Source organism: Rhodothermales bacterium, assembly GCA_041391505.1.
Taxonomy (GTDB): Bacteria; Bacteroidota; Rhodothermia; order Rhodothermales; family JAHQVL01; genus JAWKNW01.
On record JAWKNW010000028.1, the window covers coordinates 1 to 57,671 of the forward strand.

A 57,671-nucleotide genomic window follows, 5' to 3' on the forward strand; every position below is an offset into this window, starting at 1 on the left:
CATCGTCGTGCGCAACAACCGGAGCTACGACAACATCAACCTGGTTTTTGCCAGCTTCAAGCCCGGAGTAACGACGGATGGGAACGGCATCATCGCCGATAATTTTTATAACGAGGGCTCCACGAACGTGAAGTACCCGCACCGCACGCTGATAGAAAACAACCTGATTTACAACAACGGCGGTAAAGGCCTCCACGTGTTCAAGAGCGACCATGTAGATGTGTTCAACAACACGGTGTATCACAACAACAAAGACACCCAGAGTACCGCTACGTGGCGAGGGGAGTTGAGCCTGGTCTACTCGAAAGACACCGTCTGGCGAAACAACATCGGCGTCGCCAATCCCGGGTCGGGGGTGTTGTCCTGGAACCGCGCGCTCCTGATCGCGGGATCCGAAGACATGGTCTGGGATAAGAACCTTTCTTTTGACGGAACACCCGGGAACGCATCGATCAATATCAGCGGCACGTCGGTCGGTCTGTCGGACCTGAAAGGCAATCTGCTGGGTGTCAGTCCCGGGCTGAGCGATCCTCAGAAGGGCAAATTTGATCTTCGAGCAGACAGCCCCGCCCTCGACGCCGGCAGCGATCGGATCGTCTCTTTTTGGGATATCGATTACAAAACGAGAAACGCCGGCTCGGTGGATATCGGCGCCTTCGAGCGTGGCGGGACGGTGGCTACCGGGAGCGATCCCGAACCGCCTCAGGTCACGGATTCGCCGCAGGCGACGAGTTATCCCAACCCGTTTTCAGGCGAGGTCACCATCACCTACCACCTCCCTCGTCCGGCTCCGGTGCGTATCGAGGTCTTTAATGCGCTGGGCCAGCATGTGGCGACCGTCGTCGATGCTGAAAAACCCGCCGGCGAGCATACGGCGCAGTTCAGCGGCAGTCAGCTACCCAACGGCGTGTATTATTACCGGATTGTTGCCGGCAACGCCACGTGGACGAAGGCGATGATTCTGGCGAGATAGGTATGCGTTAGATTCTGCATTCGGGAAGTGGGTAGGCGATGTTTCTCATCCTCCCCCCTGCTCCCACTTCCGATCCAGCGCCCGGTACTGAATCGCCTCCGAGACGTGCTCCGGGCGAATCGCCTCGGCGCCGGACAGGTCGGCGATCGTCCGTGACACCTTGAGGATCCGGTCGTACGCGCGGGCGCTGAGACCCAGGCGGTGGATGGCCATCTTCATCAGTTGCTTGCTTTCGGGATCGAGCGCCGCGTGCTGTCGGACGAGCCGCGAGCCCATCTGGGCGTTGCAGTACACGCCGGCGTGGCCCGCGAACCGCGCCTGCTGCCGCTCCCGCGCGCCCATCACCCGGGCCCGTATGTCGGTGGACGCCTCCCCCTCACTCCGGCTGCTCATCTCGTCGAAGGAGACGGGCATGACGTCGATGTGGACGTCGATCCGGTCCAGCAGCGGCCCGCTGATCCGGGAGAGGTACCGCTGCACCTGCACCGGCGCGCATACGCAGGGACGATTCGGGTCGGTGAGATGGCCGCAGGGGCAGGGATTCATGGAGGCGACGAGCATGAAGCGCGCGGGGAACTCGACCGACACGCGTGCCCGGCTGATCGTGATGCGCCCTTCCTCCAGCGGTTGCCGCATCACCTCCAGGACCTGCCGTTTGAACTCGGGCAGCTCGTCCAGAAACAGGATGCCGTTGTGCGCGCACGAGATTTCGCCGGGACGCGGATGCACGCCGCCGCCGCAGAGGCCGGCGTCCGAGATCGTGTGGTGCGGCGCGCGGAACGGCCGCGTCGCCACGAGGCCGGCGCGGGTCGACAGCGTCCCGCTGACCGAGTGGATCTTGGTCGTCTCCAGCGCCTCCTCGACGGTGAGCGGCGGTAGGATGGTCGGCATCCGGCGCGCCAGCATCGTTTTGCCCGATCCCGGGGCGCCGACCATCAGTACGTTGTGCCCGCCGGCCGCCGCCACCTCCAGCGCCCGCTTCACGCCCTCCTGGCCCCGCACGTCCGCGAAGTCGATGTCATAGCGCCGCGCCTCCTCGAAGAGCAGCGACACGTCGCGCCGGTACGGCTCGGGCGCCGGCGCGTTGCCGGACAACAGCGCATAGGCGTCGCGCAGCTTCCGGATCGGATACACATCCAGCCCTTCGACGATGGCGGCCTCCGGCGCATTCTCCGCCGGCACGAGCACGGCGCGTTTCCCCTCGGCCCGCGCCCGCAGCGCGATCGGCAGGGCGCCGCGGATGGGGCGCACCTCGCCGTTGAGCGCCAGTTCGCCGGCGATGCACAGGTCGTCGAGCGAGCGCTGGCTGATCGCCTCGTCGGCCGTCGCGATCACGCCGATGGCGATGGGCAGATCGAAGGCCGTGCCTTCCTTGCGCACGTCCGCCGGCGCGAGGTTGACGGTGATCCGCCCCGTCGGGCGCGGCAGACCGTTCGCCCGGAGCGCCGTCAGGATGCGCTCCTGGCTCTCGCGCACCGCCCCGTCAGGCAGGCCGACCATGATGTACTTCGGCAACCCGCCCCGGGTGTGCACCTCGATTTCGATGGGCAAGGCGTCGACGCCAATAACGGTACTGCTCCAGACTCGGGATAACATGGGATCGTCCTTTTTCTAGATAGACAATCCCAGAGGCCGCGGCATACCGTTGGTATTCACCATTTCATGTGACGCAGCGTCCCCCTGTGCCCCGTGGCCCCGTATGTCAGGTAGGTCGGGTTAGGCTGCCGACAGCAGCCGTAACCCGGCAGTCGGGTAGGTCGGGTTAGGCTGCCGACAGCAGCCGTAACCCGACAGTCCCGCAACATCCCCGTAGGGCGAGCAGCCGTAACCCGACAGTCCCGCAGCATCCCCGTAGGGCGAGCAGCCGTAACCCGGCACATATCCATCATCCCGCTTGCCTGCCTGGGTTCATGGTGCAGGAGTGAGGCGCCCATCTATAAAAAACCAACGTCGGGTTACAGTCGCTGGGGCGACTTAACCCGACCTACGATGGGCACTATCGGACTGCACCGCTAAAAACAAACAATGTCGGGGTACGGTCGCTGGGGCGACTTAATCCGACCTACGATGGCCACTATCGGACTGCACCGCTAAAACAAACAACGTCGGGTTACGGTCGCTGGGGCGACTTAACCCGACCTACGATGGGCCATCGGACTGCACCGCTAAAAACAAACAACGTCGGGTTACGGTCGCTGGGGCGACTTAACCCGACCTACGATGGGCTCGTCGGCGAGGATGGATACGCTGTCCCGGTCGATGAGCACCGGCCCATTGTACCGCCCTTCGCGGGGACCGTTTTCGAGCTTCAGCACGCCCCTCGGGCACACCGCCGAGCAGATCCCGCAGCCCACGCACGACGACCGGATGATGTTCTGCCCGCGCTGCGCGTACCACCGCACGTCGATCCCCATCTCGCAGTAGGTGGAGCAGTTGCCGCACGAGATGCACTGGCCGCCGTTCGTGGTGATCCGGAAGCGCGAGAACCACTTCTGAAACATCCCCAGGACAGCCGCCATCGGGCAGCCGAAGCGGCACCAGACGCGGTTGCCGAGGATCGGGTAGAAGCCCGTGCCCACCACGCCGGCGAAGATCAACCCGATAAAAAAGCCGTACCAGGATGAAAACGTGCCGGACAAGCCCCCCAGCAACGCGCCCTCGGTGGCGGAATTGATCCAGAGCGCCGCCGTCGTCAGCACCACAAAGACGAGCACGCCGTGGATCGTCCACCGCTCGATCTGCCAGGCTTTCAGCGACTTGTCCGACAGCTGCCGGAACGGATCCCCCATCGTCTCGGCCAGGCCGCCGCACCCGCAGATCCACGAGCAGTACCAGCGCTTCCCGAAGAAATACGTCAGAATCGGCGTCGCGACAAAAAACATGACGGCGCCCCATAAGATCATAAAGAGGCCGACCTGCCCCGAGCCGGAGAGCCAGTCGATCGTTCCCGGCCACAGGTAATCGTACTTCAGCGGCCAGAAATAGGAAAAATAGAACTCCGGCTGGTTGAACATCACCAGCAGCCCGGGCAGGATAAACGCGAACCCGAGCTGGAAAAACATCACCGACAGGGTGCGCAGGATCTGGTACCGGTTGTAGCGATACTTGATGAGCATCCGGACGCCCATGACGAGCACGGCGAGGGTGTAGAGCGTCCCATACATAAACCACTTGTCCGCCGGCTGATGCTTCAGCACCATGCTCAGCGGGTCGAACACCGGGATCAGGTTCGCGAGCCAGCCCTCTTTCCAGTAGAGGATGCAATAAAACCCGGTGAGCACGATCCCGAGCGTCCATCCCCCGATCCCCTTCATCCCGGTCGTGACGGCATTCTGCCAGAGCCCGTCGTTGTCGATGCCGGCGGGCCGCTTCAGGTAGCGCCGGAAGTAGATCATCGCCCCCACGCCGATCCCCAGCGCCCCTGCCAGGAAGACCGCGAGGGGCTGCCCGAGGTCGCCGGCGAACAGCGCCACGATCCACGCCAGGGCCCCGAACCCGACGAGCGCCATGCCGGCTTTTTCCACCCCATCGAAACGCGAGGCAGGACTGGTGAGCTGGAAGCTGACGTCGTAGGACATGGGATGGAAATGCAAATTTATAAATACAAAAGGGAATTCGAGCAGATCGCCGTCAACCTGCTTTCGCCAGTTTTTTGGCATACTGCGGATAGAACTCCGGGTCGAAGCCGGCTTCGTCGAGGCGGGGCATTACAAAGTCGTACGTCCGCCCCTCCAGCAGCCAGCGCTCGCAGACCGCGTGCCGGAAGCGGACGCCCAGCAGGTTAAAGCCGAGGACCACGCCGTCGCTCGTGCGGTAGTTGATGCGGATCGATTTTTTGCCGGAGGGATGTTTCCAGAACGCCGACCGCACGCCGGCCGGGGGATGCGCATCGACCTGACCGTAGGTCTGGTATTCGATCGTAAAGAACTTCGCCGAATTGAAGTACGGCGGTTTTTCGTACGGCACGCGCTCGCCGCACACGATCCGGGCGACGGCCTTGCCGTGCTGCCGGCCGGTATACCAGAGCGGGTCGATCCGCCGGTAGCCGATCCCGTCTTCCCGAAACTCGGCGCAGTCGCCGATCGCGTAGACGTCCGGCGCGCTCGTCTCGAAAAACGCATTGACCAGGACGCCGCGATTCGTCTCCACTTCCGAGCGGGCGACCACGCTCACGTTCGGCGTCACCCCCGTCGCGATCCCCACAAACTGGCAGGGCACTTCCTCCCCCTTGCTCGTCACCACGGCGCGTACGCGTCCGTCCGCGTCCCCCAGCACCTCGTTCATCTCCGTGCCGAGCCGCAGATCGACATGGTGCGCGCGGATCTCGTCGTTGATCATCGACGATTCTTCCGCCGGCAGCACGAAATCGAAATAACTCTTCTCTCGCACGAGGAAGGTCACCGGAATCCGCCGCGTGTGGAGCATCTCCGCCATCTCGATGCCGATGAGCCCCCCGCCGAGCACCACGGCGCGCTCGATGCCCTTCGTGTCGCGCTCCATGGATTCGAGATCCGGGATGCCGTAGAGCCCCTGGACGCCCTTCAGGTCTTCCCCCGGCCAGTTGAAGTACCGCGTCTGCGATCCCGTCGCGAGGATGAGGATGTCGTACGACAGCGAAGCGCGCTTGCGGCAGCGGAGAATTTTGTTGGCCGTGTCGATCTCCTCCACAAAATCCCGCACCAGCTCGATGTTATTGTCCGCCCAGAAGGAATCCGCGTACGGCTTGGTGTCCTCGTAGCGCATGTGGCCCATGTAGATGTACATGAGGGCCGTCCGCGAGAAGAAGTGATCCGTTTCCGCGGAGATCACCGTAATCTTGTAGTCGCTCCATTTTCGGATATACCGCGCCGCGGTGATGCCGGCGATGCCGTTTCCGATGAGGACGATGTGCTTCATAAAGTCATCCCGAGGGGCTCGAGGAGGATCGTTGGGGCGCCAGCGTGTCGTGCGCCACCCTTCCGTGGGCAATCTTTACGTGCGAGGCCCCGATGGAACGTTACCCCTATGGCGAGGTTGAGTGCCGGCAAGGCTCCAAGGTACGACGAAATGATCTACGGGATCACCGGAAACATAAAGAAAACCGAGTTGTGGCCGGCGCTGGTCGAACTCATCGCGGGGTTCAGGACCGAGTCCATCCGTTTTGTGCTCGACGCCCCCGTGGCCCAGGGCCTTCGCGAGCGCGGCCTGTATCCGGAAACCGAGCAGCTCGCCGAAAGCGCCAACCTGCCGAATGCTTCCGACGTCATCCTCTCGTTCGGGGGCGACGGGACGCTGCTGAACACGGCGTTCCAGATCGGCGCGCGGCAGACCCCGATCCTGGGGGTGAACATGGGCCGGCTCGGGTTTCTGGCCGATACCGAGGTGGCGCAGCTGCAGGAGACGATCCGCCGGCTGGAGCGCGGCGAGTACCGGATCGAGTCGCGCATGGTCCTGGAGGCCCGGCTGGACGGCGTCGCCGGCAAGGACACACACTGGGCGCTGAACGACATCGTCATCGAGCACAGCCAGACGACCCAGCTGATCTCCGTCGAAGTCAAGGTCGACAGCGCACCCCTCACCACCTACTGGGCCGACGGCCTCATCATCAGCACTCCGACGGGGTCGACGGCCTACTCCCTGTCGGTCGGCGGCCCGATCCTCTCCCCCGGCAGCGGCGTCGTGGTGCTCACCCCACTGGCGCCCCATACGTTGACGGTGCGGCCGATCGTGCTGCCGGCGAGTGCCACGATCGACATCCGCGTGCCGAGCCAGCCCTACGTCTTCGCCGCTGACGGCCGCAGCAAGATCATCGAGGACGACAGCGTGCACATCACCATCCGCCAGGCCCAGCACTCCGTCAAGCTGATCAAGATGCCCGAGCAGGACTATTTCCAGACGCTGCGGTCGAAGCTGCGGTGGAGCGGGAAGTAGCGGAAGTCAGCGTTATGAGTGAGGAGGAAAAAGGGTAAAGAGATGTTGTATCTGTGTCGCAACTGTCGGGCATTCAGCCAGGCCACTCCTCCGAGGAGGGGCTGATCCGATGACGCTGCGCGTCATTGGATCAGGGAGGTTGCAGCCGGCATATGAAAAAAGCGCGTACAGGTTGAACCCCGCACAGGGACGCGCGTATATTCGGTCCGCTTCAAAGGTCAGGTAGCTCAGTTGGTAGAGCAATGGACTGAAAATCCATGTGTCGGGGGTTCAATTCCCTCCCTGACCACCTTTAAAAGCCGCAGGTTGTTGTCCACCAACGACGTGCGGCTTTTTTGTTTTTGGGGTATGTGGGTGGAGCTCAAATTTTCTGATTGTGTCTGAACGGTCAAAAAACTGCCTGTGAGCTTATACAGCCCCTTTAAAGCATAATGCCGGCCAGGTCCACGCATCGCTCAAAGTGGGCGACCACGACTACCATTTGCACGTCGTTGAAGCACACAACACCGGTCCGTCGTCCCTGCTCACGATGAGCGCCTTCGTTGCGTTGTGTTCGGCACTGGTCGGCAAGCCGCTCGAGCGGCAACTGGTGGTGCTCGGGGTCGATGAATCTGGGCGGGAACATCATCCCGGTGAAGAACCAGGCGGAGTCGCTGCAGGTGGCGGCGGATGCCGGCGCGAAGCGGCTGCTGCTCCCGATGTCCAGCGTGACCGACATCCCGACGATCCCCGGGGAGCTGTTCGCGATGTTTCAGACGAGCTTTTACGCGAGTGCGAGTGACGCGGTGTTTAAGGCGTTGGGGGTGCAGTGAGACTGGAAGAGACGTCTTCAGAACCGATACGTGAGTAAAACCCCCTGCATATTGGGCGCGGGCACAACGGCCAGCCGCCGGTTATAGGTGTCTTCTTTGACCCAGGATGATACGAAATAGGTCAAGAAACTAGCCTGCAGGATACCGGAGGTGATAAGAAGTGGTTTGCCTCCGGGCAGGAAGCCTCCGAATGGGGTGTTTTCGATACGCACCATTGTTACCCACGGCCCAACAATGGGTCGCACTGTCGTGGCAAAATACTCATCGCCCATTGCCAGAGACCCGACTAGCGTTGCGCTCAACACCGAAGCCAAACCGAGCGCTCCAATGCGCTTGTGGATCGTGTAGGGATTATGCCTGTACGTATTGCCGGCGGCGTAGGAAGTGCCTGGAGAAACGGAGAGTTTCTCTATCTTCGTAACGTCACGCATCTCATAGACGAACTCACTACCATCGCTCGTGCGGATCCTCAGCGACTTGTTTGGGATCAATTCGACGATCGTACCGCGAATGATGCTCCCGTTGACAAGGTAAACAACATCAATCGTCGCGCTCTGAGCTCTGGCGGGTACAACGCAAGCCACTAGTAGGAGGAGACAAAAGCTCCATATTCGATCCTTCATAGCATAAACCTCGATTGACCCAGAATTAGCTAACACACCACTAAAAGATTCTCGTACCACTATGGTCACTTCCGGAATGCTTGCTTGCCTCCCGCGCTGGGACTCCCCGACATGCTCTGCAAAAAGTCCTGCAATCACCTACACCCCACATATCTGTCGCGGTTAATTCAGTAGCCCGATGTGCCATGGGACGAACATCATAATGAGCAACACATCCCTGCTTGACGGGCGGATGCAATCCTTTTGGCACCATATGGTCATTCCGAATCCACTCTCTGCCATCGCCAATCTCATCGAGAGCGTTGTCCAAAGGGAAGATGAAGCCCTTGAAGCACTTGTCGACAAAGGCATCTTCTTCATGCCCGAATCAGCCTTTGCCTTCGAAGTGGGCAACGAAATACTACGGCAAAGACACACACCCTTTTCGGCGACAACGCAATAACCTGGCATCGCGAAGAAGATGCCGGAAGTGGTGGCCCGACCGACCTGATAATTGAGGTAGAAACGCAAAATCGATCGCAATCGAGTTCAAAATTGGCTGATCGGCGAGACATGTATCTCAAAGATGTCAAAAAGCTTCTGCTCTTAGATCCCGCTAAGTACGAACGACTGTTTTGCGCTGTGATCGACACCTATAGCTCAGTCGGCATTCGGGACGAACGCATAATCTGGCTTGAAGAAGCTGCGGGGACAGGGATGCGTCGTTTGAACACGTTTGTTGCAACGCCTACGCACTATAGCCGATACACCACCCCTATCAGTTATGTAGTATGTATTTGGCAAGTCGGCTTGAACTTAGATTGCGGCATTTCCCAGATACCGGCCACAGCGCCTATTGAAGACATATGCAAGGTGAACTGTTCGAAGAGCCCGAACCTTCATCAAGATTCGACAGCATCGGCAAAAGCACCGTAGCCTACCGGGACGTCAAATCCATCCTCACGCCGGCCTCCGGGTTCGTAGGCGCCTACGACTACACCCTGAACCCCTACTCCGGCTGCACATTCGGCTGCGTACTGCTATGCAGCGTTCTTCGTCCGAAACAAGGAGAAACAGGATGGCTGGGGCAACTGGGTTACGGTAAGGAAAACGCCCTGCGTCTCCTGTCGAAAGAGCCACACGGCTCGCTCGATGGTAAGACCATCTACATGAGCAGCGTAACAGATCCCTATCAGCCCGTAGAGAAGAAGCTGGGACTGACCCGTTCGCTCCTCGAGTGGCTGGTGGCGCATCATGCCCCTCGACTCGTCATCCAGACCCGCAGCCCGCTCGTGACGCGGGACATCGACCTCATCGCCCGGCTGCCGGCTTCGCAGATTAACATGACTGTGACGACAGACAGCGAAGAGGTTCGACAAATCTTCGAACCTCATTGTCCCTCTAATACAGTTCGGTTAAAGGCCATTCAAACCATTCAGCGTGCAGGATTGAATGGCTGCATCACGCTCACCCCGCTATTGCCGATTTCAGATCCGCATGCGTTCGCGCAGAACTTGTTAGAGACAGGCATCCAGAAATTCGTCGTGCAGCCCTTCCACGCCACGCGCGGCCGCTTTGTAGCCGGCACGCGAAATCAGGCGATTGATATTACGCGACGGATGAACTGGAATCACGAGCGTTATCTCGAAGTGCTCAGCATCCTGAAACAGTACATACCGGATCTCGGCGAGGGCAAAGAAGGATTTAAGCCCGTATGAACGCTTCGCTATGGGATTGGATTAGTGACCAACAGCACATCCTAGAACAGATCATCGTAGATACCGCCCAGCAATTTCACCAGGAACATCAAGGCGCTCCCAATTACGCCTTCCATCTACAACGGTCGCGCATCGAGTCCTACAATCTGGCACACGGCAAAGACCTCTGTTACGACACGCCGGCTGTGGGGTTTGTCTATAGCCTCTGGTATCAGCCGCGCCGGATTAATACATAGTCTCTGCCTGATCGCCGAGGCATTATCTGCGTCAGGTGGCCGAAGCGTAGACCTGTATGACCTCGGCTCAGGCCTGGGCGCCATGCAATGGGCATGCGGTCTGGTATATGCTGCAATGGCCGTGCATAAACAACCGTTACCCGATCTGAGGATCGTGAGTATCGACACAAGCCCTTTCATGGTGGAATACCAGCGCCGCTTGTGGAGCCACTTCACCGATCGATATCCCGTCTGCAAGAACATTCTGAATGAGTATGAGCTCAATTCGTGGGTAAACCGGCGCAAGGAATACAATCCCGTCTGGATATCAGCCAGCTACCTGTTCGATCACTCCGACAAACAGGACCAGCTCGTGAAAGACTTTGTCGGACTGATCGACGCGTATCACCCCGAGCAGGTCTTCCTCGCAAGTTCAAACCAGCTGAACAAACAGCGGGCGGTCCTTCATGTAACCCAGCAGTTTACCCGATCAGGCTACGAACCCATCGACATTCTCGATGAGCAACTCTTTCATGGCGAAGCAGAACTATTGACGGCCGTAAGGGCCAAACTAGACGAAAAGCTACGCGTCAATAAGCCAGTGCAGTGGTCGGAAATGGGCTTTTTTGGTACGGCGCTTATGCGGCAACAGTCCGGTCTTTCATTCGACCGGGCCGCAAATCCCGACAAGCGCGTCGCCGGCATCGATCTGTTTAATCCCCCGATGATTGTGCGACGCGACATCGCGCTTGCCACGGATCAGATCGAGGCAGCCGTTCACAAAGAGCGTCCGGCCTTTATATTCGGCCCAGCCGGCTGCGGTAAAAGTGTCGTCATTACCGAGCGGATCAAAAATCTGGTTGAGTCGGCAAACTACGCCCCGTCATTTCGCATCCTTGTCACCACGTTCAACAAAGAGCTGATCAAGGCACTCCATGCCTGGCTAAAAAGCATCCTCGATCCGGAATTTTGCTCTACCCCAGGTAAAAATGGCTTTGACTACACCGAATACGAATTCTACTTTCGCGACAGCACCCAGGCGAACATCGTCCTGATGCACTTCGATATTCTCCCTACGCGTATTGGGAGGCTAAATGGGTCGGTAATGAATGAATCGGTGCGTACGCACATTATCGAGGGAATCATCGAAGAGATATGGACTGAAATCGAACACGAAGGGCTCCGCATAGAAAACCCGGAACGGATCCTGAACGTCGACTTTGTCCGAGACGAGTACGACCGTGTGTTCTACGGTCAGTGGCTGCGCGACGAGGCGGCGTACCTCGATGGAGCCCGTCCCGGCCGGCCGACACTGGTCCGCAATCAGGGTCCGAGACGGCTGGCCTGGCGATGCATCAGTCGGTTGCATCAGTGTGTGACTACGGCAGGGCGGACGCCCTTTATCAACAAGCGGATGTTATTCCGTGAGCAGCTCGAGAATGGGGATCACAACGATCTCTTCACCCACATCTTTGTGGACGAATTCCAGGATTGTACGGCTTCCGATTTCCAGATCTTCTACCGACTCCTCACCGACCCGAACCACCTGGTTGTAGCCGGCGATCTGGCGCAGGCCTTACATCTCGGACGCTCAGCCAGTTTTCCGCGCCTGCCAGACTCCCACCAGCGCAACATCGAACGCAAAGAGCTCAAGGGTTCGTACCGGCTACCTTTTCGAATTAGCGAGGCCTTGCTGGAGCTATCTGGCCGAATATACGACAAACGCAAACTCTGCGGCGACTCCCATGATGTCCGCATGCTGAACCCCTACAAAGGATCGCCACCAGGTGCCCGGCCGATCATCATCTGGGCTCCCACGGTAGATGAACTGGCGAATAAAACCTGCGCGGCGATCGAGCGGTACCGTGTGTATGGTATCGATCGGGTCAAGGTGATGGAAACAGACAATTATTTCAGCACGGCGTTAAATCGCATGCTGGATATTAACGTTGGCGCTGATTCTGTGCTACGTTTTAAAGGCCTGGAATGCACCTGCGTGGTCTGGTCGACACGCGTTCAAGTCCTCAACGATGAAGAGGCCGAAGAATTCGTCTATACGATTCTGACACGTACTTCAGGCATCCTGATTGTCGCACTGTGTCCGGAAACGCGGGATATATATAAACCGATTCTGAACACATTCGACCGCAACCGGCTCATCTTCTGGGATGGGGTCTCCTGGAATCGGTTTAAGGATTTCTGTGTCGATCGAGAATTACACGATGACTATGAACCACAGACCGAGTTTGACGAGGAGTCTATACTGGCATGATAATCCCAAATCCGTTTCGATTTCGGATATTGATGCCCGAATCGGAGATCGAATAATTCGCACCCGGCCTGTTCCGAAACGATATCAAGATAACACCTCATCCCCCCCGCCCCTCTTCAATTACGTTTTCGCCGGACCATTCTGGTCAACCACTAAACATGCCCTGACGCGCAGCGTGCAAGCCGCCAGAGCAGTAGACGATTAGTGTCTATGGATACCTCCGCACTCGAAGGTTTGCGCACGCAGCTCATCGCTTTACACGACCGTTTTTCACAGGCCGCCCATGTCTATCAACAGGCAGCGGACGTCTTTCGACAAGGGTTACTTCCCTCCATTCCTCCAGAATTGGAGATCAGGGAGTTGGGCTCGGTCCGGGAAAAGACCCTCGCTGTTCTATCCGAAGCGGGGTACCGAGTAGGACTGGAGCCCCTGCCGTACGACGGCTCGCTAACCCTAGCCGACGCCTATCTCGATCGCATCATACAGGCGATTCAGGCCCAGGAGAAGAAGCACCGACTGATCGCCGACGTGCGACGCGTTATCCAGGAAGTCCAGCCACTCAGGCATCGTAGAGAACAAGCCAAACTGTCATCCGTCGTTCAGGCAATCGCCCAACTCGAAGGCAAACTGACCGAGGAAGTCGACTTCGCCGAAGCTGAGGTCATGAAAGCGGCTGGCCCAATAGAGATGCTGGGGAAATACGCGCGACATCGGCCCGGCCTTTCAGACGACGACTATGACGCGTGCCGGCGGCAAATCGAGGAGCATTTCGGGAGATGGCTACTGCGGGATATCGATCGCGGCTGGATCGACACCGGGTCGCAAAACGGACAGGATACACATGAAACATCAGATGAAACCACGGCACATGACGACAGGCCAGAAGCACCTGACATTGGAATGCCGCCAACCGGAGAGACAAATGAAGAGAGCGACCACGGGACGCTAGACGAGACTGACGCCACGGCATCCAGGATCGGAACGTCAGATCCACCCGCCTCAGCGGTGAAGGATTCTCTTCATGATAATGAGACCACGATTGAGGATGAATCGCAGTCGATAGCCGACGAGAAAACGGAACGCATCGAAGAAGAAACGAACGATCTGGTTGACGAACATCAGCAAGAAACTGCCACAAATGCGGCCGAAAACTCCTCGCACCCCAGCGAGAGCATAATCTCGCAAGTCCCCACCGAATCCCTTAAAGAGCACAGCGACTTGCCGCCAGAGGGCGGCACTCCGCAAACTACGTACAACAACGAAGCAGCCCCATCACACCCTGATTCTCCCCATTCGTTTGGACGCAATCTGGGCACACTTCCCTGGCGCCTACTCGCAAGCGACTTCCCCGGTCTTGCTTATTATGCCAGCATGGCTTTCGAAACGGAGGGTGTCGATGCTGAATATCCGCCGGCGTGGCTCATTCGTGCAGCAACCTTTGGGCCTTTCGTCGATCTGAGCGATGATTTCAAAAACATGGTACAGGAGGATCTGTCTCACTTCGATGCCGGAGATGAAAGACACCGGGCCACCGAATTCAATCTTCTCCTGGCTACGGCGACCATCGCACCGGCCTTGTTCGCTCCAAATCTGACAAATGCCCCTTCTTATCTCTCGCATGTCGAAGCGCCTGGTGGTATGGAGGCGCTAAACAATTGCCTGCATGAACTCAAGAAATACAGTTCATTCAGGCTGCCGCTCGACCCTTCCCGCCTTGCGACAGATATCTATCGTATTCGCGATTGCGATCCACTCGTCGTAAGAGCCAGTGAGTGGAAACGACACGCTTTGGAGCTGACCATCAAATATCAGGGAGCAACCAGAATCTGGAAGTCCTGGCTGCGGAGCGACGGTCCTATCACGCGACTGATCGATGCGATTATCCAGAACAGACAGACGGAAGCGGAGGACATTAGTGCACTGGTCTACACGTTTGGCGCACCAAAGGAAGTAGCTCGCGAGATCGACGCACTCGTCAAGCCGACTCAGGAAATCATAGGTCAGGCACGTCAACAATTAATTGCCAAAGCGCGTGAGGCTGCCGAATTAGGTGAAGAGTGGCTTGCATGGCTCGGGTCCCAATCAACTTCTACTGCCAGAGAAGACGAACGTCTGGATGAGTTACGCGCCTCGTTAACCGAATATTTGCCACTGGCAATAGAGGAGCTCAAAGAACTCGTTCAAGCCCAACCAAACAGTGTGGCAGCGATAGCAGGCACCTTACTGGCAGATGCCTTGGGTGTCATGAATGCGCGATTATTCGGGAGCATAGACATTCCAACAGACTCGGTCATCGCCCACTTCTTTGGCCCGATCACACGCCTGGATATTGCGCTCGACAGCGATGGCCGGCCCAGATGCAGTCAACCTGGCCAGCTTCTCAATGTCAAAGAGATCATTCGAAAACTATTGGACGCTGCCCGGCTAGGCCTCCCGAGTTGGGAGGATGCCTTCCAAAATTTTGTAAAGAAGGAAGATCATAACAGCAGTCAACATTTGATTGATTTCGCTCGATTGTCCGGCAAGATCGAGATGGCCGCCCGCTTTGAGAGTGAACGCGAGCAGGCACTTAGCATGTCTCGACGGCAATTGCTAGAACGTGCAAAAGACACCCATTTAAAGCTAGAGCGCTCATTTGCATACGGCGTAATTCCGGCTGAAGAACGTGACCGACTCCGCAGTCTCGTGTCCGATATCCAACGCTCCAGCCCTGCGCTACTGCGTTTTGACCAGCACCATTCCGATCTGAACGCGGCGGAAGAGACCATTCGGGCTTACAACAACCGGGCTATCAACGCGGTTTCGACTACGACTGAACGAGTTGGAATCCACACTGGATGAAACGACCAGGCGTCGCATGGAGGACATCCTGACCCTTGGCGACCTCCACACCGCAAACGATTATATCGAACGGCTGTCCCAAGGAGAGGCTCTACCGGATTCAAATTACCAAACGGCGTTTGATAGCTTTTTCCCGGAGCAGGTCGATTTGATTTACGACTGCCTAGATCGAGAGCGCCCCATCTGGGCTCATTTCATCGAAAGGATCCGTAAAGGCAAAACGCCGGACGGCCAGACTGCGCGTATCGCACACCTGGAATTTGGTGCACAGGCGGAAGCCCAAAGAGATACACTGGCAGACAGCATCGAGGCATGGTTTGACCTGAAGCAACGTCGTGTCGATTCGGACCCTGACGCTATTCGTATCCTCACTGAACTAGGCTTCAGCATCAGACAACTGGAAACAGTCTGTGATCAACAGCGGACGTACATCACGTTTGAAGCAGACGTCCCGCACCCTTCCCGTGTTCTCATTCCGGCGTTTGGGTCTGATTTTCAAGGGCGGTATCGCGTGTTATGCGTGTGGGATTCGCCCGATGAAGAAGAGTTGCTCGATCATCTCGCAAACATTGACTACGGACACGCCCTCCTCGTCTTCTACTTTGGGACCCTCTCGGTTTTGGCCCGGCGGAGGCTCGCACACCTGTGTCGTCAGAGACGCCACCAAAAGGGAAGCAAGGCCATAGTTATTGACGACATTCTTTTCCTCTATGTGATGTCACATCCAAGGGGCATTCGCATGAGAACGCTATTCGAGTGCGGACTTCCATTTACCGTCAGTGAACCGTACAACGCTCAGTCCAGCCACGTAGCGACCGAGATGTTCTATGGGCGTGAGCGTGAACTCGAACGCATCTTCAATCCAAAGGATACAAGCCTGATTTACGGAGGTCGACAGCTTGGCAAAACAGCCCTGCTCCATTATGCTGCAAGTCAGTTTAACCAGCATCCTAAACGACACGCCTGTTACATCGATCTGAACGCAAATCTGGTAGGCATAACACAAAAACCGAGTTATGTATGGCGCCTGATTACAGAATCCTTGATCGACGAGGGTGTTCTTGAGGATACCGTACCTGTCAGCGTACGTCCGGACAAACTCAATGATCTCATCAGCACATGGTTGAGCGAAGACACCGAACGGCGCATCCTGATCCTGCTCGATGAAGCGGATCGTTTCTTCGAATTTGATAGCCAGCAACACTACGCTCAAACCCAACAGCTAAAAGGTTTGATGGAGAGTACCGAGCGTCGCTTCAAAGTGGTGTTCGCAGGCCTTCACAATGTATACCGTAGCTCTCGCGACCCCAATCAGCCTCTGCACCACTTGCAGGAACCCATTTGCATCGGTCCCCTGCTTGTCGAAACGGAGAAAAAAGCTGCGGCCGCGCTCGTGGAGCAACCTCTCAAGGCGCTCGGCTATCGTTTCGAGTCACCGGATCTCGTATCGCTTATTCTCTCCCAAACCAATTATTACCCCAGTCTGATTCAGCTCTACTGTCAGCAACTATTGAAGGACCTTGGAGAATCGACCCATGTCCGTTTCGATCCCAGACTGACTCCTCCCTACTTGATCACGTCCCAACAAATACGGCATTCATATGAGCAGCATGATCTGTTCATGCGGATCCGAAAGAAGTTCGAGCTTACGATAGAATTGGATGAGCGGTATGCTATCATCGCGAACAGTATTGCACTCGCCATACTGGAAGGTGACAAGAATGGAGATGACGTAACTGGCTTCGCCGTCGATTGGATCAAGGATGCATGTATTGGGTGGTGGGAGTTGGGTTTCCGAGGCAGTGCAGATGAAGAAGACGTCCGTACCCTGGTTGAAGAGATGGTCGGACTCGGGGTTCTCCGTCGAATCGCCGTAAAAGGTGAGAACCGTGTGCAAAGATACACACTACGCAGCCCAAACGTTTTGACCTTGCTAGGAACGAGGGAGGAAATCGAACAAGCGTTGTTGAAAGAGCGACGACCACGTCCAACGAATGACCCGATCACGTTCCGGAGTCCTTGCGATGATGGTCTCCTGGCACCGTTGACGGCGCAGCAGAGCAACAACCTCGTGATGCCGGAGAACGGCATCACGCTCATCTTTGGGACGATCGCCTCATCGATCCATCGGGTGGCCGACTATCTTCAAAGTCGTGCGATGGACGCAGATGTGCGTGTGTTCACGGCCGGCACCGAAACCACAGCGTTCGTAAACTGGCTGGAAGAAAATACAAGTTCACATAGAAAAGCCGGCGTCACCTTGCTCGTTGTGCCAGAATCGATCCCATGGTCATCTCATTGGATCGAGATGGCAGAGGGACGTATCGCATCACTAAGCTCTTCCAGGGCATTTGTTCGCGTTGTTTTTCTTGGTGACGCCGATACGGCCATGCGTTTCACGCGGGAGCACGAAAAGCGCCTTCCCCAGATAGAAACACTTCAAGTACAGATCATTACCCTCACGCCCTGGCATGCAAATGCGCTTTACCTCTGGCTTGATCAGATGGAACCTTCTGTTGACGAAGCCATGGCCAAACACATCAGCCATGCAACAGCCAATTGGCCGTTCCTGCTCGATCATCTCCGTGGGATCGTGCAAACGGGTACCATGTCGTGGCCACCAGTACTCGCGCAGTTTACTCGGCTACTCCAAGATAACAAGTCGGAATTCTTACGTGCGTTCGGATTGACCGATGAATATCAGCGCAATATCCTTGCAGCGATTGCAGCTTGGGATGGCCTGGATGGCATTTTTAAGGACGACCTCCTTGACTTGCTCCATGAGGAATATCAGGAACCGTTGATTCGGGACGTCTTGCGATGGGCCGGCTCACTTTCCTTGACGGTGCGCAAAGAGGGACGCATTTGCCTCACACCCCCTCTGCAGGAGCTTTTGCGGCCATGAATAAACTCTGGTGGTCATTGCCCTCGCCGGCGACATTCATTGAGGAAGTTGTGTCCCAAATCCGACGAGGTAATAATACCGTACTCGCACTTCCAGATCATCTTCCACCTGGTATTGAGTTCGCTTGTCGCGCGCCGCTAGGACTGGATTGGGCCTGGGAACACGTGGAAGCCAGGCCGATCGACGCTCCTCAACGCCACATTCAATCTCAATACCTGAGTGGGAATGATGTTGCGCCAAAACATATAGCCGAAAAGCTGGCCACAAGCCGTACCCATCGGAATCACATCTTTTGGCTGCATCTCACAGACCCTTCGGATTGGCTTAACTGGGTAGATTTTGTCGAGGAGTACAGTTTAGTGCGAGAAAGTCAGGGCGTACGTAGTGCTGCCCAGTTTGTGATTATTCTCCAGGGTGAAGCGGCTCGCAAGCTACCATCTGAAGCATCGGGCATCGTCGTCAGAAAGTGGCGAAATGTAATTTCCTCCGTCGATGCACTTTTGCATGCCACCCATCTTTATCCGAAGAAAGGACCGTATGACATCCAGGATCAATTAAATATAGCCTTATGTGCCTCAGTCGCCATGTGGGACCCTGATCTCGCGAAAACGATCATGGGTGATCTCGACGATTTTTTAAAGATCCATCCACCATACTTCGACATTTAAACCAACGACGAGGCTGGGATGCCCATACGACGCCAGACTGGCAAAACGGGCAAAAAGGATTCTACAATGGCGAAGAACGATTGCACATCGGTATCCATGTAGCCAGAGGTGTAATGGGCGAATTCAGGCGACGTCAATGGGAGGCACAGGTAGGCGTACTTTTTCCCTTCATTGAACAGCGTCGTCTGCAACTGATTGATCTGCTGTCACACTCGATTCCATTGCCCACTTCTCGGTCACGAAATGGTTTCACCCAAGAAATCACGCGTCCCGACGAACTGGAGCTGTCGAATATGCTTGATTTTCTTAGATCAGCATCTGGCGTGGAAAGCGAATTGATTGAAACGGTGGGAAAACTCAAAGCTATGCGTGACGCTCTCGCACATCAAGAGACAGTCTCAAACCATGAGATTGCCCACCCCTATGCGGCTATTATTCGTCGCGCCCGCACCGAATACAGTCCAACCGCCTCGATCCGAAGAGTATGATGACAGCAGTTGGCAGCCGTTCCGCGTCCTGCAAGTTAGAACCGACTCTCTTTCCGTACTTAACATGGGGCGAATGACTGACCGAGCCCTATGCGCACCTTGAACAACGTAATCGCGCATCATGGGCACGCCAGTATTTATTTTTCGTCAATGCTTTCTCGCGCATATCGCTTCGTCCCTCCATGGCTAGCCACCCCAACCCCTCATGCCCGAATCGAAGCCTTCCGAATACGCCCAGGTGCAGGCCGAAATCGCTTCGCTGCCACCTGATGCCCAGGTTAATTATCTAATGACCCGATTATCAGGCTACTGGGCTGCAGCCTACCGGGCCACTACAGACCATCCGACGGATTTACACACGGTATCCTACGGCAGCTTCCATTATCTATTCGACTGTTTTCCGATGTTCTCGGAAGATTTTAAGGCCGACAACGAGCATCCTATCGAGCCCCGCATGGTGGCGGCGTATGGCGTCTCAAATCCAAACGAGGGCGCACGCGACGACTATCGCCTGCGCGGCTGGGTGGGCGCCACCGAGACGTACTTCGGCAAAGAATGGGACAAAGGGCATTTCATCGCTCACTCAATCGGAGGAGCGGTCGATCTGGTCGAGCTCAATGTCTTTTTACATCTAAGAAGCCTGAATCGTGGCTGGTCCGACCAGGGAAAACGATTCAGGTCCATGGAACGGGCATGCAGCCGGCGCGCCGGCACATTCTGTTTTCATCGTCCCCTGTATGATGACGCCTCCAATCGACCGGCACGCCTGGAATTTGGCCTACTGCGCGAGGACGGTACGTTTTGGATAGATTTGTTCGACAACCTATAGGCCGGCGATTCACGTGCGAACCTCCAGTTCCGAGCTCAGGAGGAGCTTTCTGATAACCGCGAGTGCTGCAATCGTCCCATCACAAACGGCGCTGGCTCGCCCAATGCCTCCATACACCCCACCAACGCACGTCGGCGGCGGCCTCCAGCGATCAGAACCTCGCGTTGTCCTGCATAAGGCACAGCGTACCGATCAAAACCTGATGCCCCCCGACATGTACGACAAGACGATATTCGCCGGGCATACTCGACATCAACGATTCGCTCTGATCCAACCAGATCGGGCACATATAGTCTGATTGGTAACGAGTTGGCCTGTCTGAGCTATCGTTTCAGCGCTTCATATCTCGCCTTTCCGGATCGCCTTGCCCACCGCCTCGGCGGCCGAGTTCACATGGAGCTTCTGGTAGATATTGCGCAGGTGCGAATCCACGGTGTGCCGGCTCAGATGCAACTCCGCCGCCATCTCCAGCTGACGAAACCCGCGCTCCATAAGCCGCAGGATCTCGCGCTCACGCTCGCTCAATTCGTACTCCTCGGCCTGCTGCTTTTGCCGCTGAAAGAAGAGTCCCACTTTCCGCGCCACCGGGGGCGACATGCACATGCCGCCGCGGTGCGCCTCGCGGATGCCGTTGACCACCTCGTCGGTCACGAGCGGTTTCACCAGATACCCGCAGGCGCCGGCTCCGAGCGCCGCGTAGATGACTTCTGCCTCGTCCCGCACGGTAAGCATGATGATGGCCGACTCGGGCTGCATCTGTCTGAGCACGCGAGCCCCCTCGATCCCGCTCATCATCGGTTTCCGACCAGAGAGGATCTCGACGTCGAGTACGAAGACATCCGGCTCTTCGACCAACGGGGACTCGATCAGGGCTTCGAGCAACGCCTCGCAGGTGGCGTAGGCGCCCCCGCAATGCATGTCGTTCACTTCCTCGAGGAGCGCGATCAGGTTGTTACGCTGCTCGTCGCTGTCTTCTACAATCCACACGCTGATCGATGAACGCGGCATCTCGGTTTGCACAGGTATTTTCGTATTCGGTCAACAGTACATAGTACGATCATGCACACCCCCCGCACATGGCGCATTTACGTGATGCTGACGGAAAGTTCGATGCGTGTGCCGGCGCCCGGAGCGCTCTCGACTTTCAACGTGCCCCCGATCGCCCGGGTGCGGTCGTCCATGTGCCCCATCCCGTAGCCGGCCCGTTGTACGTCGGTGTCAAAACCGGATCCGTCGTCGGCGACGGTCACGGTGAGCACGCCGGCTTCGTACGCCACAGCCACATCCACCCGGCCCGCGTCGGCGTGTTTCATGGCGTTGTGCATCGCCTCCTTGGCGATCATGTAGATATGCTGCCGCTTCTCCATCTCCAGGGCGATTGGAGGTACCGTGTCCGGCGCGTGAAAAGCGGCTTTCCCGCTCGGGAAAAACACAAAAACGACCTGATGCAGCCGGTCGATCAGACCGGGAAGGGTATCGTTGTTGGATTCCACCACCCACGTGACGTCGCGCACGTAATCGAACATGTCGCGCGCCCGGCCCCATAGTTCAAGCAGGACGCGGCGATCTTCCACGCTGAAGCGGTCCGAACGGCCGAGGCGCTCAAGCGAAAACACAAGCCCGTTCAGATCGCTCCCGATGTCGTCATGGAGTTCACGGACCATGTTTCGACGCGCCGTCTCCCGCTCCGCCTGAGCGCGGCGCTCGGTCTGCTCGAGCCGGAGTTTCATGCTCGCGCGATAGGCAAAGAACAGGCCGACGCCCAGACCCGCCCCCAATAAGAGCAGAACCTGGACCCACCAGCGTTGATACCAGGCGGGGACGATCACTACCGCCAACCGGGCCTCGTGCTCACTCCACACCCCATCGTTGTTCGCGCCGATCACGCGAAACGTGTACTCCCCCGGCGACAGATTCGGGTAGCGTGCCACCGGATTGGAGCTATATACCCAGTGAGCATCCACGCCGTCGAGGCGATATGCGTAGCGATTGTCCGCCGGCGTGTCGAATTCGAGCGCAGCGAAATGAACCGTGAACTCGTTCTGATCGTGATCGAGCCTGACCGAAGACGTGTAGGCTATCGATCGGGGCAGCGGATAGGGCTGTCCGAACAGATCGAACCCCGTCAACGCCATCAGCGGCGGGGTCGGGTTATTTCGAATCGAGTCCGGCAAAAACGCGACGAGCCCTTCGTTGGTCCCAAAAAACAGCTCGCCCCGCCGACTGCGATGACAGGCGCCATCCAGAAATGACGCGGTGGGCAACCCGTCCGACGCGGTGTAGATGGCCGCCACCTGCTGGCGATCGCCGTCGATGCGGGCAAGGCCGTCCGCCGTCGACGCCCAGATGTCGTTGCCCATTCCCGGGAGCACGCACATCACCGTATTGTGCGGAAGACTGTCGGCTACGGTAAACAGACGCAGCGCATCGGTCTCCGGATCGATGCGCATCAAGCCGTCTCCGGTCGTCGCGGCCCATATCGCGCCATCGGGCGTTTCGGCGAGGCTCACGATCTTCATACGGGACGTGCGCAACGGCATATCCGTAACCGACGGGACGCGCGAGAAGATGCCATGCGTACGATCCAGCCGCTCCAGGCCACCGCCTACCGTACCGACCCAGAATCGGCCGGCCTGATCTTCCAGCATCGGCCACACGGAAAAATGCGCCGGCCCCGTCGTAGCCCCTCCGGCATACGGGTAGTGTATGAAGCTGTCGGTCGACGCATCGTAGCGGGCCATGCCACTCGTCACCGTGCCGGTCCACAGGGTGCCGGACACGTCCTCGTAAACGGAGTAGATGAGCGCGTCCGGCAGCGTGCCGGATGCCGGACCCGGAACGTACCGGCTGAACCGATCGCGGGATGGATCATATCGGCTGATCCCGCCTCCCCCGGTAGCCACCCAGATGTTGCCGTCGCGATCCTCGGTAATCGACCATATCTGGTCGAAACTCAGGCTGCCCGGGTCCGCCGGCTCGCTGACGAAGCGCCGTACCGTGCCGGCCGACCGATCCAGCCGGTCCAGTCCGCCGCCCAGATACCCGACCCATAGATAACCGTTGCGATCTTCGTGGATCGCATTGACCCGTGGATGCGAAAGCATGCCGGCCTCCCGTGTCGCGCGAGGCCATAACACCTCAAAAGCTTTGGGCGAGCGGCGTTTATTCAGCCCGTTCCAGGTGCCGACGAAAAGATGACCCGATCGGTCCACCAGCAGCGAGGTGACATCGTCGCTGGATAATGAGGAAGCATCTGTCTCCTCTTCGGTCGCACAATCCCAGTTCCCGGGCGCACCGCCGTACACACAGAGGCCATAACCCCAGATGCCGACCCAGATCCGGCCCTGGCCATCCTGTTCGATGGCGTACACATTCGCCTCAGTGGAATTGCCAACGATCCGGCGCCCCGCGCGAACGGCCAATGCCTCCCGGGTCTCCGGGTGCCATTGCACGACGCCCCCGCCCACCAATCCGATCCATAACGTGCCCTTTTCATCAACCAGGAGCGATTTGATGATGAGCGAATCGGCCGGCGTACCGGTTTGAATCGGGCGGAAACCAGCCTCGCCTGGCGGCCGATAGGCAAGACCTCGTTGCGTCCCGACGTAGAGCCCATCCTGCCCGTCCACCCCGAGCGCAGAAAAACCCGACACGTCGTCGAGTTGTGTATCGACCTCGGTGTAGGTATTCGTCAGTCTGTCGAACCGATACAGCCCGCGCCAGGTGGCTACCCACAAGGCGCCATCTTCCGTAATAGCCAGCGCGTTGATAATGCCCCGGCCAAACACCGAACTGTCTCCCGGCATCTCGAGGTAGTGGTCCACTTCACCGGTCGTGAGATCCAGTCGATTCAACCCGTTTCGTGTTCCGATCCATAGACTACCCCCGCGAGCCAGCAGCGCGCCAGGCTGGATGGCGTTATCGGTCAGATAGGCATCTCCAGCGGGAAAGTGCGTAAACGAACGGCCATCGTAGCGATTCAAGCCATCGAATGTACCGACCCAGAGAAAGCCCTGCTCATCCTGTTCCAGCGCGGTGATGGCCAGCGAGGACAGTCCATCGGTCGTACCCATGCGATCGAACCGCGTCGCGTGCTGGGCACATACCGGGGTATATAACAGCATCCCCAGCGCACAGACGAGCGTCATGGAGACGAGCGATGGAGGATGGCAACCGATTGACCGAATCATCATAGGGTGTTGCAGCCTAAAGCGTCGAGTGGCGCGGTCTCATGCCAGAGCCTGCGTCATGAACCGTCCCCGGGCGCATGCTCCGCGGCCGCGCGGTCAGATGCGGGATGCTCGATGCGTGATGATGGCCCCATGCAGGGTTCTCGTAGCCCGCATCCCATGAAGCGCGCGCCAGGACGCGTCCGATACGTTCTTAACGGAGTCGCAAAGATAGGACTTAGCGCGCCGGTATAACACATGACCTGATCATGTTATATCGACCCGACTCGGTAGCCGCAGCGTGCCGGGATTTCAGTGGGTGGTCGCATTGTAGTCCCCCGATGAAAGGATGTGAACGGCACACTACGATCGACCGATACAAAAAAAGACCTGGCTCGCTCTCGAACCAGGTCTTTTCAGGGTAACCCGCTTGGGCTGACATATGCTTATCCTTTGTGCCGATAGACGATGCGGCCTTTCGTGAGATCGTAGGGAGACATCTCGACGTCGACGCGGTCGCCGGGCAGAATCTTGATGAAGAACTTGCGCATCTTGCCGGACAGCAGTCCGAGGATGGTATGTCCGTTTTCGAGCTCGACGCGGAACTGGGTATTCGGGAGGGCCTCGGTGACTTTTCCGAACTGAACGATTGGTTGCTGTTTGGCCATTCTATGGGCGCTTTTGCGCGTTGGTTTGAGGAATACGGGCGGCACATGCACTTCGCCGCGCACGACTAATTGCCGTTATGCACTCCTAGGTACGCACTCCTCGGCCACATGGTCCGCCGCCGGCGCATTTTCCTCGCGCGCCACCGCCGAACATCCCGCCGGCGCAGGGTTATAACGGCACGCACCAAAACCCGCCCGCCCGGCCGCTTCAGCATGTATCTCTACCAGGAAAACCGACGCTTTTTCGCCCAGATCGCCCACGGCACCGAAGAACTCGGCGCCGTGGAACTGGCCGAACTCGGCGCCCGTTCGGTCTCGACCTCCTACCGGGGGCTGTTTTTCGACGCCAACCCTGCGTCCCTCTACCGCATCGTCTACGGATCCCGCCTCGTCACGCGCGTCCTCGCCCCCATCGCCGCCTTCCACTGCCACAATCCGGACTACCTGTACCGGACAGCGATGGACATCGAATGGAGCGATTTTCTCCCGTCCGACGGCACCTTCGCCGTCTTCGCCAACGTCTCCAACAGCAAGATCCGGCACTCGAAATACGCCGCGCTCCGCATCAAGGACGCCATCGCCGACCAGTTCCGGGAACGATCCGGCAGCCGGCCCGACGTCGACACGCGCGACCCGGATCTCTGGATCAACCTCTACATCGAGAACAACCACGCCACGATCAGCATCGACGCCTCCGGCGGCTCCCAGCACCGCCGGGGCTATCGCCTCGAAGCCGGCCGGGCGCCGATGCAAGAAACTGTCGCCGCCGCCATCATCCGCTATAGCGGTTGGGACGGCGACATGCCGCTGTACGACCCCATGTGCGGATCGGGCACCCTCCTCGCCGAAGCCCTCATGCAGTACGGCCGCGTGCCGGCCGGCTACCTCCGCTCCCGGTTCGGGTTCGAGCGGCTGCCTGACTTCGACGCCCGCCGATGGAAGGAGATCAAGGCGGAGATGGACGGCCAGATCCGCGTGCTGCCCGAAGGCCTCATCGCCGGCAGCGATCGCTCCCCCGACGCCATCGCCATCGCCCGCTCCAACCTCAGCGCCCTCCCCGACGGCGAACGGATTCGGCTCAGCGTCACGCCCTTCGAAAACCTCCCCGGCCTCGCCGGCAAATACATCGTCACCAACCCGCCCTACGGCCTCCGACTCGGACGCGACGAGAACCTCCAACCCTTCTACAAGGCGTTCGGCGACTTCCTGAAACAGCAATGCACGGGCTCGAAGGCCTTCGTCTACGTCGGTGACCGCGAGTTGCTGAAATTCGTGGGGCTCCGCCCGTCCTGGAAAAAGCCGCTGGTCAACGGCTCGCTCGACGGCCGCCTGGCCTGTTATGAGATGTATTGACCTGTTCTCACAAACTTCTCATCGTGCGATCAGGTTTAACACACGATGAATGTGTTATTTTTTTTACGCAAGTGACCCACATCCAGAGTACTATCTAGGCCGGCCGGTTCGAACTCGCGAATCGCCGTGCATTTCGTCGATTTTCTCGATCCACCCTCAGAGAGAACGCAAGGGCTTGCCATGCCCTCGTGGCATTCCCGTGGCGAAAGATCCAGGATCGCTATCGATCGAAAGCTTTATTGAACATGAAAAACCCCAGACATAACATCTCGCGCATCGACACTCGAGCGACGCACGGATGGCAGGTCCGTATCACCCGAAAATCCAATCCCTGTTCGAAATTTTTTGCCGACCGCCAGAACGGCGGCCAGGATGAGGCCCTCAAGGCCGCCATGGCCTGGCGGGATGAGCAGCTGAAGTCGTCCCCCAAACTCGCGGGCCGCAGCATCGAGGAATCCCGCAAGGGGATCAAGACCGGGGTGCCCGGATTGATGGTCGGCTACGAAGAGGGCGCTACCGGCATCTTCCCGTACCTGAACGTCTCCGTCCGCCGGCACGGCAAACTGACGACGCGCAGCGTCTCCATCGCCAAATGGGGCCTCCGTGTCGCCCTCTGGAAAGCCTGCGTCGCCCTCGCCACGGCCACGATCGGCCGCGACGACCGGATGGCCATCCAGCAGCAGGCCCAGCAGCTGTTTAATGTCTCCTACCCCAACATCCAGGACGCGCTTGAAAAGCCGCAGCCGGCGGTGCCGGCTAAAGCGGACGAGGTGGAAGAAGACGTAGACGAACTCCAGGAAGCCTGAAAAAAACGCGAGGCGCCGCCCCGCCCACCCGGGTACGGCGCCCCGCGCCTGAGCGCCCGAAAGCGCTCGTGCAACCACCTCGGCGTCATATTCTACCGAGCGCTGTTTTTTTGCCGCGCCCTGTTTCCCTGTTCAGGCGCCGGCTATTTTTTGCCGGGCTCCGGGAAGTCGCGGCGCGCATCGTCGACGACGAGGACCCAGTCGTTCCCTCGGGCCGGGTCCGCCGGCGGATCGAGACGCAGCACGTCCGTCCGCGCCCGCTCCCCGAGGGGGATGGCCGTGCCGAGCGCGGGGTTGAACCACCATAGGCGGATGCGTGGCGCTTGCATGGACTCGAGCGAGACGGCGAATGCATCCCCGAACGGCGTATAGGCGATCAGAAAACTGCCGTCCGACGCGGCCGCGGCCATGACGGTCCGGCCGCCCGTGTTGGGCGCATCCTTCACCTGGCCCGTCGCCGGCTGCAGCAGCTGCCAGGGTCTCGACTCGAACAGCTGCCGCATGTAGCCGGCCTGAAACGCACCGGGATAATCCAGCGCCTCGCGCCACATGGTGCGGGCGACGGACACGGGCGGGTGCCGGTCGACATCCAGGAATTGCCACACGTTGTGATTGCCGTAGGTGTGCCCCATCGCGCCGGCCAGCATCGACCAGTAGCCGGCGCGCCGGCTGTCGAACGCGTCGAACCACCCGTTCTGGGCGCGCCAGTTGATCGGGTGATCCTCGTAGTTCGGCTCGCCGTCCAGCACAGGCCGCACCGGCGTCCGGCCGTAGTCGGCCGACGTCATCCGGTAGTTGGGGTTGTCGATCTCGCCGTGGCCGGATTGAAACATGTGGATGTCCAGCCAGCCGTCCTCCTGAAAGAAGCGCGAGGACGAGTAGCCGCCGGACGGATGGTACGTCATCAGGTGCCGGCCTTCGTCGCCCGCCGCCAGCCCCTCGGCCATCGCCCGGATAATGGCGAAATCGTCCTCCTCTTCAGGCGGTCGGTCCCCCCCGAGGATCCAGATCACCGGTTTGTTGCGATACCGCCGGCCCAGAAATTCGCCGTAGGCGCGTGCGTTGGCCGGCGTGAACACCTCGGGGCCCACGCCCCACTTCCTGTTGAACTTGTCGCCCCAGGTAGGCAGCATCCCGATGTAGAGCCCCAGCGCCGCGGCACGATCGACCACGGCGTCCACATGCTGAAAATAGGCCTCGTTCGGCCGCGTCGGGTCCTGGTCGACCAGCGCCAGCGCGCCATAGCGGTTCGGCTCCGTCAACCCGTCGAACTCGGCCAGCACGACGGCCTGGATGACCGTAAACCCTTTGGCCGCCCGATTTTCGAGGTAATAGCCCGCCTCCTCGCGGTCCAGCCGATGAAACAGCTCCCACGCGGTATCGCCCAGCCAGAAGAAGGGTGACCCGTCGGCGTTGACGATGTGCCGGCCATCGTCGCCGATACGGAGATCCTGCGCCGTGGCGGCGCCGGCGAGCAGGCAAAACGACAGGATCAGTGCGTGTCTCATAGCCATTTTTTCCGCTTGAAATACAGAACCAGACCCAACGCCATAACGGCCATAATGCCCATCACGACGGGATACCCGAACATCCAGTGCAGCTCGGGCATGTGGTCGAAATTCATCCCGTAGATGCCGACGACGAACGTCAGCGGGATAAAGATCGTCCCGATGATCGTGAGGAACTTCATGACCTCGTTCATGCGCTGGCTCTGCGTGGAGAGGTAGAGTTCGGTGAGGCTGGCCAGGGCGTCGCGCTGGCTCTCGAGCATTTCGATGACCTGCACCACGTGGTCGTACACGTCGCGGAGGTAAATGCGCGTCTTTTTGTCGAAGAGCCGGTCTTCGTTGCGGTCCATCGCCGCCACAACCTCGCGCATCGGCCAGATCGCGCGACGCAGGTGGAGCACCTCGCGTTTGAGGTCGTTGATGGTGTAGAGCACCTCGTCGTGGGCGTCCAGCAGGAGCTGGGACTCGATGGCGTCCATCTTTTCGCCGGCCAGCTCCACGACGTGGAAGTAGTGATCGACGATCGTATCCACCAGGACGTAGGCCAGATAGTCGGCCCCCATCTTCCGGATATTGCCCTTCCCGTTCCGGATGCGTTCGATCACCGGGGTGAAGACGTCCCCCTCGTATTCCTGAAACGAAATGACGAACCCCTTCCCCACCACCAGGCTCACCTGTTCGATGTCGATGGCCTGGTCCTTGCGCTCGTGCAGCATGTAGAGCTCGATAAACGCATAGGTCTCGTACGACTCGAATTTCGGGCGCTGGCCGGTGTTTACGATATCCTCCATGACCAGCGGATGCAGCCCGGCCATGCGGCCTATGGCCTCGATGACCGTGGCATCGTGCACGCCGTTGACATTGACCCAGGTCACGGTCGCCGGCGACGCCACCGGGATACAATCCGCCGTGTTCGCGTCCGGCTTTTCGCGCACCGCCTCCGCATCGTAATCGATCACCGAGATCTGCACCTGCTCGGTGCGCGGCGCGCCTGTGTAGACGAGGGTGCCCGGAGGCAATCCGGGGCGCTTCGGCTTGCGACGATGTCTGAGCATGGCTTCGCTGATGGATGGTCGCGCAAGATACGATGCCTGCGCGAAACGTGCCGGCGCCGGAAAAGACCGGTAACTCTTCGCAGCGCCGCCAACCGGTACGATAGTAAACAGAAATCACTACCCACGCTGCCTTTTTCGCCGACTCAGCCCGGCACGACCCCGAACATACCGTCACCGCATTGAACCCTGGCATCGCCGCGCCCGCACTGTCTTCGCGGATAGATTATTGTAGATGAAGCTCGCGTCATGGCCAATATCGAGCATGTTGAGATTTTAAGGCAGGGGGTTGAAATCTGGAATCAGTGGCGCGACGAGCACCGTTCGATTCAGCCCGACTTGCACGGTCTAAACCTGAAAGGCGTCGATCTCAGCGGCGCCAACCTGCGCGAGGTGAACTTCCTGGAGGCCAATCTCCAGGGGGCCGATTTGCGCTGGACGGATCTGATCAAGGCCAACTTCTTCGAGTGCAACCTGACCGGCGCCCAGCTCTTCAGCGCGGACCTGACGCGCGCCAATTTTGTCCGTGCCAACCTGTTTCGGGCGAACCTGTGCCGGGCCCGCATGCACAACGCCAACCTGAGCCGCGCGAACCTGAGCCGCGCCAACCTCGAGGAAGCGGACCTGAGCAAGGCGATCCTTTTTCGCGCGCGGCTGATCGGCTCGAACTTGCGCAGCGCGAACCTGGCCGACGCGAACCTGAGCGAAGTCGACCTCAGCGGCGCCATCATCAACGACGCCACCCGGTTGCGCGGCGCCAAGGACGTCCTCGCCGGTATCAACGGCATCTATTCCTTCAGCACCGACTCGGCCGCGCTGATGTCGTCCACCCCGCGTGGCGACTCGATGCTCGGGCCGCATCCAGAGGCCGTGCTGGAAAGCCTCAAACGGGCGCGGCGGTATCACGGCTTTTCGTTCGGGCTCGCGTTCGTCTCGCTGATGCTGCTGATCACCAATCCGCCCGAGCTGTCCATCTACACCTTCGGCAGCATCCGCACGCCCATCGAGCGGTACACGCTGTTCTCCCTCATGTTTACAGCCGGCGTGCTCTCCTATGTCAAGTCGTTCATGGAGGATGCCCTCGAGGGCACGCGCTATTTACGGGATCGCGAGAGCGCCGTCAAGGTGGGCCGGTTTCCGTGGTCGATGAGCCGGTTCGCCGGCTACCGGTGGGATCGCCGGCTGACCTCGCTCCTCATCCGGTTCGTCATGGCGTTTCATCCGGTCGTCTACCTCTTTTTCCCCCGCGTCGAGGTGCCCTGGTACGAGTGGGCGCTCGGGAGCCTGATCCTGCTCTTCAGCGGGTGGATCTTCCTCATCTCCCAGAAATTCCAGAAACCCATCCTGTTCGACACCGTGACCGAGCTCCATCGAAAAAGCGACATCAAGGTCATGGCATCCAAGCTGGATGTGCTGATCGATCTGCTCCGCAAGGGACGCTCCGCCTGACGCCGCCGGATTGAGGATGGGGCTTCATTTTCCTATCATGTCCGGCCCGTTCCTCCATCGTATCCTGCATACGACCGCCTCGTTGCCACCAACCGCTTCCGCCCATGCTACGCGCCCTGGATGACGCCTCGATCCTCGACCGCTACCTCGAAATCAAAGCCCGGATCGCCGAACTCGAGGAAGAGCTGGAGTCGTTGAAAGCACCGCTGATCTACGCGCTGATGGAAGAGCCCAGGGAGAACGCGCAGTACAAGGGGTTCGAGCTGAGCATCCAGCGGCGCAAGACGTACGCGTATTCGGAGAAGGTGACCGAGCTCGAGGAGGTGCTGAAGGAGGCCAGGGCGCACGAACGGGAAGCCGGCATCGCCGAGGTGGCCAAGGACCAGGCGATCCTCGTCGTGCGCGCGGTCAACCGGTAGCCGGTAACGAGCGGTTACGCCGTCTTGTCCGGCAGCGTCTTCACAAACGACAGCGTCCGGTCCACCCAGCCATCCAGGGCCGCGTCCGACTCCAGCCCGTCCCGGCTCACGTAGACATACCCCTTCATCGGTTTGCCGGTAAAGTCCATCGGCCGGACATGCGGTAGCCGGAGGGCGGCCTCGTACCCCGCCGGCCCGACGCGGGCCATCAGTTCGTCTTTCACGATGCCGCAGAACATGTAGCCGCGGTGCATGAACGCGAGCCCGCCAAACATCCGTTTTTCGGTGACGGAGACCTTTGATGCCAGTGTACTGCGGATGCGCTCGGCGAGCGCGGTATCGAATGCCATGGCGTGTTGTTCAGGTTGCGAGTGAATAGATGCCGTAACGAACCACTCCCCAGATGAGATCGCCCTCCTCCGGCGCCAGCCGATGCGGCGGCGATCCGTCGGCGGCGTTCAGCATGACGGCGCCGGGGCTCAGCTCGATCCGGCGGACGACCATCTCGCCGGCCGCGAAGGCGACCACCACCGCGCCCGACCGGGGCCGAACCGCCCGATCCACCACCAGCACATCCCCCTCGGAGATCCCCTCCCCGGCCATCGCGCCGCCCCGCACCCGCACCATGAAGGTGCTCGCCGGGTGCTCGATCAGGTCATCGAGACGGAGCCGCGGCTCCAGCCAGTCTTCTGCCGGACTCGGAAAACCGCTGCCGTTGTTTTTTCGCGATGTGGCCGTGGTAGACATGCGTCGTCCTGCGGGATTCAGTAATCGCACATAATATACACATATTTTCTACACAAGCCACCCCGGCCTGCCACTTTTTTATCGCGATCCGCGCACTCAGCGCGTGGGATACCCGCCGGGGCGCGTCAGCCGGTAGATGAACACCGCCGCCCGGATCGTGGCGATTTCCAGCGAGGCGATGTCGAGCCGCTCGCCCACGGCGTGGGAGCCGGAGCCCATCGGCCCCAGTCCGGAGAGGGCGTCCGTGTAGGTGGACGCGAAGGAGATGTCGGCCGCGCCACGCAGGCCCGGGTCGATGGGCTGGATGCCGCCGTGCCCGAGGTCGCGGCTGGTGGTGTCAAAAAGCCGGAAGAGCCGCTGGTTGCCCTCCGTCGGCGACATGGCTGGATAGCCCTCGCGAAACGTGATCGTCGCGCGGGTGCCGGGCAGGTTCTGGCGGGCGATGTTGCGCATCGTGGACCGCGCCATTTCCTTTTGCTCTTCGGTGAGAAAACGCAGATCGCCCTGGACGATGACGCGGGCCGCCAGGACGTTCGTTTTGCCCTCGGCCTCGCCGGCGGCCGCGAGCGCATCGTACGTCGCCTCCGCCCCGCCGACCACGAGGCCCGGATTGATCGTCAGGTTCTCCTCCCCGCTCAACGCCCGTCGGAACGCATCCAGGATGCGGGCCGCCTCGAAGACAGCCCCGTACCCCATCGCGTCGGTGAAGATCTGGGACGAGTGGCCCGTCCGGCTCTCGACCTCCAGCGCCCACTCGCTGACGCCCCGCCGGGCGATCGTCGCGTGATGGGGGCCGACGGAGCCTTCGAAGCCGAGGGCCACGTCCGCCCGTCTCGCCTCGTCGATCAACTCGCGCCGCTCGATCTCGATCGATTCGGGGTCCTCTTCGTCGCCCGTGAGCATGACCGTGATCGCGGCGTCGTGCAACGCGCCGGCCTCCTGCAACGCGGCCAGGGCGTAAAGGATGACGGCGTTGCCGCCCTTCATGTCCACCGCGCCGGGGCCGATCAGAAAGCCTCCCTCGCGCCGGCTCGTCTGGAACGGACTGGAAGGCTCGAAGACCGTGTCGAGGTGCCCGATGAGGAGCAGGCGCGGTCCTTCGCCGCCCCGGGTTTTGGCCACCAGGTGGCCGGCCCGTCCCAGCGAATCCGGATAATAGATCCAGCTCGTTTCCATGCCGAGCGCCTCGAAGGCCTCCCGGTAGACCGCTCCCACGGCGCGTACGCCTTCGATGTTCAGGGTGCCGCTGTTGATCGCGACGGTCTTCTCGACGAAGTCCACCGCGTCGGCGGCCTGCCGGGCTACGGCATCGCGTATCGCGGCTTCCCGGGGCGACAGGTTCTGCGCGTGGGTGGCGATCGGGCTGTGCGCCAGCAGCCACGCGAGCACGCCGGCGGTCGCGAGGCGGGATAACAGGCTCACTGCAACTCCAGCAGCGACGTCACGATGTCTCGCCATTCCACCTCCATGTTACCCCGGGCGACGGGTTTGCCGGCCTGGCGGTACCAGTACGCCGCGTTGGAAAGATCGCCCTCCTCGCGATGGAGGTGGGCATGGACCCAGGCGGCCGCCGCCGTGGTCTCATCCTGGACGGCGGCATGGGCATCGTCCCAACGGCCGGCGGAAGCGAGCCATAGCGCGCGCAGCGGCGTCGGCAGTCCCGCCGGCGGCTCGGCATCGTCGAGCGAGGCTTCGAAACGTTCAAATGTCATAGCATGCGGCATCAATGGCTCTAACCCGGGCTGACAGACAGGTTCAGGTAGCGGCGAGCGGGTCGCCGCACGGTCGGCACGGCGGGTACAAGTATACGAATCCTGAAACATTCACGTTATAAATCCGCACTATGAGCACAGGCGGTCGATACACGACCAGCCCCATCAACGGTCAACGCCATGAAACCCTACAAAGTCGGCACTTTTGCCCGCATCGATGTCTTCCTCCACTGGTCGTTTTTCCTGATGATGGGTGGCATCTTCGTGTTTTATCTCTACCAGGGCGCGTCCGTGATGGCGGCGCTCGCCGGCGTGGGCATGATGGGCGCCGCGTTTTTGTGCGTCGTGCTGCACGAATACGGCCACGCGCTGATGGCGCGGCGTTTCGGGATCCCGACGCTGGATATCACCCTCTACCCCATCGGCGGCGTGGCGCGGCTCTCGCGGATCCCCAAGGAGCCGGCACAGGAATTCCTGATCGCCGTAGCCGGCCCCGCGGTGAATATCGCCATCGCCGGCGTCTTGTTCGGTTTCCTCACCGTCTTCGGCGGCGCCCCGTCGCTCCCCAGCGTGATGGCCGCGCCGATGCAGGTGGTGGGTGCGCTCATGTGGTTCAACGTCATGATGGCGGCGTTCAACATGCTGCCGGCTTTCCCGATGGACGGCGGCCGCGTGCTGCGCGCCGGCCTGACCGTCGTGCTGGGTTTCAGCCGGGCGACGCAGCTGGCCGCTCTCGTCGGCCATGTCGTGGCGCTGGGGATGTTTGTGTACGGGATCTACACCTTCCAGTTCATGCTGCTGTTCATCGCCCTCTTTATCGTGATGGCGGCCCAGCAGGAAGTGCAGCAAACGGTCATGCAGTGACCGGGCGGGACGCCCCGGCGCGGCGTCCGTCGGGCCTTTTCGCCGCGTGTGCACGATAGGCATGTATTCGTTAAGCTTTCGCTACGAAACCGCCACATTTCGATCACACTCTCCTCCGGAGATCGCCCTATTATTGAGCATCCTCGAGTTTGATTGAGTGTCTGAGCAATGGCCCGGGATCCCGTAAGATCTCGGGCTTTTGCTTGGCTCGAGGCCCCCCCGCTTCGTTCGCGACGACCCGTCCGGTTCTCGCCGATCCGATGCCACGATTCCTGGCACCGGATTCTCTTTTTTTCCTGCTTCAGTGACTGTCCGTGACGAAGGACAAGATGACGTTGACAGGGTGCCGTCTCCTACCCATACCTCCGAGGCCGGCTCATCCGTACAATCCCGTGTGATTCAGGATGCCTGCCACCCGATACGATCTGCCGGTATCTGAACCGCCATGAAGCTGGAACACCTGCTAGACCGCTGGGCGCAACTCGAACCCAACCGGTGTCAGTACACTGAAGAGCACGACTTCGAGGAACCGTGGTACACGATCGTGTTCGAGTCGGGACGGGCGCACATCGAATACCGCAACGCCACGCAGGAAGATCACGCGCTCCTTCAGGCTGTCATCCAGAAGACGATCGAATCCCGGAACTGGCTCTGGTCCGTGCTCTACTCGTCCAAAGGCGTCTACCGTGCCGGCGTAAAAATCGCCGAACGCTACATCAGCGAAACCGCCCGCTTCCCGGCCTACGCCCTGCTCGCCGCCTACCTGAAGGCGCTCGAAATCTCGATGGGGGAAGACGAATCGGCGCCGACCGCCGCCGACCGCGCGGGGATCGACTGATCCGGACCGGCTGCCGGCCTCCTTCCTCCGGGCTTGTGCGTCGCAACGCGCAATATCATTTCGAGAGCGAACCTCGGTCTCACTTGGCCTTTTCCCGTCGCCCCACCCCGCCAGTTTGCGGCCGGCGAACGCATCTTTTTATCCAGTCATAAATTTTTTTGAGCACGCCGGCACGCCGGTCCGTGCATCTCGCCGGAAGTCACACGGATATTTCTTTCGGTTTTCTCCGATTTGCCGTCAAAAATCCTTTTTGATGGCCCACGTTTTCCGGCCGATTTCCGCGCCGAACGTTTTTTTGTTCCGTCTACTACATTTTGGGTACGCGATTTGCAAAACGCTTAATTGCACTTCCAAGGAGGACGGAGGCCTACATGGTGGGTACGGCCTCCGTCTGGCACCTCCTCCGCCTTATCTTTTTCCGATAAAAAAAGCCCCCTGCATCAGGGGGCTTTTTTTATGGCCGCCCATTCAGCCATACACCCGATTTCTCCTCGGCCTCGTCAGTCCATCAGTAGTTCGGCTTTCCCGCACACGGGCATTGCGTACCAGGGCGCGATTCCCAGGTACCGGGCCCCGCGCCGCTGGAATCCGCCGTCACCCAGATGCACGCCGTATGCGTGGTGCAGGCCGATTCGCCCGGATCGGATTCGTCGGAGGGACGCGTGGCGGCCTCCGTTACGTCGGCAGCCCCCACCACGCCCGGTTCGGGCGCCCATAGCCCGAGCCCGCGCATCTTCGCCTCCCGATAGAGCCCTACATACACAGTGAGGTCGCCGGCCACCTGATCGAAATCCAGCCGGGCGTACCCGTCGGCCAGCATCCGCGCGTTCAGTTCGTAGCTCGCTCGGCCGCGTTCATCGGCCACATACACCAACGCCGGCTCGTAGACCTCTTCTTCCGTATCCTGCGGCGCTTCCGGGAGGCCCAGGCGGTCGACGACCAGCGGCTTGCCCCGCACGAGCGCCGCCATGTAGGCCGCCGAGATCGCACCCAGACGCTCTTCCCGGGCGAGATCGTGGCCGGCGGCGAGGGCGTCCTCGGTCATCTTGGGCGACGGGTGGCGCTCCGGGGCATCCACGCCGGCGAGCCGGATGCGCGAGCCGTCGTCGAGGACGAGGCGGTCTCCGTCGATCACGGCGGTGGCGCGAACGACCTGCGCCGCCGCGAGCGGCGCAAACGAGCAGGCTACCGCGGACAGTAGCAGAAACGTCAGCATCTTCCGCATATCGGGGTTCCGTTTGTATTATGGGCGGATCCTGGTCGAGTGGTGCCGTACGCCCCTCTCCCGTCCATCATCTCGCCTAAATATCGTATGTATCAGCGCGTTTCATTAATGGTCCTAACCGCCATCTTGGCGACGGGTTGCACGGAGCGGCCTGCCGCGCCCGTCGCCTATCGCGAGCCCTTCCGCCTCCAGTATCATTTTTCGCCCGAGAAGAACTGGATGAACGACCCGAACGGGCTCGTCTATCACGATGGCGAATATCACCTTTTTTACCAGCACAACCCGTACGGCGATCGCTGGGGCCATATGAGCTGGGGGCACGCCGTCAGCCCGGATCTGATGCACTGGGAGCATCTCCCCGTGGCGCTCGAAGAGGAAGACGGCATCATGATCTTCTCGGGCAGCGCCGTCGTGGATACACGGAACACGTCCGGCTTCGGCACGGCGGATCAACCGCCGATGGTGGCCATCTATACCGGTCACACGGATACGCTCCAGACGCAGCATATCGCGTACAGTGTCGACCGGGGGCGGACGTGGACCAAATACGCCGGCAACCCGGTCATCGATCTCGGCTTGAAGGACTTCCGGGATCCCAAGGTATTCTGGCACGACGAATCCGGGCAATGGATCATGGTCGTTTCCGTCCCGGCCGAACACAACGTGCACTTTTACGGCTCGCCTGACCTCAAGGAATGGACCTTCCTGAGCGCTTTCGGGCCGGAGGGCGCGTCGGACAGCATCTGGGAATGCCCCGACCTCTTCCCGCTGCCGATCGAGGGGCGCGACGGCGCGACGCGGTGGGTGCTCATCGTAAACATCGGCTCGAACGCCGCCGCCGGCGGGTCGGGCGGTCAGTACTTCGTGGGGTCGTTCGACGGCAAGACGTTTACGAACGACAATCCCCCGGAGCAGGTGTTATGGGTGGATCATGGCGCCGACTTTTACGCCGGCGTCACCTGGGGGGATATCCCGGAATCGGACGGCCGGCGCATCCTGATCGGATGGTTCAACAACTGGCAATACGCGCAGGACATCCCTACCTCCCCCTGGCGCAGCGCCCAGTCGGTGCCGCGCGCCCTCGCATTGCGGGAGACGCCGCAGGGTCTCCGGCTCGTCCAGCACCCGGTACGTGAGGTGGAGTCGCTGCGGGAGACGCCGCAGACATTCGCCGGCCTCGACTTCGCCGCCGCCGACGCGCTGGGTTTGAAAGGCAATCAGTTTGAACTCAATGCCGAGATCGCCCTGAACGGAGCGGATCGCGTCGAGATCGCCGTGCTGGCCCGGGGCGCGGAGCAAACCGTCGTGGGCTACGACGCGTCGGAAGGCGTGGTGTTTATCGACCGGACGGCCTCGGGCATCGGGGATTTCCACGACGCGTTTCTCGCGCGGCACACGGCTCCGCTGGCGGCCCCGGACGGGATCGTTCGCCTCCGGCTTCTGGTCGACTGGTCGTCCGTCGAACTGTTCGCCGGCGACGGCCTCGTGGCCCTGTCCGACCGCGTCTTTCCGGATCCGGAGAGTCAGTCCATCCGCTTCTCCCACGCGGGAGGTTCACCGGTGCTCACGTCGCTCGCGATCTGGCCATTAAAATCGACCTGGGGGCGTCCTTCCCTGTAGCCGCGGTCAGTGCGGCACATCCATCCCTGTAGCCGCGGTCAGCGCGGCACATCCATCACCGTGCGGAAGCCGACGTGGAAGAGCGATGATTCCGGCGTGGAATGGCTGCGTGCCGACACCCGGTATCCGTGGCAGTAGCCGTCGTTGCACAGGAACGAGCCGCCGCGCTGGACGCGCTCGCTGAACTCGTCGATCTCGAAGGGTTCGTCGAGTTCGTTGTAGGGCAGGTACCAGCTGTCGGTCCATTCCCAGACGTTGCCGCCCATGTCGGTGAGGCCGAGGGGCGTCTTGCCGAACGCGCCGACGGGGGACGTGTAGAGGTAGCCGTCATCGCCCGAGTTAAAGAAGGGAAACTCCCCTTCCCAGGTGTTTGCGCGCGGTTTGCCGTCGGCAAACAGGGCATTGCCCCAGGCATAGTCGTGCGGGGCCGATGTGGCGCCGCGGGCGGCGTGCTCCCACTCGAACTCGGTCGGCAACCGCCGGCCGGCCCATTCCGCATAGGCCACCGCGTCGTTCCACGACACCTGGGTCACGGGATGATCGTCCTTCGCCGCCGGGCCATCGGGACCCTGCGGATGGTGCCAGGTCGCGCCCGGCAGCAGGATCCACTCGTAGGTCTCCATGTTCAGCACGGCGGCATCACCAAAAGCTTCCGCCTGCGTTTTGAAGCCGGTCGCCTCGACAAAGGCCCGGAACTGGGCGACCGTGACGGGGTGCTCATCCATGAAAAACGGCTCGACGTCGGTCTCGAACACCGGCATTTCCATCGGCAGCCCTTTCTCCGACCCGATGCGGGTTCGTCCGCCGGGCACGTAGACCATGCCCTCCGGCAACGCGATGCCCTCGGGAGGCGCCACCGGGCCATCGAAGGCGAGCAGGACAGGAACCGCCGTTTCCGGAGCGTCCATTCCTCCCTTTTTGCCGGTCGCTATCAGAAATACCGCGATGCCGGCCACGACCGCGAGCGGCAGGCCGAGGCGGAGCAGGATCTGGCGAGATGAAAGCGGGGACGACGGGGCAGGCTGTTCGGATGACATGGCAAACTCGATCAGGCGGGGTGTAGAGCCTTAAGGAACGAGTTTACGCGCTCACTTTCAACCGGGTGCGCACAGGGATCAGGGCCATCACATGCTCTTCAAACGTGAGCATCTGCCGGTATGGGAGTATGGGAGTGCGGGGGTATGGGAGGTTTTGCGGTAAAAATGCACGCGAACTCCCATACGCTTCTCACGTCCACGGCGAGAAAGCGATGGCCCTGGCACAGGGATGCCGGGGTGCTCCTGCACCCTATCGGCATCCGGGCTAGCCGGCCCTCACTTCAGCAGCGTCACCACCCGGCTGGTCGAAAACCCTTCGCCCTGGACGCGTACGAGATAACGTCCGCCGGCGAGCGTCGTCCCGTCGATGGCGATGGACGTCGGCTGGTGCGCCAGGACGATCCCATTAAACAGCAGCCCCTGATGCCGGCCCAGGATGTCGTAGACATCGACCCGCACCTGCTGATCGTGCGGCACGGTCAGCGTAAAGTGTGCTTCGGGGTTAAACGGATTGGGGTAGATGTCGTCCATGAAATAGCTGCCGTCCAGGTCCACCAACACGTGGGTCTGCGAACTGAACGCCACGCCCCCGTCGAAGTCGATCTGCTTGAGCCGGTAGACATGCCGGCCCGGCGAAACGCGGGGCACCGTGTACGCATAGCGCTGGCGCGCATTGGTCGTGCCGGCGCCGGGGACGAAGGCGATCGTTTCGAATCGTCCGTTTCGTTCTTCCTGCACCTCAAAGCCGGCGTTGTTGGTTTCGGACACCGTCTCCCACCGGAGGTGGACGGCGCGCCCATCGGCCAGGGCCTGGAAGCCCGGCGCCAGCTCGACCGGCAGGTTCGTCTCGCCGCTCGTCTCGTAGACCTCGAGCGAATTCAGCTCGGGGCCGCCCCCTTTTTCACCGGAGCCCGCGGCGATGTACAGGTTGTCGTTGTAGGCGATGGCCTGCGTGCCGTGCCGGCCGGTGACGAGGTGATTCAGCGACGTCCAGGTCCCGGTAAACACATCCAGCGCCTCGACTTCGTTGTGGGCGAGCTGCTGCGAGGTTTCGCCGCCCAGCACCACGATGTAGTGCCCGAACGTCACCGACGTCGATCCGCCGCGCGGCGTGGGGATGTCATTCGCCAGCGTCGACCAGTTGCCCGTGTTGAAGTCGTACACATCGACCGGGTCGACGGTGTCGGGATTCGACCCGTTGCGTCCGCCGGCCACATAGAGCTTGTTGCCGTACACGGCGGCATGGAAGTGATCGCGGGCACGCGGCGCCGGCGTCAGCGCAGTCCACGTATCCGTGTTCGGGTTGTATTCCGAGAAATCGGCCTTCCGGATGGCCGAGCCGCTATGCCCGCCGACGCTCCCGCCCACGACGTAAATCTTGCCGTTGTACACCGCCGAGCCGGCCGAGCCCCGCTGGAAGGCCTCGGGAATTGCGGGGCCGGTGCTCCAGGTGTTGTTCGTGGTGTTGAACGTGTAAATGTTGGGTACGGTGAGCTCGTCCGGGAAGGTCGCCGTGTACGCGCCGACCACATAAATCGTCGTGCCGATCGCGACGGCCTGGAAGTGATGCAGCGAAATGGACGACGGGGGCAAGGGTCCGTTGGTCCAGGTGCTATCCACCGGGTTGTAGATCTCGATGCGATTCGTGCCGCGCCCCCCGAGCAGGTAAAATTTACCCCCCACCTCAACGAACGCATTCTCGTGCCGCTGATCGGGGTCGTTGGTCTGTTGCACCTGCCGCCAGACGAGCGGCGACTGGGCCAGGGCCGGCGGCGCCTGGTTCAGGCCGATCCAAACGGCGGCAAAAAGGATCCAGCGAGCGGTAGTATGGGGGGCGCTAAAATTCGATTTCATCGGTAACTGGAGTCGTGCTCCAGACATGTGTTCCAATCAGGTAGGCGAGATGGCCGGGAATCACAAATCGTTCCACGATTACGCCGGCAGGCCGATCAACGGCCCCGTCGCTGACTCCACGGTCGTCACAAAATCCGGACTCCGCACAATCTCCGTGCAGGCGTTCAGATCGTTCTTGAAATAGTAGTCGCGCTCGCCGTGGGGCACGCGCGACCGGATATACCGGTGCGCCACTTCCACCCCCCGACCCGGCCGCAGCGGATGTCGGAAATCGAGCGCCTGGGCCACGGTAAACGCCTCGATCGCGAAGACCTGTTCGACGTTCTGGAGTACCCGCAGCAGCTTCAAAGCCCCTACGCTGCCCATGCTCACGTGATCCTCCTGCCCCAGCGAGGTCGGGATCGAGTCGACGGACGCCGGATGGCACAGGACCTTGTTCTCTGAAACGAGCGCCGCGGCCGTGTATTGCGGGATCATGAAGCCGGAGTTGATGCCGGTTTCCTTCATGAGCAGCGCCGGCAGGCCGTCGTGCCCTTCCAGCAGCAGGTAGGTCCGCCGCTCGGAGATGCTCGCCAGCTCGGCCAGCGCCATAGCCGCAAAGTCGTACACCAGCGCCAGCGGTTGGCCATGAAAATTCCCGCCGCTCAGGATATCCCCGTCTTCAAACACCAGCGGGTTGTCGGTCACGCTGTTCAGCTCGGTCTCGACCACCGAGACGGCGTGGCGGAGGCTGTCGCGGCTCGCGCCGTGGACCTGCGGGACGCAGCGCAGGCTGTAGGGATCCTGCACCTTGCCGCAGAACCGGTGCGAGGCGAGGATCTGACTCTCCGCCAGCAGCCGGCTGACGTTTTCGGCCACCTCGCGCTGTCCGCGATGCGGGCGGATCGCGTGGATCCGCAGGTCGAACGGCACGATACTGCCCTGCAGGGCTTCCAGGCTCATGGCAGCCAGTATATCGGCCACCTGGACGGCATGGATAGCGCGATGCAGAATAAATGCGCCGTACGCGCTCATCATCTGCGTCCCGTTGATGAGCGCGAGGCCGTCCTTGGCGCGCAGGGCGATCGGCGCGAGGCCTTCGCGGGCGAATACGGCGTCGGTCGGCTCGACGCGGCTTCCGTCGGCATCCCAGAAAAACCCGTATCCGAGCAGCGGCAGCGCCAGATGCGCCAGCGGGGCGAGGTCGCCCGAGGCTCCCAGGCTGCCCTGCTGGGGCACGGCGGGAATCAGGTCGCGCTCGGCCATCACCAGAAGACGCCGGAACGTCTCTTCCGAGACGCCTGAATAGCCGATGCCGAGCGCGTGGATCTTGAGGAGCAGCATCAGCCGGCAGATCGGACGCGGAATCCAGTCCCCCACCCCCACCGCATGGCTCAGGATGAGGTTCTGCTGCAGCGCCTCGATTTGCTCCGGCGGAATCCGTTTGCTCTTCAGGTACCCGAAGCCGGTGTTGATGCCGTAGTGCACGGCATCCGTCCGCAGCACGGCGTCGACGAGGGCGCGGCTGGCCGACACGGCCGGCGCCCCGCGCGAAAGCTGCTCGCGGCGGCGTTCCAGATCGTCATAGAGGTTGGCCACGGTGACCCGTTCACCGAGGCGGTCCATCCCGAGATCCGCTACGCTGGCTCCTGTTTCCAAAACGTCAGGCCGCTTCCTGACGAAGCGGCAGTTGCTTGATGAGGTGCTCGAGGATCGCGTCGCGGGTGTCCTCGCGCCGGAGCGCAAAATCGAGGAAACACTTGGCGTATTCGACCCGGTTGCCGATGTCGTACCGTTTGGCGTGCCAGTCGAGCGCATACATCGCCTCGCGCTGCGCCAGCATGTTCATCGCATCGGTGAGCTGGATTTCACCGCCGACGCCCTCGGTCGTTTCGTTCAGGCACGAAAAGATTTCGGGCGTGAAGACGTACCGGCCGGCGATCGCCAGGTTGCTGGGCGCCTTGCCCGGAGCAGGTTTCTCGACGAGGTGGTCGAGCCGGACGAGCTCGTGGTTGTCGGGCTCGGCCTTGCCGGCGACGATGCCGTAGCGGCTCACCCACTCGTGCGGCACCTTTTGCACCGCCACCACGCTCGCCTGTTTCTCCTCGTACACATCCAGCAGCTGACGCAGGCCGGGCCGCTCGTCGTCGATCGGGTTGATGATCGTGTCGCCGAGGAGCACGGCGAACGGTTCGTCGCCCATGTGCTGCTGCCCGAGCCGGATGGCGTCGCCCAGACCGCGCTGCACCTTCTGGCGGATGTAGAAGATCGACGCCTGTTCGCCGATGTCGCGAATCTGTTCGAGCATTTCCCGCTTGTTGGCCTGCACGAGGAAGGCTTCGAGCTCGGGCGAATAGTCGAAGTGGTTTTCGATGGCGCGTTTGCCGCGGCCGGTGACGATCAGGATGTCCGTGATGCCACTGGCGATGGCCTCCTCGATGACATACTGCAGCACCGGCTTGTCGATGATCGGCAGCATTTCTTTCGGCATCGACTTGGTAGCCGGCAGGAAGCGCGTGCCCATGCCGGCCGCGGGGATGATGGCTTTTCTTACCCGTTGTTTGCTCATGCGTGGACCTCTTCCGGAATGAATTCGATGACTGGTTGAATGAGTCGGGCGCCAAACGCCTCGTAGGCGGCGCGGAGCCGCTGCAGGCGTTCGGGGTCGCCGTCGTACGCGCCTACGATGGCGCCGCCCGAACCGGCAAATTTGGTGTGGGCCCCGAGGGCGCGACCCGTTTCGATAAGTCTGACATTGCCTTCGCTGATCCGGACGAGCCGGGCCCGAAGGTCGAAATTGGCGTCCATCAACGGCCCGATCTCGTGGCCGCGGCCGTCGGCGATGAGCCGGCGCGCCTCGTCGGCGAAGCCGGCGAACGTCTTCATGCCGTCCATCACCGCCCGATCGCCGCGATTGAAGCGGCTTCGCAGGTCGTTGTGGGTGATTTCCGTGCCTTCCGACAAGTTGTCGTGATAGGCGACGAACAGGTGCGGCAGATTGGCCACCTCGACGTACTCGTACAGCCCGTAGCCCTGCCGTTCGATCAGCTCGCGGTCGAAATCCATGTAGACCGCGTTTTCGTACACCTGGATCACCCGATCCTGGAGGCCGGCGCCGATCCCCAACTCATCGGTCTCTACACGGAGGATCAAATTGGGAAACTGCGGCTGCGCCACCTCGACCCCGTAAAAGCTCATGAGGGCGCGCATCGTCGCGGTGATGATGCCGCTGGAGCCCGCGAGCCCCACGCGCACGGGGATGTTCGTGCGGTACTCGATGGTGAAGTTGCGCCGATCCAGCTGGATGCCGTGATCGTCGCAATAGTCGCTGAAGGTCTTGATGGCGGCCTTGATGAGGCGGATGCCCCCGTAATAGCCGTTGAGCCGCACGTCCGACACCAGCGCGTCGCGGCTCTCGAACGTCAGATGGTCCCGCGGGCCGGGCATGATGACCATGCGCGGCGACTCATACAGCGTCACCTCGGCCGCGAAATTGCGGATGATGAACGAGATCGTCTTCCCGAAATACCCGTCCGACGGGTTGCCGATCAGACCGGCTCGGGCGTGGGCCCGGGTACGGAGCATCATAGGCGCACAAAAAATTGCACCCCCGTCGGCAGCCGGTGTGGGACTGAGACAGGTGTGGATGGAATGGTCTTGGGGAGTGCCTGGACGAATACCGCGCAGCCGGAGAATCGAGTAGGGTGGGCGTCTCGGCGCCGGCGTGGGTGCGCGCGAAAAGGTCACGACTCGCACTACAAGACGCGTACCGAACGCATCCTGCGAATCGCCGCCCAATATACGGTATCGGCAGGGCCGAAAAAAAGCGAAACGCGTCGCGCTTTGCGTCTCATCGCACGACACTCGCCGTGTCGGCCCGGGCGGCATCGAACAGGGCGTTGACGGTATACCACGCCTCGTTGCTCCAGAGCCGGTCCCCGGCGGTGGAGCGCATCTCCGGATCGAGGGTGAGATAAATGACTTCGCCGGCCTCCAGCGACGGCACGTCCAGCCAGATGCGTTTCCCGTCGTCCGAGCGTTTGACGGCGGCGACCTCCAGTCGGCGAACGCCCGACCGGTTGCGGCCGCTCAACCCATCGAGCGTGTAGGACGCCAGGCGGCCGGCCGCGGCGGGGTCGACCGGCTCCGAAAACTCGAGTTCAAACCCGCCGGGCCGCAGTCGCATCGCGTACAGCTCGAACGGACGGGCATCGGCGGGGGCCAGCGCGTAGAGGGTCGGCGCGTCGTCGGCGTCGGGTATCCCCCAGATCGACCCGAAACGGGCCGCGCCGGCGAAGAGGACGCCCCCCTCTCCCTCGACCAGCCGGTTTGCCCGAAATCCGATATCGCTTGCGAATCGGTACACCGCGCCCTGCGCGACGCCGTCGACTTCCTCCCGGGAGACGCGAAACAGGCGCTCCGCGTTGGTGTCGCCCACGAGCAGCTGCCCGGCGTACGGTCCCTGCGTGATCGGCAACGGCTGCGAGGGCGAAACGCTGACCTCCAGCGGCGGCATCCAGCACAGCGTGACGGAGTCGGCGGGCATGGGCGACGTCCGATCCAGATCCGCCGCCGGCACCTGCACGAGGCGCGAGGCCCCGAACCAGGCGTTCTGATAGTCCGCCGCGACGAGATTCCCCTCGGCGTCCAGGGCCATGCCGTTGGGCATCTGGAGGCCGGAGACCAGGGGCGTGTACGAGCGGGAAAAATCGAGGCGCACGAGCAGGCCGGCATCGGGGACGGGCTCGATCATCATGGCGCCGGACGCGTCCACGGGGCGGCTCAATCCGCCGAAGAACGCTCCGTCGCGGTAGGCGAGCCCGAACGCGTACTGGCGATAGAACGACGTCCGCCGCCAGCCGTCGGCCACCACATGCGTCGCCTCCACGCGGTCGTCGGCATTTTCGTCGAGGAGCTGCGTCACGTCGTAGGCCTGCATCGCGAACAGGGCGTCGTCGACGGCTACGAGTCCAAGCGGCGAGGCCAGACCCTCGGCGTAGGGTTGGAGGTCCTGCCGTTCGGCCGATTCATTGCGCGGGTCGACGAGGTAGACCGCGCCGTTGTCGTGCCAGGTCGATACGGCCAGGCGGCCATCGGACAGCATGGCGAGGCCGCCAACCGGCGCACGCAGGCTGCGCGGCGCGACGGGGCCGATCCGGTAGGCGGGATGCATCCCCCTCGGCGCGATGGCGCGGGACGCCAGGGTCCAGGCCGGCGCGTCGGTCCGCACCAGTTTCCTACCCTCCGATACGGCGGCCCGCTCGACGTGCGGCGTCGAAAGCACGCCGGCATCTACCGGCGCAAACACGGTGGCCCACGGCGGCTTCCATTCGAGCGCCAGCCGCTTGCCGCCGGTCGATTGAAAATGGTCGATCACCAGCGGATGCACACCGACCGGCAGCGCGATCGTCGCCGGCGGCGAGGGCTCGGCGGGGTGCCGGCCGTCGTAGTCGATCAGCAGCGTGTCGGCGATGGTGAGGCGCGCGCCGTCGTCGGCCACGAGGCGGAAGGCGTAGTCGCCGGCGACGGCGAGATTGAGATACCCCGTGACCTGCGTGACGAAATAGAACGACGCGCCCCCGAAGTCCGCGTCGGTGCGAAAATCGAGGTCGGGATGCACGCGATGCACGTTGGGGAGCTGCCCGGGCGCGAGCGTGGCGAGGCTGTCCATCGGTTGGCCGATGTCGTAGACCTGGAGGGTGACGCCGGCGGCATGGGCCGCGCTGCGCACGAGCGTCGGGCCGGACTCCAGCTCGGCCAGGGTGCGCAGCCGGACCGGGGGCTGCTGCTGGAAGGACGCCGTCGACGCGAAGGCGTCGTCGCGGGCCACCTGCCGGAGCATATCGGGCTCGAAGCGCGTCGTGAGGACGGCGGGCCGGCCGGCCGCCGGCATGACGATCCATCCCGCCACATCGTAGGTATTGCCCCAGACGTGCCGATGCCGTTTCCCGTGGGTGCGGAGCAACAGGCCGTCGTACACGATGGCGTCGCGGGATGCCAGATGCGTGACGTCGATGCGGTGCAACACCTCGACGCCCGGCGTCGCCTCGACGACGACGAAGCGCCGGCGCATCTCGGGCTGACCGGCTTCGGAGAGGACAAGCTGCGGCGTCTCGTCGATGCGGACAAAGACGCTGTCGCCCAGCGACACGGCATAACTCAGCACGACGTGGTCGGCGGCGAGGCGATAGCCGACATAGGAAAAGACGGCGGCCGTGTCCCGGCCGGCCAGGCGCAGACGCCAGGCGGCGTCCCGGTCGTCGCGCTGGAGCACCTGCCCGCGCAGGGCGGCGTGGCCGGGGTACCCGGGGACGCCATCGATCCGGTCGGTGTCGAGCGACCCTTTCCAGACGCGAAAGAGGCTCCCCTGCTGGAGATCGTAGGCTGCCCAGTATTCCGGATGCACGCCCACGGACAGCACGCGTCCCCGTTCGTCGAGGCCGCCGTGCACGACGGCGGGCCCCGACGCGCGCGGCTGGGCGCGGACCGGGGCATACCAGCAGATTACGACCAGGATGAACAGAGCATGCAGGGAACGCATGAACGCACCGGGTACGGGCAACGGGTGGAGACGACGAGATGGGGGGAGCGGGGCCGGCCGCGACGGAAGCCGGCCATAAAAAAAGGGCACGACGCCCGTGTGGCGCGTCGTGCCCTGGATGTACGTCTGCCCGGGCCGAAGGTTCAGCGCGGGCGCATCATCATCCGCGGCTCCTGCGGTACAGCACCAGCGACAGCACGCCCAGCCACACGATCATGACCACCAGGCCGCCCGATTCGCGCAGGTACTCGTTCTGCATCCAGGCGTCCACTCCGAAAATCGAGCTCTGAAGCTGGATCCGGGAGATCCAGACGAGCGCCCAGACGACGAAGAGGCCGGCGACGATGGCCACCGGCGCCAGCGATACCTTGTTGAACATGTACAACGCGCTGAGCACCGCCGTGGCGCCGTAGGCCAGCACCCAGATGGGCGCCTCGCCGTCGACATCGTTCAGCTGGTAATACGTCCACACGAGGAACAGGAGGGTCATCCCTCCGCTCAGGATGTTGAGGAATTTCATGGTCTTACTGATTGTCTTTCGCAAAAGCGGCATCGAACGCGCCGTGCGCCGGCGCGAAATCCACGCCCTTGACGAACGAGCACGCTTCCTCGGCGCCATGTTCGCGGTCCATGCCGGAGTCCTCCCATTCGATGGAGAGCGGCCCGGCATAGCCTACGCGGTTGAGCATCCGAATGATCTCCTCGAAGTCGATCGAGCCGCGGCCGATCGAGCGGAAATCCCAGAAGCGATCGCGGTGCCCGAACTCAATGTGGCCGCCGAACACGCCGGCTTCTTTCGGCTTGTCGGACCACCAGACGTCCTTCATGTGCGCATGGTAGATGCGGTCGCCGAAGGTCTCGATGAATCCGACATAGTCGACGCCCTGGTAGCCGAAGTGGCTGGGGTCGTAATTAAAGCCGAACGCCTCGCGATGCCCGATGGCTTCGAGCGCCTTGCGGGCCGACGAGATGTCGAAAGCGATCTCGGTCGGGTGCACTTCGAGGCCGAATCGGACGCCCACCTCATCAAAGACGTCGAGGATGGGATTCCAGCGATCGGCGAAGTCCTTGAAGCCGGCCTCGATCATCTCGGGTGGTACGGGCGGGAAGGAATAGAGCAGGTGCCAGATGCTGCTGCCGGTAAAGCCGTTGACGACCTTCACGCCGAGCCGGGCGGCCGCGCGCGCGGTGTCCATCATCTCTTTCGCGGCACGCTGGCGGACGCCTTCCGGATCGCCGTCGCCCCAGACGTGGGGCGGCAGGATGGATTTGTGCCGGATGTCGATATTGTCGCATACGGCCTGGCCCACGAGGTGATTGCTGATGGCCCAGACGCCGAGGTCATATTGGTTGAGGATATCGTGCCGGCTCTGGCAGTATTTCGCATCGCTCAGGGCTTTCTGAACGTCGAAGTGATCGCCCCAGCAAGCCAGTTCGAGGCCGTCGAAACCCATGTCGGCGGCTTTTTCTGCGAGCTTCTTGAGCGGCAGGTCGGCCCACTGGCCGGTGAAGAGTGTTACGGGTCGGGACATAGGAATTAGCGATTAGCCGTTAGCGATTGGTGATTGCGCCGTTCAGGCCGGCGGCGTGTAGCTGGCATCCACCCATCCTTTCTTCTTGCCGCTTTCGACGGCTTTGTGGATGAAGTGCACGCCGACGGCGCCATCCTGAACGGTGGGGAAATCGGTGTCGAAGGGCCCGGGCTTTGCGCCGGAGAGCTTCGCGGCGATGGTCCGGGCCGCGTTGACGTAGATGTTCGCGAACGCTTCGAGGAACGCCTCGGGATGGCCGGACGGAAGGCGCGTGTTGTGTTTCGCCGGGTCGGTCAGGTAGCCGTTCCCGCGTTTCAACACCTCTTCCGGACCGCCGTTGGTTCGCAGGTGCAGGTAGTTCGGATGCTCCTGATGCCACTCCATTGAGGCCTCGGTGCCGTAGATCCGGATGCTGAGGTTGTTCTCTTCCCCCACCGAGACCTGCGAGCAGTAGAGCACGGCCCGGGCGCCGCCCTTGTAGTGGACGAGCATGTTGGCGTCGTCCTCCAGCTGCCGGCCGGGCACGAACGTGGTGAGGTCCGCGCAGAGGCGGTCGATCTCCAGCCCCGTGATGTAGCGGGCGAGGTTTTCCGCATGCGAGCCGATGTCGCCGATGGCCGAGGAGACGCCGGCCTGTTTCGGGTCGGTGCGCCAGACCGCCTGCTTGGCGCCCTCGCCTTCGAGGAAAGTGGCGAGCCAGCCCTGCGGGTACTCCACGACGACCTTGCGGATCGTGCCGAGTTTGCCCTGGCGGACGAGTTCGCGCGCCTCCTTCACCATCGGATACCCGGTGTAGTTGTGCGTGAGCGCGAACACGGCGTCGTATTTCTTGACCAGCCGGCACAGCGCTTCGGACTCCTCGACGGTCATCGTCATCGGCTTATCGCACACGACATGGAAGCCGGCTTCGATGAAGGTCTTCGCGATCTCGAAATGGGTGCTGTTCGGGGTGACGATCGAGACGAAGTCGATGCGTTCGCCCAGCGGCAGCTTGCTTTCCTTCTCGGCCATCTCCTTGTAGGAGCCATACACCCGGGACGGATCGAGAAACAGTTCACGCCCCTGCTGGGCCGATTTTTCGGGGGAGGACGAAAAAGCGCCGGCGACCAGTTCGATTTCGCCGTCGAGCGCCGCCGCCTTACGATGGACCGCTCCGATAAACGCACCCGGGCCACCGCCCACCATGCCGTATCTGATTTTTCTGCCTAGAGACATGTTTGAAAATGTTCAATGTTTAGGTTTTAACGTTCAATGCGTGGTTAAACAGATTCACATGCCGGTTCGAGGAACGCATCATCTCGTTCCTTAAACAGTTAACCTTGAACCTGCAACCTAAAATCCATCTACCTCCTGATAGGCGCGGATCAGCGCGGCCTCGCCTTCCTTGCCCTCGCCGGAAAGGCCGTGCTCCATACCGAGGATGCCCGTCCACCCCTTGGCGTGAATGTGTTTGAAGACATTCTTGTAGTTGATCTCGCCGGTGGTGGGTTCGTCCCGGCCGGGGTTGTCGCCGATCTGGAAGTAGCCGATTTCATCCCAGGCGAGGTCGATGTTGGGGATCAGGTTGCCTTCCTGGATCTGCATGTGGTACAGGTCGTCCAGAATCTTGCAGGAGGGGCTGCCGACGGCCTTGCAGATCTCGTAGGACTGCGGCGTGCGCTGCAGGAATTGCCCCGGATGATCCCGGAAGTTGAGCGCCTCCAGGACGATGACGAGGCCGTGCGGCTCCAGGATGTCGCAGGCGCGCTTGAGGGATTCGACGACGTTGGCCGTCTGGTAGTCGTGGTTCAGCCGGAGGTCGACATAGCCCGGTACGACCGTCATCCAGGTCGCGTTGACGCGTTTGGCGACATCGATGCAGCCCCGGATGTCGGCGAGGAACGCCTCCCGGAGGTCGGCCTTGCCGCTGGTGAGGCTGGGTTCGTTCCAGGAGATGGAGTGGGCCACGAACACGCCCATCTTCATCCCCCGCCGGCCCATCTCGGCGGCGATCCGCTCCTGGTCGGCCACGGAACGGCCCTTCATGCCGTTGTCCTCCATGGCCGTGAAGCCCATGTCGGCCATGAACTTGACCTGGTCGACGAAGTCCTCGCCGGCATGGTGCTTGAACATGCCGAAGTGGGGCGCATAATGCAACTTGAACGCGGCCGGGGACGGGTCCTTCAGCCGGTTGAAGGCCGGCGCGCCGAGCGCGGCCGTGCCGGCGGCGAGGCCGGACTTTACGAAGTGGCGACGATCCATGGTGGGGTTATGGTCTTTCGCAGCGCGCCGGGAAGCCGAGCGGATCGACTCCCCGGCGCCTGGCGTGTCAGAGAACCTGCGTCTTGCCGGGCACAGCGACCGGGTAGTAGCCATCCGCATCGGGCAACACGGGCGGCGGGGCGTCCCATGCGAACTTCTTCGGCATGAGGCTCAGGTTGGAGTTGAGCGCGTCGTTCCACTCGATCACCTGGCCCGAATAGGTGGCCATGCGCCCGAGCAGCGCCGTCATCGTGCTGTAGGCGCCGCGCTCGGCGTCCATGTACTTGCAGTCGCCGTTCGCGATGGCCTCGAACAGCTCGTCGTGCTCGACCTGGTAGGGGTTCGGATCGTTTTTGTCGTCATACTCCCAGATCGTGTGGCCGCTCTGCGTGAGCAGCAGGCCCGGGCGCGGCGCGGAGCCGTCGGTGCCCTGGAAGGCTTCGGTGACACGGCTCATCGTGCCCTGGATGTGCCGGCACTGGCTGTACATCCGGCTGCCGTCGGCATATTCGTACTCTACAAAATGGTGATCGAAGATCTCCCCGTACTCCTTGCCGGTACGAACCTGCCGGCCGCCCATGCCCTGGGCGCGGACCGGGTAGGCCTGCTTGACCCAGTTGCCGACATCGATGTTGTGAATGTGCTGCTCATTGATGTGGTCGCCGCAGAGCCAGTTGAAGTAGTACCAGTTGCGCATCTGGTACTCCATCTCGGTCTGTCCGGGCTTGCGCGGACGCACCCAGACGCCGTCGCTGTTCCAGTACACGCGCGACGAGGTGATGTCGCCGATCGCGCCGTCGTGGATGCGCTTCACCCATTCGCGGTAGACGTGCTGGTAGTGCCGCTGGAGCCCCACCACCACGTTGAGTTTTTTCTGCTTGGCGATCTCGGCGGTGGCGAGCACGCTCCGGATGCCGGGCGCGTCGGTCGCGACGGGTTTTTCCATGAACACGTGCTTGCCGGCGTCGACGGCCGCGGCGAAATGGATCGGCCGAAAGCCCGGAGGCGTCGTGAGAATGACGACGTCGCACCGGCTGATGACGTCCTTGTAGGCATCGAACCCGGTGAAGCGCGCGTCTTCGGGCACTGCGATGCGGGTTTTGTCGTCGATGGCCTCGTCGATATTCTTCAGGCTGTCGTCCAGCCGGTCGCGGAAGGCATCGCCCATGGCCACGAGGCGCACGTTCTGCGTCGTGCTCAGCGCCTGGACGGCGGCGCCGGTGCCGCGTCCGCCGCAGCCGACGAGACCGATCCGGATGACGTCCGCGCCCTGGGCGAACGCAAAATTGCCGGAAGCCATCAGGCCGGCCGTGGCGGCCGCCGTGGCCTGCACGAATTGCCGGCGTGACAGCGGGAAACGCGGGTCGTTATGCGTACTCATCGAAAGCACCTCCTGGGTTCGTTGTGCGAAGCACGTTTATGCGTTGGGTTGGTGTGCCGCCCTACGTCACGCAGCATCTTACGGCTCGCGTACGAGCCGAAATCCGACGAAGAACCCGTCGGAAAGCCACCACTTACTTTTCGGAATCTGGGGGTCGGTCTGGTTCCACGAGCGGGCCTGTTTGGCGCGGGCGTAGAGCTGGACGGCGCCGACCTCGTCCTGGAAGGATCCGCCGGCCGCGTACGGCTTGCCGTCGATCCCCGTGACCCATTCGGCGACATTGCCGAGCGTATCGTAGAGCCCGAGCCCGTTGGGCGTCTTCGAGGCCACGGGCTGCGTCTTGTCCTCCGAGTTGCCGGCAAACCAGGCAACGTCGGCAAGCGCTTCCGCGTCGAGCCGCGTGCCGATCTCCATGCCGGCCTGCGCGGCCAGTTGCCACTCGGCTTCGGTGGGCACGCGGTATTTCTTGCCCGTCTTCTCCGAGAGCCACTCCGCATAGCCCTGGGCCGCGCGGTACGTGATGCAGATGGCGGCATAGCCGTCGTGCCCGTACCCGTAATCCGGCGGCGCGTAGGGCCGGCTCGGACGCGACACGCCATCCTCATGCTGGGTGCGGCGCTCCGGCGGGAGGTCGAGCCGGTAGGCGAAAATATCGTATTCGTTCCACGTCACTTCTGTCTTCCCGATGAAGAACGGGGCGACATCCACCTGCACGTCGCCGCTGTCGGTCTGGATGGTCACCGTGCCGGCGGGGACGGGGATCATATCAAACGTCACCAGGGTACCGGGAATCGAGTCTTGGAGCAGCCCCGGGGAGGTCTCCTCCGCCGCGGCATCCCGCCGATCGGCCCGCTCGCTCCACCCCGCCGTCAACCCGAGCAGCACACACGCCGTCAGCGACGTCAGGCCGAACATCCTCATCATGTTTACCTCCATGCCGCCGTCGTCTGAAACGGTCATTCCGAGGCGCCACGGCGCCGCCGTTTCCGCAATCCTGGCGGTATCTATCGCCTTAAGTTGGATCTCCTGTCAGGCTCAGCCGACGCCGCCGGCCGAGCCTTATGAGTATACTCAACTCCATCTAGGTGTACAAGTCCGGATTGCGCTCTATGCCGGAAAAGAAGACGCGGCCCGGACGGCCGCGCGCGCCGCGTTCGCGCGCATCGCGGCGCTGGAGGACGTGTTCAGCGACTACCGGCCGCTCAGCGAGGTCCGCCGGCTGACGGCCGCCGCCGCCGGCACTCCCGTGCCCGTGAGCCCCGCCCTGTTCGATGTGCTCGCCGCCTCGGTCGCGCTCTCGCGCCGGACCGACGGGGCCTTCGACGTCACCGCCGCGCCGCTCATCCAGCTGTGGCGCGGCGTGCGCCGCGCCGGCGCCCTGCCCGACACGCCGGCGCTGGCCGAGGCCCGGTCGCGCGTCGGCTGGGACGCGATCCACCTCGACGCGCAGGAGCGCACGGTCACGCTGGGAAAAGAGGGTATGGGGATCGATCTGGGCGGCATCGCGAAGGGCTATATTCTCGACGAGGCGATCGCGTCCCTGACGGCGCACGGCATCCGGAGCGCCCTCGTGGAGGCCGGCGGCGACCTCGTCGTCTCGGGCCCGCCGCCCGGCCGGGCCGGCTGGCGCATCACGATCCCCGGCGCACCCGATTCGGTCGCCGCCTGGGCCGCCGCGCTCACCCATGCCGCCATCGCCACCTCCGGCGACACCGAGCAGTACCTGGAGGTGGATGGCATCCGCTATTCGCATGTCGTCGATCCCCGCACCGGCATGGCGCTGACCAGCCGGCTGATGGCGACCGTGGTGGCGCCCAGCGGACGCCAGGCGGACAGCTACGCCACCGCACTCACCGTGCTGGGAAAAGAAAAAGGTCTGGCCCTCCTCGGGGGAGAGCCAGACCTCAAGCTGTACGTCCGTTCGGCGGCGGATCAGGCGCCGGTCAGGTAGTTGTAGCTGTTTCGGATGCTGGCGATCGGGTCGGACGGCCGGTCGTGTTCGACCACATAATGTTTGAGCCCCGCCGTCTGCGCCTTCGCGAAGATCGGCGCAAAATCGATCCTCCCCTGCCCCACATCGGCCAGTTCGCCGGCGGCGTCGAGGTCCTTGACGTGGCAGAGGTGGAAGCGGCCCGGGTATTTCTCGAAGTAGGCGATGGGATCGGCGCCGGCATTGATCGCCCAGCACAGATCCAGTTCGATCGCGACGAGGTCGGGGTCCGTATTCTCGAGCAGCACATCCATCGGAAGCGTCGTCGCGCCGTCGATCGCCTCGAACTCGAACGAGTGGTTGTGGTAGCCGAACTGGAGGCCGGCGTCCTTGCACACCTTGCCCCACTCGTTGAACTTCGCCGCCATCGCCTTGAAGTCGTCCATCGTCTTGAACGGCAGCTCGCCCGGGTGCGGGCAGATGAGGTACTCGTGTCCGATGACCTTCGAGCGACTGATCAGGCCGGCCAGATCCTCCCGGATGAGCTGGGCGCTGACGTGCGTCGACGGGGAGCGCACGCCGAGCTCGTCGAGCAGCGCGCGGATCTGTTCGGCGGAGAGGTCGCCGTAGCCGGCGAATTCAAACTCCTTGTAACCGATCTGCGCCGCCTGACGGATGGGGCCGACGAAGTCCTCGCCCATGATCGAGCGGAGCGTGTACAGCTGCAAACCGACGGTCGTCAGATGCGGGCGCTGCTTGCCGACCGGCATCGTTTCGGCGGCCTGGGGCGTCGTTTCGCCGGCGCAATGGAGGGCGAAGCCGGCAAGCGCGGCGATGCTGGACTGCTGGATAAAGGATCGTCTGTTCATCTAAAATCTGGTAATCGCAAATCGCAAAACGGGAATCTACATGCACGATACAGGTCGGCCTTCGACCTTTCCCACAAGGCATGTTGCTGAGAACAGTGTGCCTTTTACGATTCGCATTTAATAATGACTACAGGTTCATCTTCTTCATCTCCTCCACCGCGAAGTTCGCCGCGCGCGCGGTGAGCGCCATGTAGGTGATGGAGGGATTCTGGTTGGCGGCGGACGTCATGCAGGAGCCGTCGGTGACGAACAGGTTGGGGACGTCGTGCGCCTGGTTGTTGCCGTTGAGCACCGAGGTCTTCGGGTCGCGCCCCATCCGGGCGGTGCCCATTTCATGGATGCATAGCCCCGGAGCGGCTGCACCGTTGGCGCCGTTGGTCTCGAATTCGTCGAAGGTATTGATGTTCTTCCCGCCGGCGGCGGCCAGCATCTCAGCGGCGCTCGACCGGATATCCTTCCGCATGGCGAGTTCGTTCGGGCCCCAGGTACAGTCGATGCGCAGGAGCGGCATCCCCCATCGGTCCGTCTGATCCGGATCCAGGGTCACGGTATTGTCCTCGCGCGGCAGGGCTTCGCCCCAGCCGCCGAGCCACCATCCCCAGGGCCCCGGATCGCGCAGGGTCTTCTTCAGCTCGGCGCCGAATCCCGGGATGCCGTTGCCGCGGCCCCAGCTCGCCCGGCTCGCCCCGCCCTGGAATCCGTATCCACGGACAAAATCCGGGTGGCGCGTCTCGCGGCTGATGTTGCGGAAGCGCGGCACGTAGATGCCGTTGGGTCGGTTGCCGACATAATAGCGGTCGTCGAAGCCCTCCATCACCGCCGTCGCGCCGACGCGGAAGTGGTGATCCATCAGGTATTTCCCGAGCGCACCGCTGGAGTTGGCGAGGCCGTTGGGGAAGCTCCGGGAGGTCGAGTTGAGCAGGATCTGCGTCGTCCCGAGCGTGGAGGCGCACAGGAAAACGATCTTGGCCCGGTATTCGGTCTCTTCGAGCGATTCGGCGTCGATGACGCGCACACCGCTGGCCCGGTTGGTCTGCTCGTCGTAGACGACGCTGTGCACGACGCTGTTCGGGCGGATGGTCAGGTTGCCCGTCGCGGCGGCCGCCGGCAGGGTGACGCTGAGGCTGCTGAAATAGGACCCGGTGCTGCACCCGCGCGCGCAGGGGCCGCAGTAGTGGCACGCCGCGCGGCCGTTGTGGGCCTGGGTGAGGATGGCGACGCGCCCGACCGTCATGTGCCGGCCGGGAAAGGCGCTCTGGATCCGGTCGCGCGTGTGTTTCTCTACGGCGTTGAGCTCCATCGGAGGCAGAAACTCGCCGTCGGGCAACTGCGGAAGCCCCAGCTTCTCGCCGCTGACCCCGATGTAGCGCTCGACGTGCGCATACCAGGGCGCGATGTCCTTGTACCGGATGGGCCAGTCGACCCCGTGACCGTCGCGCGCGTTAGCCTCGAAATCGAGGTCGCTCCAGCGATAACACTGCCGGCCCCACGTGACCGACCTGCCGCCGAGCATGTAGCCGCGCAGCCAGGTGAACGGGGCATCCTGCACATAGGGCTGCTCCTGGTCCGCCACGAAAAAGTGGCCGGTGGTCTCGTTGAACAGCCCCGGCTCGCGATCCATAAGCGGATTGGCCTCGCGCGTTT

Annotated in this window: 47 protein-coding genes and 1 tRNA gene (1 of these 48 running past the window's edge); 20 read left to right on the top strand and 28 right to left on the bottom strand. The window is 61.7% G+C overall.

The window, feature by feature from the left end:
• Window positions 1-973 (top strand): T9SS type A sorting domain-containing protein (locus R2834_20355; GenBank protein ID MEZ4702698.1); only part of this gene is annotated, 973 nt, incomplete at its 5' end.
• Between the two features lie 45 nt (window positions 974-1,018).
• On the opposite strand, the gene R2834_20360 is transcribed toward R2834_20355, so the two are convergent.
• From R2834_20360 to R2834_20370, 3 genes are all read right to left on the bottom strand, one after another.
• A complete protein-coding gene (locus tag R2834_20360; protein MEZ4702699.1) occupies window positions 1,019-2,569 on the bottom strand; it encodes a YifB family Mg chelatase-like AAA ATPase in 1,551 nt (516 codons plus the stop codon).
• Between the two features lie 590 nt (window positions 2,570-3,159).
• Window positions 3,160-4,551, bottom strand: a complete 1,392-nt coding sequence (locus tag R2834_20365) for a 4Fe-4S binding protein (GenBank protein ID MEZ4702700.1) — start codon at window positions 4,549-4,551, stop codon at window positions 3,160-3,162.
• Between the two features lie 52 nt (window positions 4,552-4,603).
• Window positions 4,604-5,869 carry an FAD-dependent oxidoreductase gene (locus R2834_20370; protein MEZ4702701.1) on the bottom strand — a complete coding sequence of 422 codons (1,266 nt, stop codon included), beginning with the start codon at window positions 5,867-5,869 and terminating at the stop codon, window positions 4,604-4,606.
• 150 nt (window positions 5,870-6,019) lie between these two features.
• Here R2834_20370 and R2834_20375 point away from each other — a divergent pair, with 150 nt between their 5' ends.
• The 3 genes from R2834_20375 (at window position 6,020) to R2834_20385 (ending at window position 7,695) form a co-directional block, all read left to right on the top strand.
• Window positions 6,020-6,883 carry an NAD(+)/NADH kinase gene (locus tag R2834_20375; protein ID MEZ4702702.1) on the top strand — a complete coding sequence of 288 codons (864 nt, stop codon included), beginning with the start codon at window positions 6,020-6,022 and terminating at the stop codon, window positions 6,881-6,883.
• A gap of 216 nt (window positions 6,884-7,099) precedes the next feature.
• Window positions 7,100-7,172, top strand: a tRNA-Phe gene (locus tag R2834_20380).
• Window positions 7,173-7,488: 316 nt separating this feature from the next.
• Complete coding sequence (locus R2834_20385; GenBank protein ID MEZ4702703.1) at window positions 7,489-7,695, top strand: hypothetical protein; 207 nt, start codon at window positions 7,489-7,491, stop codon at window positions 7,693-7,695.
• A gap of 17 nt (window positions 7,696-7,712) precedes the next feature.
• On the opposite strand, the gene R2834_20390 is transcribed toward R2834_20385, so the two are convergent.
• Window positions 7,713-8,318: a hypothetical protein gene (locus tag R2834_20390; protein ID MEZ4702704.1), complete on the bottom strand. Its 606-nt coding sequence runs from the start codon at window positions 8,316-8,318 to the stop codon at window positions 7,713-7,715.
• Between the two features lie 202 nt (window positions 8,319-8,520).
• Here R2834_20390 and R2834_20395 point away from each other — a divergent pair, with 202 nt between their 5' ends.
• The 8 genes from R2834_20395 (at window position 8,521) to R2834_20430 (ending at window position 20,233) form a co-directional block, all read left to right on the top strand.
• Window positions 8,521-8,760 carry a hypothetical protein gene (locus R2834_20395; protein MEZ4702705.1) on the top strand — a complete coding sequence of 80 codons (240 nt, stop codon included), beginning with the start codon at window positions 8,521-8,523 and terminating at the stop codon, window positions 8,758-8,760.
• A 403-nt stretch (window positions 8,761-9,163) separates the two neighbouring features.
• Window positions 9,164-10,015, top strand: coding sequence for a radical SAM protein (locus R2834_20400; protein ID MEZ4702706.1), 852 nt, complete (start codon window positions 9,164-9,166; stop codon window positions 10,013-10,015).
• Window positions 10,016-10,207: 192 nt separating this feature from the next.
• Window positions 10,208-12,502, top strand: a complete 2,295-nt coding sequence (locus tag R2834_20405) for a UvrD-helicase domain-containing protein (protein ID MEZ4702707.1) — start codon at window positions 10,208-10,210, stop codon at window positions 12,500-12,502.
• A gap of 210 nt (window positions 12,503-12,712) precedes the next feature.
• Window positions 12,713-15,343, top strand: a complete 2,631-nt coding sequence (locus R2834_20410) for a hypothetical protein (protein MEZ4702708.1) — start codon at window positions 12,713-12,715, stop codon at window positions 15,341-15,343.
• 16 nt (window positions 15,344-15,359) lie between these two features.
• Window positions 15,360-18,248 (top strand): hypothetical protein, encoded by a 2,889-nt coding sequence (locus R2834_20415; GenBank protein MEZ4702709.1) that lies wholly within the window; start codon window positions 15,360-15,362, stop codon window positions 18,246-18,248.
• A complete protein-coding gene (locus R2834_20420; protein ID MEZ4702710.1) occupies window positions 18,245-18,916 on the top strand; it encodes a hypothetical protein in 672 nt (223 codons plus the stop codon). Before R2834_20415 ends, R2834_20420 begins: the two co-directional genes overlap by 4 nt.
• An 80-nt stretch (window positions 18,917-18,996) precedes the next feature.
• Window positions 18,997-19,404 (top strand): hypothetical protein, encoded by a 408-nt coding sequence (locus R2834_20425; GenBank protein ID MEZ4702711.1) that lies wholly within the window; start codon window positions 18,997-18,999, stop codon window positions 19,402-19,404.
• Between the two features lie 205 nt (window positions 19,405-19,609).
• A complete protein-coding gene (locus R2834_20430; protein ID MEZ4702712.1) occupies window positions 19,610-20,233 on the top strand; it encodes a hypothetical protein in 624 nt (207 codons plus the stop codon).
• 339 nt (window positions 20,234-20,572) lie between these two features.
• On the opposite strand, the gene R2834_20435 is transcribed toward R2834_20430, so the two are convergent.
• The 3 genes from R2834_20435 to infA form a co-directional block, all read right to left on the bottom strand.
• The gene (locus R2834_20435) at window positions 20,573-21,241 is read right to left on the bottom strand and encodes a response regulator transcription factor (protein ID MEZ4702713.1); all 669 of its coding nucleotides are present in this window, start codon (window positions 21,239-21,241) and stop codon (window positions 20,573-20,575) included.
• A 77-nt stretch (window positions 21,242-21,318) separates the two neighbouring features.
• Window positions 21,319-24,381 carry a two-component regulator propeller domain-containing protein gene (locus R2834_20440; GenBank protein ID MEZ4702714.1) on the bottom strand — a complete coding sequence of 1,021 codons (3,063 nt, stop codon included), beginning with the start codon at window positions 24,379-24,381 and terminating at the stop codon, window positions 21,319-21,321.
• A gap of 467 nt (window positions 24,382-24,848) precedes the next feature.
• Entirely contained in the window at window positions 24,849-25,070 is a 222-nt protein-coding gene (gene infA, locus R2834_20445) for a translation initiation factor IF-1 (protein MEZ4702715.1), read from the bottom strand.
• A 213-nt stretch (window positions 25,071-25,283) separates the two neighbouring features.
• Between infA and R2834_20450 the strand changes: the two genes are divergently transcribed.
• The gene (locus R2834_20450; GenBank protein MEZ4702716.1) at window positions 25,284-26,423 is read left to right on the top strand and encodes a THUMP domain-containing protein; all 1,140 of its coding nucleotides are present in this window, start codon (window positions 25,284-25,286) and stop codon (window positions 26,421-26,423) included.
• 245 nt (window positions 26,424-26,668) lie between these two features.
• The gene (locus tag R2834_20455) at window positions 26,669-27,229 is read left to right on the top strand and encodes a hypothetical protein (GenBank protein MEZ4702717.1); all 561 of its coding nucleotides are present in this window, start codon (window positions 26,669-26,671) and stop codon (window positions 27,227-27,229) included.
• Between the two features lie 143 nt (window positions 27,230-27,372).
• On the opposite strand, the gene R2834_20460 is transcribed toward R2834_20455, so the two are convergent.
• Entirely contained in the window at window positions 27,373-28,737 is a 1,365-nt protein-coding gene (locus R2834_20460; GenBank protein ID MEZ4702718.1) for a DUF4038 domain-containing protein, read from the bottom strand.
• On the bottom strand, window positions 28,734-29,792 hold the full coding sequence (gene corA / locus R2834_20465) for a magnesium/cobalt transporter CorA (protein ID MEZ4702719.1): 1,059 nt from the start codon (window positions 29,790-29,792) through the stop codon (window positions 28,734-28,736). Before corA ends, R2834_20460 begins: the two co-directional genes overlap by 4 nt.
• A gap of 246 nt (window positions 29,793-30,038) precedes the next feature.
• Between corA and R2834_20470 the strand changes: the two genes are divergently transcribed.
• Both R2834_20470 and R2834_20475 read left to right on the top strand, forming a co-directional pair.
• Window positions 30,039-31,238 carry a pentapeptide repeat-containing protein gene (locus R2834_20470; protein ID MEZ4702720.1) on the top strand — a complete coding sequence of 400 codons (1,200 nt, stop codon included), beginning with the start codon at window positions 30,039-30,041 and terminating at the stop codon, window positions 31,236-31,238.
• 104 nt (window positions 31,239-31,342) lie between these two features.
• Complete coding sequence (locus R2834_20475; GenBank protein ID MEZ4702721.1) at window positions 31,343-31,657, top strand: hypothetical protein; 315 nt, start codon at window positions 31,343-31,345, stop codon at window positions 31,655-31,657.
• A 14-nt stretch (window positions 31,658-31,671) separates the two neighbouring features.
• Here the strand turns inward: R2834_20475 and R2834_20480 are convergent, their stop codons facing one another.
• The 4 genes from R2834_20480 to R2834_20495 all read right to left on the bottom strand — a co-directional run bounded on the left by R2834_20480 (window position 31,672) and on the right by R2834_20495 (window position 34,116).
• Complete coding sequence (locus R2834_20480; GenBank protein MEZ4702722.1) at window positions 31,672-32,007, bottom strand: TfoX/Sxy family protein; 336 nt, start codon at window positions 32,005-32,007, stop codon at window positions 31,672-31,674.
• A 10-nt stretch (window positions 32,008-32,017) separates the two neighbouring features.
• The gene (locus tag R2834_20485; GenBank protein MEZ4702723.1) at window positions 32,018-32,404 is read right to left on the bottom strand and encodes a S24 family peptidase; all 387 of its coding nucleotides are present in this window, start codon (window positions 32,402-32,404) and stop codon (window positions 32,018-32,020) included.
• Window positions 32,405-32,500: 96 nt separating this feature from the next.
• Window positions 32,501-33,826: a M20/M25/M40 family metallo-hydrolase gene (locus R2834_20490; GenBank protein ID MEZ4702724.1), complete on the bottom strand. Its 1,326-nt coding sequence runs from the start codon at window positions 33,824-33,826 to the stop codon at window positions 32,501-32,503.
• Entirely contained in the window at window positions 33,823-34,116 is a 294-nt protein-coding gene (locus R2834_20495) for a hypothetical protein (GenBank protein ID MEZ4702725.1), read from the bottom strand. Before R2834_20495 ends, R2834_20490 begins: the two co-directional genes overlap by 4 nt.
• Window positions 34,117-34,296: 180 nt before the next feature.
• On the opposite strand from R2834_20495, the gene R2834_20500 reads away from it, so the two are divergent.
• A complete protein-coding gene (locus tag R2834_20500; protein ID MEZ4702726.1) occupies window positions 34,297-34,980 on the top strand; it encodes a site-2 protease family protein in 684 nt (227 codons plus the stop codon).
• A 445-nt stretch (window positions 34,981-35,425) separates the two neighbouring features.
• The gene (locus R2834_20505) at window positions 35,426-35,818 is read left to right on the top strand and encodes a hypothetical protein (GenBank protein ID MEZ4702727.1); all 393 of its coding nucleotides are present in this window, start codon (window positions 35,426-35,428) and stop codon (window positions 35,816-35,818) included.
• A 508-nt stretch (window positions 35,819-36,326) separates the two neighbouring features.
• Here the strand turns inward: R2834_20505 and R2834_20510 are convergent.
• On the bottom strand, window positions 36,327-37,043 hold the full coding sequence (locus R2834_20510) for a thermonuclease family protein (protein MEZ4702728.1): 717 nt from the start codon (window positions 37,041-37,043) through the stop codon (window positions 36,327-36,329).
• A 126-nt stretch (window positions 37,044-37,169) separates the two neighbouring features.
• Here R2834_20510 and R2834_20515 point away from each other — a divergent pair, with 126 nt between their 5' ends.
• The gene (locus R2834_20515; protein ID MEZ4702729.1) at window positions 37,170-38,663 is read left to right on the top strand and encodes a glycoside hydrolase family 32 protein; all 1,494 of its coding nucleotides are present in this window, start codon (window positions 37,170-37,172) and stop codon (window positions 38,661-38,663) included.
• Window positions 38,664-38,701: 38 nt separating this feature from the next.
• Here R2834_20515 and R2834_20520 read toward each other — a convergent pair whose 3' ends face one another.
• The 12 genes from R2834_20520 to R2834_20575 all read right to left on the bottom strand — a co-directional run bounded on the left by R2834_20520 (window position 38,702) and on the right by R2834_20575 (window position 54,152).
• Window positions 38,702-39,700: a formylglycine-generating enzyme family protein gene (locus R2834_20520; GenBank protein MEZ4702730.1), complete on the bottom strand. Its 999-nt coding sequence runs from the start codon at window positions 39,698-39,700 to the stop codon at window positions 38,702-38,704.
• Between the two features lie 276 nt (window positions 39,701-39,976).
• Complete coding sequence (locus R2834_20525; protein MEZ4702731.1) at window positions 39,977-41,554, bottom strand: kelch repeat-containing protein; 1,578 nt, start codon at window positions 41,552-41,554, stop codon at window positions 39,977-39,979.
• A 78-nt stretch (window positions 41,555-41,632) separates the two neighbouring features.
• Window positions 41,633-43,159: a histidine ammonia-lyase gene (gene hutH / locus R2834_20530; GenBank protein ID MEZ4702732.1), complete on the bottom strand. Its 1,527-nt coding sequence runs from the start codon at window positions 43,157-43,159 to the stop codon at window positions 41,633-41,635.
• 37 nt (window positions 43,160-43,196) lie between these two features.
• Window positions 43,197-44,102: a UTP--glucose-1-phosphate uridylyltransferase GalU gene (galU, locus tag R2834_20535; GenBank protein ID MEZ4702733.1), complete on the bottom strand. Its 906-nt coding sequence runs from the start codon at window positions 44,100-44,102 to the stop codon at window positions 43,197-43,199.
• Window positions 44,099-45,121 carry a hypothetical protein gene (locus tag R2834_20540; protein MEZ4702734.1) on the bottom strand — a complete coding sequence of 341 codons (1,023 nt, stop codon included), beginning with the start codon at window positions 45,119-45,121 and terminating at the stop codon, window positions 44,099-44,101. The genes galU and R2834_20540 overlap by 4 nt, the downstream gene beginning before the upstream one ends.
• Before the next feature lie 262 nt (window positions 45,122-45,383).
• On the bottom strand, window positions 45,384-48,074 hold the full coding sequence (locus tag R2834_20545; protein ID MEZ4702735.1) for a PA14 domain-containing protein: 2,691 nt from the start codon (window positions 48,072-48,074) through the stop codon (window positions 45,384-45,386).
• Window positions 48,075-48,234: 160 nt separating this feature from the next.
• A complete protein-coding gene (locus tag R2834_20550) occupies window positions 48,235-48,594 on the bottom strand; it encodes a transmembrane 220 family protein (GenBank protein ID MEZ4702736.1) in 360 nt (119 codons plus the stop codon).
• A 4-nt stretch (window positions 48,595-48,598) separates the two neighbouring features.
• Window positions 48,599-49,606 (bottom strand): sugar phosphate isomerase/epimerase family protein, encoded by a 1,008-nt coding sequence (locus R2834_20555; protein MEZ4702737.1) that lies wholly within the window; start codon window positions 49,604-49,606, stop codon window positions 48,599-48,601.
• Between the two features lie 42 nt (window positions 49,607-49,648).
• Window positions 49,649-50,821, bottom strand: a complete 1,173-nt coding sequence (locus R2834_20560) for a Gfo/Idh/MocA family oxidoreductase (protein ID MEZ4702738.1) — start codon at window positions 50,819-50,821, stop codon at window positions 49,649-49,651.
• Between the two features lie 117 nt (window positions 50,822-50,938).
• On the bottom strand, window positions 50,939-51,847 hold the full coding sequence (locus tag R2834_20565) for a TIM barrel protein (GenBank protein ID MEZ4702739.1): 909 nt from the start codon (window positions 51,845-51,847) through the stop codon (window positions 50,939-50,941).
• Window positions 51,848-51,914: 67 nt separating this feature from the next.
• A complete protein-coding gene (locus R2834_20570; protein MEZ4702740.1) occupies window positions 51,915-53,228 on the bottom strand; it encodes a Gfo/Idh/MocA family oxidoreductase in 1,314 nt (437 codons plus the stop codon).
• Between the two features lie 78 nt (window positions 53,229-53,306).
• A complete protein-coding gene (locus R2834_20575) occupies window positions 53,307-54,152 on the bottom strand; it encodes an SUMF1/EgtB/PvdO family nonheme iron enzyme (GenBank protein ID MEZ4702741.1) in 846 nt (281 codons plus the stop codon).
• Window positions 54,153-54,162: 10 nt separating this feature from the next.
• On the opposite strand from R2834_20575, the gene R2834_20580 reads away from it, so the two are divergent.
• Window positions 54,163-55,179, top strand: coding sequence for an FAD:protein FMN transferase (locus R2834_20580; protein MEZ4702742.1), 1,017 nt, complete (start codon window positions 54,163-54,165; stop codon window positions 55,177-55,179).
• Here R2834_20580 and R2834_20585 read toward each other — a convergent pair.
• Together R2834_20585 and R2834_20590 are read right to left on the bottom strand one after the other, a co-directional pair.
• The gene (locus R2834_20585; protein ID MEZ4702743.1) at window positions 55,161-56,027 is read right to left on the bottom strand and encodes a sugar phosphate isomerase/epimerase; all 867 of its coding nucleotides are present in this window, start codon (window positions 56,025-56,027) and stop codon (window positions 55,161-55,163) included. The two genes, R2834_20580 and R2834_20585, sit on opposite strands and share 19 nt — an antisense overlap.
• 127 nt (window positions 56,028-56,154) lie before the next feature.
• Window positions 56,155-57,671 carry the 3' portion of a GMC family oxidoreductase gene (locus R2834_20590; protein ID MEZ4702744.1) on the bottom strand. Its footprint extends 208 nt past the window's final position, so only the last 1,517 of its 1,725 coding nucleotides appear in the window; its start codon lies off the right edge, out of view; the stop codon is at window positions 56,155-56,157.

Bases quoted from the DNA above. Each gene is read 5' to 3' on its own strand.
- R2834_20485 (MEZ4702723.1), bottom strand. From the start codon at position 32,404: ATGTCTACCACGGCCACATCGCGAAAAAACAACGGCAGCGGTTTTCCG.
- hutH (MEZ4702732.1), bottom strand. From the start codon at position 43,159: ATGGACCGCCTCGGTGAACGGGTCACCGTGGCCAACCTCTATGACGAT.
- R2834_20585 (MEZ4702743.1), bottom strand. From the start codon at position 56,027: ATGAACAGACGATCCTTTATCCAGCAGTCCAGCATCGCCGCGCTTGCC.
- R2834_20570 (MEZ4702740.1), bottom strand. From the start codon at position 53,228: ATGAGTACGCATAACGACCCGCGTTTCCCGCTGTCACGCCGGCAATTC.
- R2834_20560 (MEZ4702738.1), bottom strand. From the start codon at position 50,821: ATGTCTCTAGGCAGAAAAATCAGATACGGCATGGTGGGCGGTGGCCCG.
- R2834_20400 (MEZ4702706.1), top strand. From the start codon at position 9,164: ATGCAAGGTGAACTGTTCGAAGAGCCCGAACCTTCATCAAGATTCGAC.
- R2834_20580 (MEZ4702742.1), top strand. From the start codon at position 54,163: ATGCCGCCGTCGTCTGAAACGGTCATTCCGAGGCGCCACGGCGCCGCC.
- R2834_20475 (MEZ4702721.1), top strand. From the start codon at position 31,343: ATGCTACGCGCCCTGGATGACGCCTCGATCCTCGACCGCTACCTCGAA.
- R2834_20550 (MEZ4702736.1), bottom strand. From the start codon at position 48,594: ATGAAATTCCTCAACATCCTGAGCGGAGGGATGACCCTCCTGTTCCTC.
- R2834_20430 (MEZ4702712.1), top strand. From the start codon at position 19,610: ATGCCCGAATCGAAGCCTTCCGAATACGCCCAGGTGCAGGCCGAAATC.
- R2834_20495 (MEZ4702725.1), bottom strand. From the start codon at position 34,116: ATGACATTTGAACGTTTCGAAGCCTCGCTCGACGATGCCGAGCCGCCG.
- R2834_20390 (MEZ4702704.1), bottom strand. From the start codon at position 8,318: ATGAAGGATCGAATATGGAGCTTTTGTCTCCTCCTACTAGTGGCTTGC.
- R2834_20520 (MEZ4702730.1), bottom strand. From the start codon at position 39,700: ATGTCATCCGAACAGCCTGCCCCGTCGTCCCCGCTTTCATCTCGCCAG.
- R2834_20555 (MEZ4702737.1), bottom strand. From the start codon at position 49,606: ATGTCCCGACCCGTAACACTCTTCACCGGCCAGTGGGCCGACCTGCCG.
- R2834_20575 (MEZ4702741.1), bottom strand. From the start codon at position 54,152: ATGATGAGGATGTTCGGCCTGACGTCGCTGACGGCGTGTGTGCTGCTC.
- R2834_20540 (MEZ4702734.1), bottom strand. From the start codon at position 45,121: ATGATGCTCCGTACCCGGGCCCACGCCCGAGCCGGTCTGATCGGCAAC.
- R2834_20510 (MEZ4702728.1), bottom strand. From the start codon at position 37,043: ATGCGGAAGATGCTGACGTTTCTGCTACTGTCCGCGGTAGCCTGCTCG.
- R2834_20505 (MEZ4702727.1), top strand. From the start codon at position 35,426: ATGAAGCTGGAACACCTGCTAGACCGCTGGGCGCAACTCGAACCCAAC.
- R2834_20470 (MEZ4702720.1), top strand. From the start codon at position 30,039: ATGGCCAATATCGAGCATGTTGAGATTTTAAGGCAGGGGGTTGAAATC.
- infA (MEZ4702715.1), bottom strand. From the start codon at position 25,070: ATGGCCAAACAGCAACCAATCGTTCAGTTCGGAAAAGTCACCGAGGCC.
- R2834_20420 (MEZ4702710.1), top strand. From the start codon at position 18,245: ATGAATAAACTCTGGTGGTCATTGCCCTCGCCGGCGACATTCATTGAG.
- R2834_20450 (MEZ4702716.1), top strand. From the start codon at position 25,284: ATGTATCTCTACCAGGAAAACCGACGCTTTTTCGCCCAGATCGCCCAC.
- R2834_20395 (MEZ4702705.1), top strand. From the start codon at position 8,521: ATGAGCAACACATCCCTGCTTGACGGGCGGATGCAATCCTTTTGGCAC.
- corA (MEZ4702719.1), bottom strand. From the start codon at position 29,792: ATGCTCAGACATCGTCGCAAGCCGAAGCGCCCCGGATTGCCTCCGGGC.
- R2834_20525 (MEZ4702731.1), bottom strand. From the start codon at position 41,554: ATGAAATCGAATTTTAGCGCCCCCCATACTACCGCTCGCTGGATCCTT.
- R2834_20360 (MEZ4702699.1), bottom strand. From the start codon at position 2,569: ATGTTATCCCGAGTCTGGAGCAGTACCGTTATTGGCGTCGACGCCTTG.
- R2834_20545 (MEZ4702735.1), bottom strand. From the start codon at position 48,074: ATGCGTTCCCTGCATGCTCTGTTCATCCTGGTCGTAATCTGCTGGTAT.
- galU (MEZ4702733.1), bottom strand. From the start codon at position 44,102: ATGAGCAAACAACGGGTAAGAAAAGCCATCATCCCCGCGGCCGGCATG.
- R2834_20370 (MEZ4702701.1), bottom strand. From the start codon at position 5,869: ATGAAGCACATCGTCCTCATCGGAAACGGCATCGCCGGCATCACCGCG.
- R2834_20565 (MEZ4702739.1), bottom strand. From the start codon at position 51,847: ATGGATCGTCGCCACTTCGTAAAGTCCGGCCTCGCCGCCGGCACGGCC.
- R2834_20415 (MEZ4702709.1), top strand. From the start codon at position 15,360: ATGGAGGACATCCTGACCCTTGGCGACCTCCACACCGCAAACGATTAT.
- R2834_20385 (MEZ4702703.1), top strand. From the start codon at position 7,489: ATGAATCTGGGCGGGAACATCATCCCGGTGAAGAACCAGGCGGAGTCG.
- R2834_20375 (MEZ4702702.1), top strand. From the start codon at position 6,020: ATGATCTACGGGATCACCGGAAACATAAAGAAAACCGAGTTGTGGCCG.
- R2834_20440 (MEZ4702714.1), bottom strand. From the start codon at position 24,381: ATGACGCTCGTCTGTGCGCTGGGGATGCTGTTATATACCCCGGTATGT.
- R2834_20460 (MEZ4702718.1), bottom strand. From the start codon at position 28,737: ATGAGACACGCACTGATCCTGTCGTTTTGCCTGCTCGCCGGCGCCGCC.
- R2834_20410 (MEZ4702708.1), top strand. From the start codon at position 12,713: ATGGATACCTCCGCACTCGAAGGTTTGCGCACGCAGCTCATCGCTTTA.
- R2834_20435 (MEZ4702713.1), bottom strand. From the start codon at position 21,241: ATGCCGCGTTCATCGATCAGCGTGTGGATTGTAGAAGACAGCGACGAG.
- R2834_20365 (MEZ4702700.1), bottom strand. From the start codon at position 4,551: ATGTCCTACGACGTCAGCTTCCAGCTCACCAGTCCTGCCTCGCGTTTC.
- R2834_20500 (MEZ4702726.1), top strand. From the start codon at position 34,297: ATGAAACCCTACAAAGTCGGCACTTTTGCCCGCATCGATGTCTTCCTC.
- R2834_20455 (MEZ4702717.1), top strand. From the start codon at position 26,669: ATGAAAAACCCCAGACATAACATCTCGCGCATCGACACTCGAGCGACG.
- R2834_20480 (MEZ4702722.1), bottom strand. From the start codon at position 32,007: ATGGCATTCGATACCGCGCTCGCCGAGCGCATCCGCAGTACACTGGCA.